Annotated in this window: 45 protein-coding genes, 1 pseudogene and 1 riboswitch; of the genes and pseudogenes, 19 read left to right on the top strand and 27 right to left on the bottom strand. The window is 37.5% G+C overall.

The features are described 5' to 3' along the window. Positions 1-296: 296 nt before the first annotated feature. On the top strand, positions 297-1,925 hold the full coding sequence (gene hcp / locus NE558_RS09910; protein WP_256149882.1) for a hydroxylamine reductase: 1,629 nt from the start codon (positions 297-299) through the stop codon (positions 1,923-1,925). A gap of 340 nt (positions 1,926-2,265) precedes the next feature. Here hcp and NE558_RS09905 read toward each other — a convergent pair whose 3' ends face one another. Next, positions 2,266-3,150 (bottom strand): LysR family transcriptional regulator, encoded by an 885-nt coding sequence (locus tag NE558_RS09905; RefSeq protein WP_066049587.1) that lies wholly within the window; start codon positions 3,148-3,150, stop codon positions 2,266-2,268. A gap of 414 nt (positions 3,151-3,564) precedes the next feature. After that, a riboswitch (ZMP/ZTP riboswitch) is annotated at positions 3,565-3,646 on the top strand. Between the two features lie 56 nt (positions 3,647-3,702). Between NE558_RS09905 and pflA the strand changes: the two genes are divergently transcribed. Together pflA and pflB are read left to right on the top strand one after the other, a co-directional pair. Then, on the top strand, positions 3,703-4,416 hold the full coding sequence (gene pflA, locus NE558_RS09900) for a pyruvate formate-lyase-activating protein (protein ID WP_256149881.1): 714 nt from the start codon (positions 3,703-3,705) through the stop codon (positions 4,414-4,416). A 22-nt stretch (positions 4,417-4,438) separates the two neighbouring features. Then, positions 4,439-6,670 (top strand): formate C-acetyltransferase, encoded by a 2,232-nt coding sequence (gene pflB, locus NE558_RS09895; RefSeq protein ID WP_256149880.1) that lies wholly within the window; start codon positions 4,439-4,441, stop codon positions 6,668-6,670. Between the two features lie 315 nt (positions 6,671-6,985). On the opposite strand, the pseudogene NE558_RS09890 reads toward pflB, so the two are convergent. Together NE558_RS09890 and NE558_RS09885 are read right to left on the bottom strand one after the other, a co-directional pair. Next, a pseudogene (locus tag NE558_RS09890) lies at positions 6,986-7,735 on the bottom strand (nucleoside recognition domain-containing protein); the annotation flags it as partial. Between the two features lie 47 nt (positions 7,736-7,782). Continuing rightward, a complete protein-coding gene (locus NE558_RS09885) occupies positions 7,783-9,408 on the bottom strand; it encodes a recombinase family protein (protein WP_256149879.1) in 1,626 nt (541 codons plus the stop codon). A gap of 646 nt (positions 9,409-10,054) precedes the next feature. Between NE558_RS09885 and NE558_RS09880 the strand changes: the two genes are divergently transcribed. After that, positions 10,055-11,851 carry a methyl-accepting chemotaxis protein gene (locus NE558_RS09880; RefSeq protein WP_256149877.1) on the top strand — a complete coding sequence of 599 codons (1,797 nt, stop codon included), beginning with the start codon at positions 10,055-10,057 and terminating at the stop codon, positions 11,849-11,851. A gap of 175 nt (positions 11,852-12,026) precedes the next feature. Here the strand turns inward: NE558_RS09880 and NE558_RS09875 are convergent, their stop codons facing one another. Continuing rightward, positions 12,027-12,218, bottom strand: a complete 192-nt coding sequence (locus tag NE558_RS09875) for a hypothetical protein (protein WP_256149876.1) — start codon at positions 12,216-12,218, stop codon at positions 12,027-12,029. Positions 12,219-12,451: 233 nt separating this feature from the next. Here NE558_RS09875 and NE558_RS09870 point away from each other — a divergent pair, with 233 nt between their 5' ends. The 4 genes from NE558_RS09870 (at position 12,452) to NE558_RS09855 (ending at position 22,005) form a co-directional block, all read left to right on the top strand. Beyond that, entirely contained in the window at positions 12,452-13,474 is a 1,023-nt protein-coding gene (locus NE558_RS09870; protein ID WP_256149875.1) for a PQQ-dependent sugar dehydrogenase, read from the top strand. 351 nt (positions 13,475-13,825) lie between these two features. Next, entirely contained in the window at positions 13,826-15,655 is a 1,830-nt protein-coding gene (locus NE558_RS09865; RefSeq protein ID WP_256149874.1) for a sensor histidine kinase, read from the top strand. A gap of 12 nt (positions 15,656-15,667) precedes the next feature. Then, positions 15,668-16,774, top strand: a complete 1,107-nt coding sequence (locus NE558_RS09860) for a response regulator (protein WP_256149873.1) — start codon at positions 15,668-15,670, stop codon at positions 16,772-16,774. A gap of 128 nt (positions 16,775-16,902) precedes the next feature. Continuing rightward, on the top strand, positions 16,903-22,005 hold the full coding sequence (locus tag NE558_RS09855) for an S-layer homology domain-containing protein (protein ID WP_256149872.1): 5,103 nt from the start codon (positions 16,903-16,905) through the stop codon (positions 22,003-22,005). A 269-nt stretch (positions 22,006-22,274) separates the two neighbouring features. On the opposite strand, the gene hydF is transcribed toward NE558_RS09855, so the two are convergent. Genes hydF through NE558_RS09835 form a run of 4 tightly spaced genes read right to left on the bottom strand, consistent with a single transcriptional unit; the run spans position 22,275 to position 26,258 of the window. Next, positions 22,275-23,468, bottom strand: coding sequence for a [FeFe] hydrogenase H-cluster maturation GTPase HydF (hydF, locus tag NE558_RS09850; RefSeq protein WP_256149871.1), 1,194 nt, complete (start codon positions 23,466-23,468; stop codon positions 22,275-22,277). 9 nt (positions 23,469-23,477) lie between these two features. Next, entirely contained in the window at positions 23,478-24,896 is a 1,419-nt protein-coding gene (gene hydG, locus NE558_RS09845) for a [FeFe] hydrogenase H-cluster radical SAM maturase HydG (RefSeq protein ID WP_256149870.1), read from the bottom strand. Between the two features lie 50 nt (positions 24,897-24,946). Then, positions 24,947-25,990, bottom strand: a complete 1,044-nt coding sequence (gene hydE, locus NE558_RS09840) for a [FeFe] hydrogenase H-cluster radical SAM maturase HydE (RefSeq protein ID WP_256149869.1) — start codon at positions 25,988-25,990, stop codon at positions 24,947-24,949. A gap of 1 nt (position 25,991) precedes the next feature. Continuing rightward, a complete protein-coding gene (locus tag NE558_RS09835; protein ID WP_256149868.1) occupies positions 25,992-26,258 on the bottom strand; it encodes a TM1266 family iron-only hydrogenase system putative regulator in 267 nt (88 codons plus the stop codon). Positions 26,259-26,694: 436 nt separating this feature from the next. On the opposite strand from NE558_RS09835, the gene NE558_RS09830 reads away from it, so the two are divergent. Continuing rightward, positions 26,695-28,020, top strand: a complete 1,326-nt coding sequence (locus tag NE558_RS09830) for a S41 family peptidase (RefSeq protein WP_256149867.1) — start codon at positions 26,695-26,697, stop codon at positions 28,018-28,020. Positions 28,021-28,062: 42 nt separating this feature from the next. Continuing rightward, positions 28,063-28,290, top strand: coding sequence for a hypothetical protein (locus NE558_RS14785; RefSeq protein WP_330643445.1), 228 nt, complete (start codon positions 28,063-28,065; stop codon positions 28,288-28,290). Here NE558_RS14785 and NE558_RS09820 read toward each other — a convergent pair. Next, on the bottom strand, positions 28,285-29,688 hold the full coding sequence (locus NE558_RS09820) for a recombinase family protein (protein ID WP_256149866.1): 1,404 nt from the start codon (positions 29,686-29,688) through the stop codon (positions 28,285-28,287). The two genes, NE558_RS14785 and NE558_RS09820, sit on opposite strands and share 6 nt — an antisense overlap. A 308-nt stretch (positions 29,689-29,996) precedes the next feature. On the opposite strand from NE558_RS09820, the gene NE558_RS09815 reads away from it, so the two are divergent. Next, positions 29,997-30,170 carry a BOW99_gp33 family protein gene (locus NE558_RS09815; protein WP_256149865.1) on the top strand — a complete coding sequence of 58 codons (174 nt, stop codon included), beginning with the start codon at positions 29,997-29,999 and terminating at the stop codon, positions 30,168-30,170. Positions 30,171-30,303: 133 nt separating this feature from the next. Here the strand turns inward: NE558_RS09815 and NE558_RS09810 are convergent, their stop codons facing one another. The 6 genes from NE558_RS09810 to NE558_RS09785 all read right to left on the bottom strand — a co-directional run bounded on the left by NE558_RS09810 (position 30,304) and on the right by NE558_RS09785 (position 35,869). Then, complete coding sequence (locus NE558_RS09810; protein WP_256149864.1) at positions 30,304-31,668, bottom strand: HAMP domain-containing sensor histidine kinase; 1,365 nt, start codon at positions 31,666-31,668, stop codon at positions 30,304-30,306. Next, a complete protein-coding gene (locus NE558_RS09805) occupies positions 31,659-32,318 on the bottom strand; it encodes a response regulator transcription factor (protein ID WP_256149863.1) in 660 nt (219 codons plus the stop codon). Before NE558_RS09805 ends, NE558_RS09810 begins: the two co-directional genes overlap by 10 nt. A gap of 15 nt (positions 32,319-32,333) precedes the next feature. Then, positions 32,334-33,086, bottom strand: a complete 753-nt coding sequence (locus NE558_RS09800) for a lantibiotic immunity ABC transporter MutG family permease subunit (RefSeq protein WP_256149862.1) — start codon at positions 33,084-33,086, stop codon at positions 32,334-32,336. Then, entirely contained in the window at positions 33,087-33,812 is a 726-nt protein-coding gene (locus tag NE558_RS09795) for a lantibiotic immunity ABC transporter MutE/EpiE family permease subunit (protein WP_256149861.1), read from the bottom strand. After that, positions 33,805-34,509: a lantibiotic protection ABC transporter ATP-binding protein gene (locus NE558_RS09790; protein ID WP_256149860.1), complete on the bottom strand. Its 705-nt coding sequence runs from the start codon at positions 34,507-34,509 to the stop codon at positions 33,805-33,807. The genes NE558_RS09795 and NE558_RS09790 overlap by 8 nt, the downstream gene beginning before the upstream one ends. A gap of 475 nt (positions 34,510-34,984) precedes the next feature. Beyond that, entirely contained in the window at positions 34,985-35,869 is an 885-nt protein-coding gene (locus NE558_RS09785; RefSeq protein ID WP_256149859.1) for a DUF2935 domain-containing protein, read from the bottom strand. Positions 35,870-36,162: 293 nt separating this feature from the next. Here NE558_RS09785 and NE558_RS09780 point away from each other — a divergent pair, with 293 nt between their 5' ends. From NE558_RS09780 to NE558_RS09770, 3 genes are all read left to right on the top strand, one after another. Beyond that, the gene (locus tag NE558_RS09780; protein ID WP_256149858.1) at positions 36,163-36,750 is read left to right on the top strand and encodes an RNA polymerase sigma factor; all 588 of its coding nucleotides are present in this window, start codon (positions 36,163-36,165) and stop codon (positions 36,748-36,750) included. Beyond that, entirely contained in the window at positions 36,728-37,507 is a 780-nt protein-coding gene (locus NE558_RS09775) for a hypothetical protein (RefSeq protein ID WP_256149856.1), read from the top strand. Before NE558_RS09780 ends, NE558_RS09775 begins: the two co-directional genes overlap by 23 nt. Positions 37,508-37,777: 270 nt before the next feature. After that, complete coding sequence (locus NE558_RS09770) at positions 37,778-39,235, top strand: S-layer homology domain-containing protein (protein ID WP_256149855.1); 1,458 nt, start codon at positions 37,778-37,780, stop codon at positions 39,233-39,235. A 606-nt stretch (positions 39,236-39,841) separates the two neighbouring features. On the opposite strand, the gene NE558_RS09765 is transcribed toward NE558_RS09770, so the two are convergent. After that, positions 39,842-40,339, bottom strand: a complete 498-nt coding sequence (locus NE558_RS09765) for an amidase domain-containing protein (protein ID WP_256149854.1) — start codon at positions 40,337-40,339, stop codon at positions 39,842-39,844. A 135-nt stretch (positions 40,340-40,474) separates the two neighbouring features. Between NE558_RS09765 and NE558_RS09760 the strand changes: the two genes are divergently transcribed. Continuing rightward, positions 40,475-40,906 carry a VOC family protein gene (locus tag NE558_RS09760; RefSeq protein WP_256149853.1) on the top strand — a complete coding sequence of 144 codons (432 nt, stop codon included), beginning with the start codon at positions 40,475-40,477 and terminating at the stop codon, positions 40,904-40,906. A gap of 58 nt (positions 40,907-40,964) precedes the next feature. Continuing rightward, positions 40,965-41,300: a hypothetical protein gene (locus tag NE558_RS09755; RefSeq protein WP_256149852.1), complete on the top strand. Its 336-nt coding sequence runs from the start codon at positions 40,965-40,967 to the stop codon at positions 41,298-41,300. Positions 41,301-41,390: 90 nt separating this feature from the next. Here NE558_RS09755 and NE558_RS09750 read toward each other — a convergent pair whose 3' ends face one another. Both NE558_RS09750 and NE558_RS09745 read right to left on the bottom strand, forming a co-directional pair. Beyond that, on the bottom strand, positions 41,391-42,734 hold the full coding sequence (locus NE558_RS09750; protein WP_256149851.1) for a ferrous iron transporter B: 1,344 nt from the start codon (positions 42,732-42,734) through the stop codon (positions 41,391-41,393). A 24-nt stretch (positions 42,735-42,758) separates the two neighbouring features. Then, entirely contained in the window at positions 42,759-42,992 is a 234-nt protein-coding gene (locus NE558_RS09745; protein WP_256149850.1) for a FeoA family protein, read from the bottom strand. A gap of 111 nt (positions 42,993-43,103) precedes the next feature. On the opposite strand from NE558_RS09745, the gene NE558_RS09740 reads away from it, so the two are divergent. Then, a complete protein-coding gene (locus NE558_RS09740) occupies positions 43,104-43,553 on the top strand; it encodes a metal-dependent transcriptional regulator (RefSeq protein ID WP_334303606.1) in 450 nt (149 codons plus the stop codon). Between the two features lie 284 nt (positions 43,554-43,837). On the opposite strand, the gene NE558_RS09735 is transcribed toward NE558_RS09740, so the two are convergent. The 3 genes from NE558_RS09735 to NE558_RS09725 all read right to left on the bottom strand — a co-directional run bounded on the left by NE558_RS09735 (position 43,838) and on the right by NE558_RS09725 (position 46,917). Next, the gene (locus NE558_RS09735; RefSeq protein WP_256149891.1) at positions 43,838-44,479 is read right to left on the bottom strand and encodes a class I SAM-dependent methyltransferase; all 642 of its coding nucleotides are present in this window, start codon (positions 44,477-44,479) and stop codon (positions 43,838-43,840) included. Position 44,480: 1 nt separating this feature from the next. Beyond that, complete coding sequence (locus NE558_RS09730) at positions 44,481-45,026, bottom strand: PadR family transcriptional regulator (RefSeq protein WP_256149848.1); 546 nt, start codon at positions 45,024-45,026, stop codon at positions 44,481-44,483. A 286-nt stretch (positions 45,027-45,312) separates the two neighbouring features. Then, a complete protein-coding gene (locus NE558_RS09725) occupies positions 45,313-46,917 on the bottom strand; it encodes a family 10 glycosylhydrolase (protein WP_256149847.1) in 1,605 nt (534 codons plus the stop codon). A 311-nt stretch (positions 46,918-47,228) separates the two neighbouring features. On the opposite strand from NE558_RS09725, the gene NE558_RS09720 reads away from it, so the two are divergent. Further along, a complete protein-coding gene (locus NE558_RS09720) occupies positions 47,229-48,476 on the top strand; it encodes a shikimate kinase (protein WP_256149846.1) in 1,248 nt (415 codons plus the stop codon). 111 nt (positions 48,477-48,587) lie between these two features. Here the strand turns inward: NE558_RS09720 and NE558_RS09715 are convergent, their stop codons facing one another. From NE558_RS09715 to NE558_RS09705, 3 genes are read right to left on the bottom strand one after another with little or no spacing between them, the layout of a single operon-like run. Next, positions 48,588-49,139, bottom strand: coding sequence for a permease (locus tag NE558_RS09715; RefSeq protein ID WP_330643444.1), 552 nt, complete (start codon positions 49,137-49,139; stop codon positions 48,588-48,590). Beyond that, positions 49,136-49,624, bottom strand: coding sequence for a permease (locus NE558_RS09710; protein WP_256149845.1), 489 nt, complete (start codon positions 49,622-49,624; stop codon positions 49,136-49,138). Before NE558_RS09710 ends, NE558_RS09715 begins: the two co-directional genes overlap by 4 nt. 58 nt (positions 49,625-49,682) lie before the next feature. After that, entirely contained in the window at positions 49,683-50,126 is a 444-nt protein-coding gene (locus tag NE558_RS09705; protein WP_256149844.1) for a MarR family winged helix-turn-helix transcriptional regulator, read from the bottom strand. A gap of 613 nt (positions 50,127-50,739) precedes the next feature. On the opposite strand from NE558_RS09705, the gene NE558_RS09700 reads away from it, so the two are divergent. Beyond that, entirely contained in the window at positions 50,740-52,416 is a 1,677-nt protein-coding gene (locus NE558_RS09700) for a methyl-accepting chemotaxis protein (RefSeq protein WP_256149843.1), read from the top strand. A gap of 193 nt (positions 52,417-52,609) precedes the next feature. On the opposite strand, the gene NE558_RS09695 is transcribed toward NE558_RS09700, so the two are convergent. The 3 genes from NE558_RS09695 to NE558_RS09685 are packed head-to-tail and all read right to left on the bottom strand — an operon-like array spanning position 52,610 to position 54,547. After that, positions 52,610-53,086: a VOC family protein gene (locus tag NE558_RS09695; protein ID WP_334303605.1), complete on the bottom strand. Its 477-nt coding sequence runs from the start codon at positions 53,084-53,086 to the stop codon at positions 52,610-52,612. An 11-nt stretch (positions 53,087-53,097) separates the two neighbouring features. Continuing rightward, positions 53,098-54,261, bottom strand: a complete 1,164-nt coding sequence (locus tag NE558_RS09690) for a UxaA family hydrolase (RefSeq protein ID WP_256149841.1) — start codon at positions 54,259-54,261, stop codon at positions 53,098-53,100. Position 54,262: 1 nt separating this feature from the next. Beyond that, positions 54,263-54,547 carry a UxaA family hydrolase gene (locus NE558_RS09685; protein WP_256149840.1) on the bottom strand — a complete coding sequence of 95 codons (285 nt, stop codon included), beginning with the start codon at positions 54,545-54,547 and terminating at the stop codon, positions 54,263-54,265. Between the last annotated feature and the right edge of the window lie 177 nt (positions 54,548-54,724).

Raw genomic sequence — 54,724 nt, 5'->3', positions numbered from 1 at the left:
TAAAAGCCCCTTCTAGGGGCAGAGCAAACCACCAGCTGAGCTGGTGGTGATGATTATTGCCTTTATTTTTTGGAAGACGGAGCTATTGGGCTCAATCTATTTGATAAAAAAATTTTTTTAAAAGCTAAATGAACAATTTCTTACAAAAACAAACGGCAGTGTAATCCCAAAAATTACAAAAAAGTATTTTTTCTGTTGTATATACAACAGACTAATGCAATTGATACTTGTATACTGGGAATAGAAGTTTTTTGGAAAAATGTAGAAAAAATAGGGACGAAAAAGGAGGAAAAGCCATGAGTATGTTTTGCTATCAGTGTCAAGAAACAACAGGTGGAAAAGGATGCATGGTTAGAGGGGTATGCGGTAAAACAGAAGGGACTGCGAAGCTGCAGGATTTATTGATTTATACTGTAAAGGGAATTTCTGAAATTATTGTGAAAGGAAAGCTGGATGTAAATGAGCTTGGCGGCATTAACGATGAGGTCATTAACAGCCTGTTTATTACAATAACCAATGCAAATTTTGATGATGCCGCAATTATTGCCCAGATTCAAAAGGTGCTTGGTATGCGTGATGCATTAAAAGAAAAGGTATCCATAGGTGGATTACACGATGCTGCAACTTTTACAGTAGATTCTACAGAGTCTATGCTGACAAAAGCATCGGGCATTGGTGTTTTGGCTACAGAAAATGAAGATGTACGTTCTTTAAGAGAAATGATTATTTATGGCGTTAAGGGTATGGCTGCATATACAGAGCATGCGAGAAACCTTGGCAAGGTAAATTTGGATATTAACGCATTTATTTATGAAGCGTTAGCGGCAACATTGGATGATACACTTACGGCTAACGATTTGGTTGCACTTACCCTAAAAACAGGTGAGTACGGTGTAAAGGCCATGGCACTTCTTGACGAGGCAAATACATCTAAATATGGTAATCCTGAAATCACAGAGGTAAATATTGGTGTTAGAAAAAATCCTGCTATACTGATTTCCGGTCACGATTTGACGGATTTGGAACAGCTTTTGGAGCAAACAAAGGATACAGGAGTGGATGTATATACCCATAGTGAGATGCTGCCTGCACATTACTATCCTGCCTTTAAGAAATACAGCAACTTTGCTGGCAACTACGGCAATGCATGGTGGAAGCAAATCGATGAATTTGTATCCTTCCATGGACCGATTCTGTTTACAACCAACTGTATTGTTCCTCCAAGAAGTGAAGAAGTCAGAGGAAGAATTTTTACAACAGGCTCCAGCGGTTATCCTGACTGCAAGCATATTATAGCTGATGAAAATGGAAAGAAGGATTTCTCAGAGATCATTGCCCTTGCAAAAACTTTACCAACACCAGAAGAAATCGAAACAGGCAGTATTGTTGGTGGCTTTGCACATAATCAGGTATTTGCTTTGGCAGACAAAGTGGTTGATGCAGTAAAATCCGGAGCAATTAAAAAGTTTTTTGTAATGGCTGGTTGCGATGGCAGGATGAAATCCAGAGTGTATTATACGGAATTTGCTGAAAAGCTTCCAAAGGATACAGTAATCCTTACTGCCGGCTGTGCAAAGTACCGTTATAATAAGTTGCAATTAGGGGATATTGGGGGCATCCCAAGGGTATTGGATGCAGGTCAGTGTAACGATTCCTATTCCCTCGCAGTTATCGCAATGAAATTAAAAGAAGTATTTGGCCTTGATGATATCAATGAGCTTCCAATTGTATACAATATTGCTTGGTATGAGCAAAAAGCAGTTATTGTTTTGTTGGCTCTGTTGTATCTTGGTGTGAAAAATATCCATTTGGGACCAACACTTCCAGGATTTTTATCACCCAATGTTGCTAAGGTTCTAGTTGAAAGCTTTGGAATCAGCGGTATTGGTACAGTAGATGAGGATATTAAATTATTCATGGCATAATTAGAAAAAGTCCTGCTGATAGTGTCAGCAGGATTTTTTAATTCCATAAAATTAAGGGTGCGGAATTGTTTTTTGTACTGTTATAATATAGTAAGCAGATGATTCAGAAATAGATTGTTATACTCCCTTTGCCATTGGAAAGGACATCCTCTTTAAAATGGCAGATCACTGAAAAAAGCCATAGGCAACCGCATATTAAATGGGCGAAAGAGAGCAAGTCCTTAAAGGGCAATTGTATACAAAAGGATGTGCTTTTTTTGTTAACTAAAAAATACCCCTACAATAGATGTATACATCATTGTAGGGGATTGTAGTCTTAGTATATACGCCCAAGGCAAATTTATTTTTTAGTTGTTCCCAATATATGTTCCTTAAATTTTTCAACTGCAGGTGGTAAATATCTATTTACCACATAGGCTAGATAAACCATGCGCTTAGAATAAGCAGTGTCCAAATCTAATTTTACTACATTGTAGTTTTGTATCGTTGGGTTGTCAGTAATAATGGCAATTCCTTGGTTTGCTTGTACCAGACCTGCCATTGAGTTGACATCTTCGAACTGGCAAAGAATATTAGGCATAATTTGGGCTTTTGAAAACAAGTCATCGATAATCCGTCTCATACCACTTTCCTTTGTATAGCAGATCAAAGGATAAGGGCAAATATCTTGAATGCTCACTTTCTTTTTTCCTGCTAAAGCATGATTTTCGGGGACGATTACAACCAATCCTTGTTCAAAAACAGGGATAAATTCAACGTCACTTTCATTTTCAACCATTGAGCAGAAGACCAGATCATATTTTTCTCTTTTCAGATTGTAAAGCAATGTTTTTGTATTTCCTTCATAACAAGAAAAAGAGATATTCTTATTCTGGGGATCATCCAAAAAACCTGCGATAATTTCCGGTACAAAATTTGCCCCCACAGAGGTCATGTATGCAAGGCCTACATGTCCACCCCCCACTGTAATAAGTCTTTCAATTTGATTTTTCCCCAATTCCAACTGAGTCAATGCGTTTTCCACATAAAACATATAAATTCTTCCATACTTTGTTAAAACCACATTCCGTCCCTGCTTTTCAAAAAGATTTGCCCCCAATTCTTTTTCCATAGCAGCGATAGAATGGCTTAATGTTGGCTGGGAGATATTTAATCTTTCCGAAGCTTTTGTGTAATGCTCCAACTCAGCCAAAGTTTTAAAATAGTATAATTGATTTAAATTCATTACTTTCCTCCTTTTTTCTTTATCAACCTCTTCGCAATCATTATAGCAAAAATATAGAAAGAATCTATATATTTTTCTTTTTTCGTCATAATTAATAAAAAAAAATAATGTGTTTTACGTTTTAGGGATTTTACAATGTTGGCTTTTACTGATTTTACCATAAAATGGTTAATAATTCCAATGATTTAAGGATTAAAAATGAATCAATTGTTGTTAATATCAGAGGGCGAAAATGTTTACTTATCGCTTTTTCAATAGTTTCAATTATATAGATTTTTTATAATTGTGCTTGCTTAATCGATGAGTAGGAAATGAATTTTAAACATCTAAAAAAATTTTTGATAACAATTTATTTTCTTTTTTAAATTGAATAAATTTCATTGACAATAAAAAATAAGCATGCTAGAATCATTTCATAGATTATATGACTGACGGAAAAGTGGGTTCAACCACGTGAAGTATAATCACTAACAAGCCGACCGTCTGGGCAGAAAAAGCCCGGATTGTCGGCTTTTTCTAATTCAAAATTTTGAACTAGAAAGAGGTGATTATGTGCAAAAAGGTAAAATTCACTCCATTGAATCCATGGGATTGGTGGATGGCCCCGGCATAAGAAGCGTTCTGTTTCTCCAAGGCTGTGGGTTGCGTTGCAAGTATTGCCATAACCCTGATACTTGGCAGTTGCAAGGGGGAAAAGAAGTAGATGTGAACGAAATAATGAAAAAGCTGAGGCGTTTTCAACCCTATTTTGGTGATACAGGGGGTGTGACTTGCTCCGGTGGTGAACCGCTTTTGCAAATTGAGTTTGTAACAGAATTATTTCGAGCATGTAAAAAGGAAAATATATCCACTTGTCTGGATACGGCAGGTTATGGATTTGGAAATTATCAGGAGCTTTTAGAAGTTACAGATTTCGTGTTGTTTGATGTAAAGCACTATTTACCAGAAGAATATAAAGCTTTAACGGGGGGCGATTTTTCTGTTCCCACAGATTTTTTGAATGCAGTGAAAAAAAGTGAAACGCCTCTTTGGATACGCCATGTGGTCGTACCTGACGTTACAGACAGTGAGGCACATATCATAGGGCTTGGAGGCTACATCAAAACAATTCCAAATGTGAAAAAGATAGAGCTTCTGCCATATCACACGTTAGGTGTGGAAAAATACACTGTTATGGGGGTTGATTATCCGCTGAAAGATACGCCACCCATGTGCAAAGAAAAGACGAAACAACTTCAGAAATTGATTTTAGATAGCATTTCCTAAAGACAAAGAGAGGATTGAAAACATGAATATATTGGCATGGCAGGGATTTGAAACAGGCAGATGGACAAAAGAAATTGACGTTCGTAATTTTATTCAGAAAAACTATTCCCTTTATGATGGCGACGACTCTTTTTTAGAAGAGGTTACTGATAGAACAAAAAAGCTTTGGGATAAGTGCCATCAATTGATTGTAGAAGAAATGAAAACTGGCATCTTGGATGTTGAAACTGACATAATCTCCGGCATTGATAATTTTGCTCCCGGCTATATTGATAAAAAAAACGAATTGATTTTGGGTTTGCAGACAGATGCTCCATTAAAACGAATTGTAAATTTATATGGCGGTTTAAAGATGGCCACAAGCGCACTGGATCAATATGGGTATCAATTAAATGGGGAAGTGGAGAAAAATTTTCACGCCTACAGAAAGTCTCATAACGAAGGTGTTTTTGATGCCTATCCCGAAAGGACGAAGGTGGCAAGACATGTTGGACTGCTGACAGGGTTGCCTGATGCTTATGGCCGTGGCCGTGTGATTGGGGATTATAGAAGGGTCTCTTTGTATGGAGTAGATTTCCTAATGCAGGAAAAGGAAAGGGAATTAGCTGAGTTTGACGGTGCAATGACCGATGAACGTATTCGTACAAGAGAAGAATTGAGCATGCAAATAAAGGCTTTAAAAGAGATGAAGTCCATGGCTTTGAAATATGGTGTTGACCTTAGTAAACCTGCGAAAGATGCTAAGGAAGCAGTGCAGTTTTTGTATATGGCGTATCTCGCCGGAGTAAAAGAAAATAATGGTGCTGCAATTTCTTTGGGACGTACATCCACATTTTTAGATATTTACATCGAAAGAGATTTGAAAAATGGAGTTCTTTCGGAAAAAGAGGCACAGGAATTAATTGACCAATTTATTATCAAGTTAAGATTGGTGCGTCATTTAAGAACACCGGAGTACAATGAATTGTTTGGTGGCGATCCGACTTGGATTACAGAGGCAATTGGTGGAATCAGTTTAAATGGCGAGCCTCTGGTTACAAAAAACTCTTTCCGCTACCTTCATACTTTAACCAATTTGGGAACTGCTCCCGAGCCAAATATGACGGTGCTTTGGAGCAGAGATTTGCCTCATCCCTTCAAGGAATACTGCTCAAAAATGAGTATAGAAACAGACTCGATTCAATACGAAAATGATGATGTGATGCGACCTTTGTATGGGGATGATTACGCCATATCCTGCTGTGTTTCCGCCATGCGTGTAGGTAAGCAGATGCAGTTTTTTGGCGCAAGGGCAAACATTGCTAAATCCCTTCTTTTGGCAGTAAACGGTGGCGTGGATGAATTGCAAAAAATACCTGTTGTGCCTAACATTGAACCTATCCAAGCAGATGTATTGGACTATGAAGAGGTTCTTGAGCGCTATAAAAAAGTTATGGACTATGTGGCTGAGTTGTATGTTGACAGCATAAACATCATTCACTATATGCACGATAAATATGCTTATGAAGCAAGCCAGATGGCGTTGCACGATAGGGATGTAGAACGTCTTACAGCCTTTGGTATAGCAGGAATTTCCGTAGCGGCAGATTCCCTTTCAGCCATAAAATATGCAAAGGTTACCCCTATTCGTGATGAACATGGTGTAACGGTGGACTTTCAGGTAGAGGGAGATTTCCCTAAATACGGTAATGATGACGATAGAGTGGATGATATTGCAGTGGAGATAGCAACCCATTTTTCCAATGCGCTGAAAAAGCACCCCATTTATCGCAATGCAAAGCATACCTTGTCTGCTTTGACCATCACCAGTAACGTAATGTATGGCAAAAAAACAGGTAGTACTCCTGATGGTAGAAAATATGGAGAACCCCTTGCACCGGGAGCAAACCCCATGCATGGACGGGACGAAAATGGTGCTTTGGCATCCTTAAACTCTGTGGCGAAAATTCCTTATAGAAACGTTTGTCAGGATGGCGTTTCCAATACATTTTCTGTTGTACCTGATGCACTGGGCAAGGAAGAAGGACAGCGGATTGAGAACTTAATTCATATACTGGATGGCTATTTTATACAAGGGGCTCATCATCTGAATGTGAATGTAATGAACCGTGATATTTTAATTGATGCTATGGAAAATCCCGAGAGATATCCTACGCTTACCATCCGTGTTTCCGGATATGCGGTAAACTTTAATCGTTTAAGCCGTGATCAGCAGTTAGAGGTTATCAAAAGAACTTTCCATGAAACCATGTAATGTTGCTGGGTAATAAAAAGGATGTATCATTATTTCAAAAATTTGAGAGTATAGAGGAACAGGGAGTCCCTCCAATGGGTTTCTCTTTCCTTCTTCGAGTTATTTAAGATGATAGAAAAAAACAGGTAAGTTCTGAGGCGAAAATGCCTTGAAACTTCCTGTTTTTTGTATAAGGAGTTAATGCATAGAATTCAGAAAGCTTTGCTTTTCATACAGCAAAAATGATTTCAACAGGTTCCTTCAAAAGCTGGGTTTTTTGATGCATCTCAAAGGGGGATTATGGGATGATCAAGTAAACATGGGGATCGCTTTTGATCAAATGAAAAGCTTTGCAATGTTAGCAAATAAAATGCAAACAGAAATACCAATTGCCGTTGGTATAATTACGGCTAGTGCCGTCCATTTCCAACTGTTTGTTTCTTTTTTTATGGTAAGCAATGTAGTTGAGCAGGGCCAGTGCATCAGGGAAAACAACATGGTGCTGACTGCTGTAATCCAAGTCCAACCATGGTTGACGAATAATTCTTTTAATTGAGTAAGGCTATCTAGTTCAAGCAGACTTCCCTGGGACATATAGGCCATGATGATAATTGGAATGACAATCTCATTGGCAGGAAAGCCTAGGATAAATGCCAACAGAATCACGCCATCCAATCCCATTAGTTGGGCAAAGGGATTTAAGAACGAGGCACAATGATTCAGCACGCTTATATTATTTATGCTTATGTTTGCCATGAGCCATATTACCAAACCTGCTGGGGCTGCAACAACAATTGCTCTGCCTAAAACAAATAGGGTTCTATCAAAAATGGAACGAATAATTACTTTTCCAATTTGAGGTCTTCGATAAGGTGGCATCTCCAAAGTGAAAGAGGAGGGAACACCTTTTAAAATTGTTTTGGAAAGTAATTTTGTTACAACAAAGGTCATTATAATGCCTAATAAAATAAATGCAGTTAGTAAGACTGAGGAAGCAATAGAGGGTAAAAGCCCTCCCGCTGTACCAATAAAAAACATTGTAATCATTGCAATTAATGTTGGAAATGCGCCACCAAACAAAAGGAAAGTTTAGTGATTTGTTCTTTGATTGCATGGGGTGAGGGTTATTTTGGTTATTTGCTGAATATAAAAATATGCAGGTTTTCTCCGTCCCATATCATTTTGGGTACCAGCAGTTTTATGAAGGCTCGCTTCTCCTGAATTGTTAATTCTGAAAAGTTGTTCTTCAAATTTGAAAGGCTGGAAATTAAAAAATCTTTTTTTTGCTTATAATTTTCGGTTTCTAAGTCATATTGCTGTGCTTGATATTGCTTTTCTTTCAGCTCAATTAATTCCTGCTCTAAATGTTGCATTTTAATATTTATTTTTTCTAGAAGAATTGGGCTAGGCTTAGTTTCGGAAATTGAATTTACCAAATTATCCATTTCATCGCTACATTTTTTGATATTGACCTGAATTCGTTCTGAGGGGCTTTCTGTTTCTTCCTTTTGTATATCACGTTTTAGGGTCTCTAACAGCTTAAGGATACTTGAATCTTCAATGATGTAATCTATTAGATGCTGACAAACGGCCGCATCCGTTTCCTGCCCATTTAAATTTTGACAAGCACATAGATTTTTTCCACCACGAAGCTTGCTATGGCAAATATAATCAAACAACACGGAGTTTGCAGACTTATCTGTGCGTTGTTTTGCAAACATACGGCCGCCACAGTTATCACAATAAATGAGCCCTGAAAGCAGGGAATAATCATTATGTATTTTTGAGGGCTTTTTTCCGGTGGGAATGTTTTCTGTTATAATAGCTTGAACTTCCACCCATTTTTTTCCCTCAATACGCCCTTTATGCTTTCCCATGGAAATAATCCACTTATCAATGGCTTGTCTTGGTGCATGCTTTTTCTTATAATCCCTTTTGTTATAGGAAATTAGCCCATATCTATTAGAGCAGTCTTTTTCTTCAAAACATACATCGGCATTTTCTTTAACAAAATAGTTACGGGCATCCTGATCGGCAATGCAGTATACTGGATTTTGTAAGATATCCTTAATTCCAAGAAGGGAATAGTATTTTCCATTCCGTGATTTTATGTTTTGGCTGATTAAATATTTACTTACAGCAGAGATGCTTTTGTACTCCAAGTATTTTTGAAAAATTAAATCCACTGCAAGGAGCTCCTCTGGATTATCTTTTAATTTGCAGGATGTCTTTATCTTGCCATCAATAACCAATTCTTGAAGTTTTTCAGAGGTATAACCGGTGGGTGTAGTGCCACCCAACCAACGCCCGGTGCGGGCAAGCATCATCATATTATCTCTTACTCGCTCTGCGATGGTCTCTCGCTCCAATTGGGCAAAAACAGAGGCAATAAACATCATTGCCTTTCCCATAGGCTTTGATGTGTCAAATTCTTCTTTGATACAGATGAAAGAGATATTGCGCAGGTTTAGTTCTTCGATGAGTGAGGAAAAGTCACTTACATTACGACTAATTCGGTCTAATCGATAACAAACAATATAGTCAGGTTTTTGTAATTTAATATCCCTGAGCATTTTTTGAAATTGAGGCCTCTCTGTATTTTTAGCAGAAAAGCCTTCATCTTCATAAATTGAAATATGGGTGTTTGTAGCATCTGGAAATTTTGAATATATATATTGCTTACACATTTCAATTTGATTGTCAATGCTTTCACCTTTACCTGTGTAAACAGATTTACGACTATATATAAAAAACTTCATTTTAGTCACCACCTTTCATATTTTATAATTTTGTTGTTAAAAGATAATTTCTTTTGATTTCAACATGAAGCCCTTATGTAAATAAGCGGGGCTAAAAGCTTTTTACTTTTTGATCTGGATATACCTTTTCATCTTTAAAAGAGGGCTTCTCTATGAAAGTTTTCTTTCACTAAGATATTTATATACATTCAAAGGGGATGACAGTAATAAAAAGTTGCCTAAAGGCACAACTTTAAAAATCAATATAAGAATAGTGTTTGTTATTTTATTACTTACAATTTTGTAATTAAGTAATTTTTTTAAAATTGTGACACTTGACACTATTTTAAGATGGTCATTATGAGGTAAAATATAAGGAAGATGTAATTATTGGCAGAAAATTGTCGAAACATCATTTAACAAATGATTTGTTAAAAAGGAATGTAGATTTTTAAAAAGGAGAGATATTAAAATTAATAGACGATGAGAGTATCACAGATTTAAAATTGTTAGAGTAAGAATCGATTGTGTAGGGATATAGCATGGAAAAATTCAAAATCTCAAGAGAAAATAGTAAATATTATTTGAAAAATTACTTTTAGAGAAGGTATTAAAAGTATGGGTGAAATGATTCCATGAGACATTTAAGAAGAGGGGAGATACTTATATGAAGCAGTGGTATGAAAATTTAATAATTTCTAATAAATTGAGAACAGGATTTTTATTTACATCCTTTCTTGGCGTTATCATTGGCATTGTTGGTATTATGAGCATTGCAGGCATGATTCAAGGACAGCAGAAAACATATGATCAAACCACAATGGGAATGGTGCATTCCTTAGAGGCGGAAAGTTCATTTAAAGATTTGAGAAGATCCATTGTTTATCTCTATGTTTATTATGACACAGAGAAAGAAAAGCGTTGCCAACAAATTTCAAGTGACTTGGAAAGTACCCAAGGCCATTTAGATTCATATGCAAAAACCATTTCCAACAGTCAGGATCAACAAAATTTCGATAAGACTCAGGAAGCCTTTGAAAGCTACAAAAAAGTTGCAGATGAAATTTTAGCAGTAGCAAGGTCAGGAGAAACAAAGGAAAACTTGTTGATATTAATTGAAAAAGCGGCATCTAGCTCACAAAATGCATCCAATGCATTTCAATCTTTATCTGAGTACAACGATACTATGGCAAAAGAAAAGCTTGCTATGAATAAATCAATGGCATGGGTGGAACTGTTTGTTATGCTTGCTGTTATGATTGTATCGTTTATTATTTCCGCTTTCTTGAGCAAATACATAGCTGATAGCATAGGGAAGCCCATGCAAAAGTATGCGACCATTGCCGGTATGGTTGCCGTGGGTGACTTAGGTGTAAAAAAGGTTGCTGGAGAGGATGGAATAAAATGGGCATCACGGAAGGATGAGGTTGGCGAGTTTGCCAGAGCATTTGACCAGTTGGTACTTAGCACGGACGAGCAGGCACAGAAAACAAGAATGATTGCAAATGGTGACTTAACTACTAAAATTACCATTCGCTCAGAAGCAGATATTATGGGGAAAGCGTTGACAGACTTGGTTGAAAAGCTGCACGGGCTCATTTCCTCAGTATCAATTACAGCAGAACAGGTGGGTATTGGTGCGGGTCAGGTTTCTGATGGTGCCCAGGCATTAGCCTCCGGTTCAACGGAGCAGGCGGCGACAATTGAGGAGCTGACAGCTTCTGCAATTAGTGTTTCTGAACAGGCCATTTTGAATTCTTCCAGTGTGCAAAAAGCAGGAGAATATGTGCAACAAGCAGCCCAAGGGGTTTCATCCAGTAATGAGCATATGAACAGATTGAATAATGCCATGCAGGAAATTGGTCAGTCTTCCCAGGAGATTTCTAAAATTTCCAAACTTGTAGAAGACATCGCTTTCCAAACCAATATTCTGGCATTAAATGCAGCAGTTGAGGCGGCTCGTGCTGGAAATGCAGGCAAAGGTTTTGCTGTGGTGGCGGATGAGGTACGTAATCTTGCTGCGAAATCTGCGGAAGCTGCGAAACAGACCTCTCATCTGATTGAGAAATCTGTATCCATAGTTTCTGAGGGAGAGCAGCTTGCGGAAGAAACGCGGAAGCTTTTGAATGGGGTAGGCGAAAAAACCAACATGGTTGTAACGGCGATTCATGAAATTGAAACTGCATCAACAGAGCAAACATTGGCCATCGAGCAAATCAATGAGGGGCTTTCTCAAGTTTCAGCAGTGGTGCAAACCAATGCTGCAACTGCAGAGGAGAGCTCTGCCTCCAGCGAAGAGCTTGCTGCACAGGCGCAAGTATTGCAACAAGAGATTGGAAAATTTAAGTTATGCAATGAAACAGAAAATTTTAAGCTGTTTGGACGTGACAGTAGCTTCTTAAGTGAGGAAAAGCAGGGCAGAGATTCCTATTTCTATGAATCAGACCATTTTGCAAAATACTGATTTATAAAGGAACAAGGCAAAAAGGGAACCGATTTTACCTTATAAAGCTATAAAAAATAAAGGACGACTCCTTAATTTATAAGAGTCGTCCTTTATTTTGCCCAACAATCTAGAGAATTTTGGGATATTTGTATTTTAACAGTTTTAAAAATTGCTTTTGATAGGGAGATTTTGTTTATTTATCAGATTTCAGGTTGTTTATGATTTTATCCAAAACTTCCAATTTGCTTTTCTTCGATAGACCGGATTGTTTTAGTTTTCTTTCTATAATTTCAGCATGGAATGCACTCATTTTATCGGAAAGAAGTTGCATGTCGCTGGGTGCCACTTTGTGTACCACGACATTCTTAATTTTACTTTTTCTCATGGGACCTCTCCCTATCATTGTTTTCATAGTAAAGAATATGAATGTTCTAACTTGGCTTATACCCTGTTGTAAATAACCCATTCTTATAAAATGTTTGAGTTTGCATAAAGAGGGTCTCTAGATTTAAGCATCCATGGTATGAAAACAAATTTAACACATGATTCAGTTTTTCATTAAATATAATGATAGGAATATAGCAGGGAGAAGCGATAAAAAAGATTGGGGAGAAAATGATGATTAACAAAGAGCCTAATCAAGTTCAAAGTATTGTAGAATACTTAAATATACCGTGGTCAATAGATATAAGTGAAGACGGCAGGATTTTTTTTACAGAGCGTGATGGGAACCTGCGTGTTATAACAAATGGTACATTAAATCCTGTGCCGGTACGTACATTCGTGCTACCCTTTATCAGCAGCGGAGAAGGGGGGCTAATGGGGCTTGCATTGGACAGGGATTTTCTTTCAAATGGGTATATTTATGTTATGTATACATATGGAGAAAAAGGATCGTTTTACAACAGAGTGGTACGAATGCATGTAGTAGGCGATACTGCTATCAAGGAAGATATACTTTTAGATAGGATTCCCGGGGGACGTTTTCATAATGGTGGAAGAATAAAAATTGGACCGGATGGTTATCTGTATATCACTACCGGTGATGGAGGAATTCGTGATCAAGCCCAAGATGTGAATAATCTTGCTGGAAAAATTCTGCGGATTGGAACAGACGGAAGCATTCCCCCCGACAATCCTTTTCCGGGTTCACCTGTTTATGCTTTAGGATTGAGAAACCCCCAAGGTCTGGCTTGGAACGATAAAAATATGTTATACGCCACAGATCATGGGGAAACAGATCATGATGAAATTAATCTGATTGTACCGGGTGGAAATTATGGATGGCCTATAGTTTTTGGCGATATGAAATTGGAAGGTTCTGATTTTATCGAGCCTATTTTACAGAGTGAGAATGAAACATGGGCCCCAGGTGGAGCTGCATTTATTAACAGTGGTCCGAGAAAGGGACAATTATTGGTATCCATGTTACGGGGAAATGGACTTTTGGCAATTACCTTCGATGAGACTGGGACACAGGTGATTGATGTAGAGCCATTATTACTGGACACCTTCGGACGACTAAGGGAAGTATATCAGGCAAATGACGGTACTATTTACATTACAACAAGCAATAAGGACGGTAGAGGGATTATTCATTTTGGGGATGATAAGATAATCCAAATATCACCGGACATCTGAGATATAATTGGGTATAGGGTTATTAATTCATGTTAGTATGGCATTGTTTGATAACCAAGATATTTCTGGTAATGGACCATTTTCTGGTATAAACAAAGTAAAGAATTGATAAACCGACTATATTCCATTGGATGATATAGTCGGTATTTATTTGTAAATGTATATGAGTTAAATTACGGTTTTTCTTGTTTCCTTATTCTTATTTTGATTACGTGTTATTTTGTTAAGCTGCTCGTTGCGTTATGTGGGGTAAACGTTGTATGATGAATAAAATAGTATTTCAAATTAACAAGAAATATGAAGAAAGCAGATACTGAAGTATTGTTCAGTTTGAAAATGGGGAGCAAGAGTATGCATGGAATTGCAAAGAGAATATCTTTTATTATTTTAGGACTTATTCTGATTTTAACATCCACAGGGTGCAGTACCACAGCTTCTGCACCAAGGGCTGAGCAAGGTGTTCTGGATTTGAGGAACTGGGATTTTGCCAATTCAGGTATTATTTTGCTGGACGGGGAATGGGATTTTTACTGGAATCGGCTATTAAATTATAGTGATTTCAAAGAAAATGAGGAGAATAATTTTGTCCTTGTGCCAGAAACCTGGGATAACTATGTAATGAATCAAACGGAATTATCCGGCAAAGGCTTTGCCACATATCGGCTTAGGGTTCAAACAAATCTTGCCAAAGGAACCCTTTTAGCGCTGAGATTAAAAACTGTTTCTAGTGCCTATCAGATATTTATTGATGATACCTATTTGATTGGTGCAGGAACAGTAAGCACCGACGGGAAAGGGGAAAAAGGCGTTTATCATCCCCAAAGCGGGATATTTCCCGTTCCAAATAAGGAATTTGATATTATCATTCAGGTTTCTAATTTTCACTATGCAAGAGGTGGTCTATGGGATAGCCTTTCCCTTGGACAGGCAGAACAGATACAAAATTATGAAAATATGCTTGTGGGTAGAGAGACCTTCTTGATTGGAGTATTAATCATTATTGCGTTATTCTATATGGCAATCTTTTTTCTGATCAGAGAGCTGAAATATACCCTCTACTTCTCTCTCCTAGCATTCTCGGCTGCGATCAGTGTAGATACAGTTGGAGAGTTTCTTCTGTTTCATTCCAGTATTCCCTTTCGTTGTGTAATCAGTATTTGGTATGGAGCTACAGGTTGGCTGACGTTCTTTTTGCTTATGTTTATGCATGAATTGTTTCCATCAGGATTCTCTAGAATAGCCTCCAGAATATATTTATGTATCATGATTGTGTTCCAAACAATATATATTTTCGTGAATCCGGTGTACTATACAAAATTTGCTTTTGTATCGAATTTGAGTGAATGCATCGCCATACTTGTGGTTTGCATTATTATTTTAATTGGTGCAAGGAAAGGCTATAAAAACTGGCAATTGAACATAATCAGTATTTCTTTCCTACTGTTTGGTTATCTTCACGATATTTTATACTTGACAAACAGCATAGATAGCCCTATGAAGGAAATATTTTATTGGAGTTCTTTGGTTGCCCTTATGATTCAAATGATAACACAAGCCCAGAGGATAAAAACTTATTTTGATAGTAAAGCTTCTGCCGAGATGATGCTTTTACAGGCACAAATAAAACCCCATTTTTTATATAATACCATTAATACTATCATTTCTGTTTCCCGCTTTGATGGTGAGCGGGCAAGAGATTTGCTGATAGATTTCGGTCAATATCTGCGAAAAAGCTTTGATTTCAAAAGCTCTGAACAATTGGTAACCTTAGAGCATGAAATTGAACTGGCCAAGGCATATATTGCCATAGAAAAGGCTCGATTTGGCAATCGTTTGGATGTAGATTTTCATATTAAAGGGGATATTTACAATTTAAAAGTACCAATTTTAGTGTTACAGCCAATTATCGAAAATGCAATCATCCATGGTGTATTGCCAAAGGCAGAAGGGGGAACTGTAGATATTCAGATTTCTAGAGAAGGAAAGACATTGTTTTTTTCTGTAAAGGATAATGGGGTGGGAATGGATAAAGCAAAGCTTGAGAATATCCTTGCTGGAAACACAAATCATATTGGGTTATCAAACATAGATTCTAGGCTGCGCAGACTTTATAAGCAGGGGATAGAGATGACAAGCAAAGAAGATGAAGGCACAGAAATTAAGTGGTGTACCTACATTTAACAGGAGGGCGCAATGATAAATGTAATACTGATAGATGATGAAGAGCCAGCCTTGCTGGAAATGGAATTTTTATTGGGGGCTTATCCTCTGGTTCAAATAGTGGGGAAATATTTGAATCCCGTGGAAGGTATGGAGATGGTGGAAAGGTTGAGACCCCATGCAGTGTTTATCGATATTAACATGCCCGGAATTGATGGAATGACTATAAGTAATAAGCTTTGGGAAAAAACCATTGAAACGAAGATCATTTTTGTCACTGCTTATGAGCAATATGCTTTTGAAGCTTTTCGGGTGGAAGCCATGGATTATCTCCTTAAGCCAGTTTCAAGAGAACGGCTGGATCGAACAATTGGCAGGCTGGTTAAGGATAACGAAAAGAAGCCACAAATTCTGAATGAAGTCTTAGAAATAAGGTGTATGGGTGGTCTTCGCTTGGGGTGGCGGGATAAGAAGCCTATCAAATGGCGCACAGAGAAAGAAAAAGAGCTTTTTGCATTTTTACTGAATCATGCAGGTGTTACGATGTCAAAAAGTCGGATTATTGATGAACTGTGGAATGACTATGCCTTTGATCGGGCCATTTCACAGCTACATAATTGTATTTATCATATTAAAAAAACACTGCGAGAGTATGGTGTTGGATCTGAGCAGATTCATATATCAGGTCACTACTGCCTGAGTTTAGGAGACGTTTGGTATGACCGTTTATTGATAGAAGAGAAAATGAAAAAAAGAGGTGGCTCAGATACTATTGAAACATTGGAAGAGGCGCTCCAGCTGTTTGATGGTGAGTATCTTTCACCTGAGGGATGGTCTTGGGTAGAACAAGAACGGGAGTTATTACAACTTTGGGAGATTGATACACTATTGCGTCTGACTGAAAAATATATCCAGGTGGGAATGCTGTACGAGGCAGAGAGTATGCTGAAGAAGGCTTACCGCAAAAATCCTTTTGAAGAGAATGTAACATTTATGCTGATGACGTTATACAAGAAAACAGGAGATTCTGTAAAAGCGGCAAAGCATTATATTGAGTATGAGAAAATATTACAAGAAGAATTGAAAATCAAGCCTCAAAGAAGTATTACAAAACTTTTTGAATCCATAGAAATGGAGTAGAAAAATACACGGACAAACAATATTAATTATCTTCTTGCATGTCGTTTTTGCGAGATTTTTGCGAGAATCAGTCGATATAATATTCCTTAAGAAGAAGGTTTCACGACAAATGGGTAGGGGGATAAAATATGACTGAAAACATAACAAGAAGATTTACAGCAATTTTTGTCGCACTGGTAATGGCAATAGGGCTTATGCCTACAATGACACTACAGGCATATGGGGATACGTTGGCAAACATAGAATTGATTGCCAATGATGTTACATTTAATGCTGCCAATGAAGGATATGGTACGCAACCATTTTCTCAAGCTTGGGTTAATAATAACGGCTTGGTAGAAACGGGAGATTTGACTGTGACCTTAGCAGGGAATAATCCTGAGGCATTTGAGCTTTCTAAAAAGAGTATTCCCAGTCTTCTTCCTGTTGAAGGAAAGACCAGTTTCAATGTAACCCCTGTAACTGGGTTGACGCAAGGAACATATACGGCTACGGTGACTGTTTCAGGCAGTCAAATTGAGTCTAAGGGTTTTAATGTGAGTTTCACAGTGAATCCCCCAGGAGCGACCTATACTGCTACAATTCGTACATATCTAAATGATACCCTAACAGACGTAGAAGGAAACGTGGAGTTGGGAATAGGTACTGGGAGAATTGCACTGCCCAAAGGCGATGACGGTATTTATGAAGCTTCAGTAGAAAATGGAGACTATACCATTTATATTAACGGAAACAATACGGGAAGAAGCCTTGTGATTAGTGGTGACAATAATAGTGTAGCTTTGAACTATTATACAGTGGAATTCTCGGCTTCCACAGAGGGAAATGCCTCTAACGGTAAAATAGGTGCCACTGTAAATAGCGCTACGATTAGCAGTGGAGCAAAGGTGCTTAAAGGTGATGCAGTTACCCTAACAGCGTCTGCAACAGGAGCATCGACATATGCTTATGCATGGAGTGGTTCTGGGACAAACGGCCAAACTGAAGCAACACTGAGTATTAATGTGAAGGAAGCTATTCAAGCGGAGTGTGTGATTACAGGCAGTGGAGATCCCATTGAATCTCCTGATTATGAAATCAATAACGAAGGTTATAACTGGACAGGTTCTGATCAGGCTGTTTTATTATCGGGGGCTAATGATGTCCTTACCATACATAAGGCGCCTACTGCCGCTATCAAAATTGAGGTGCAATCGGCAGATGATTCTGAGGTTACCCTTGAGAGTGATTTAGTTGATGGTAAGCCAATTGTTTGTTCAAAAACCACAGTGGTGGTATCCAATAAAATTAAATTGAACTTAAAGAACATTGATATAACTGCACCTACAGGCAGTATGGAAGACTGGCATTTATTTACGGCTCTTCTTTTGAAGGACTCTGCAACCATTGATGTATCAGGTACATGCAATATCTCCGGTAATTGCAATGGAAGCAAACCTTGGTATGGACATGGAATTGCTTCGGAGCAAGATAACACAACAAAGATTACTGGCAGTGGGACATTGAATGTAACAGGGGGAAGTGCCAGCAAAGGAAACGGCGGCGAAGGTATCCTTATCATCGCTAGTACAACTGGTAATAGCTCAGGGGCAAAGCTTTTTATTGAAGATGGCGTTACAGTCATTGCAAAAGGTGGGAACTCTGCCGTTAGTGAAGCTGGTAATGGAATTACGATAGGCTGGGGGGATATAACCATTGATAATGCCACAGTCGAAGCCTATGGTGGTGAAGCCACAGGTAGTGGTGGTGGTGGCGGAACGGGCATTTTGGCATCTTTTTTTAGTGGTGTTTCGACCAGCAGCGGAAATATAACAGTTATTGACAGCAAGGTAACTGCTGAAGGTGGAGCATCAAACGCATCTAGTGGAGGTAACGGTATTTCTGCTTCTTTTGCCAAGACTTCCCCCGATGGTGGAAATATCGTCTTTACCAATAGTATGATTAAAGCTAGGGGTGGTAAATCCACTGCATCCCGAGGAGGCGGAGCAATATCTGCCACAAATAATATTACAATTGCAGCTGGAGAGATTACTGCTACAGGAGGGAATGCTTATATAAATGGTGCCCATGGAATTTATTCAGACTGTGGAGCAATCGTTATAAAAGATGAAGCAAAGTTATCCGCGAAAGGTGGTAACGGTACAACAGATGTTGGCGGTGTTGGTGTGCGAGCATATGGCAATGCGGATAGCAAAAATGCAAACCCGGGTGTTGTAACAATTGCAAATAATGCTGGGGCAGTTTATATCCGTGGCGGTCAAGGTGTGACAGCACAAAGGGCCTCTATTATGGGGAAGGGTGTATACATCGAAACAGGTAATATAGGCAATGTCATGATGGAGGGTGTTGTATCACGCAGCATTAAAAATACTATCGACGGTGACGACCTTTATTTGGTAAAGGTTACAACCGATCCTGCTGATACTGTAGAGATTCGTTGCGAAGTGAATGGAGGGAGTTATACCTATCGTGCTGTGGCAGATAAAGATGGGACTGCTTGCCTTTGGTTACCTGTTGGAGCACAGAAAGTTACTGCCCTTGAATATGGTGATGGCACCTTATCTGTTGTTGCCGATGATATATCAAATACAGTTTCACTATCTAAGCCAGGGGTTGTTACAGCTCATGATTCAAATGAATTAAAGACTTATATGGCGGCAGCCTATGTAAAAACAATCAATCTGGTTTCAGGTACCACTTATTCCTATGATGGAGCAATTCTAAAACGGGATTTGACCATTCACGGAAATGGAGCAACAGTGATTGTTGGTACAGGGATTGCCGATACTATCGTTAAAAAAGAAGGTAACTCGGTCAATGGGCCTGTATTCCTAGCGATTGAGAATGCAAGCTTGAACATAGACAATGTTACATTATTAGATGAATCAAACAGGATTCTCGCCGCAATCAACGTGAAAACAGGGGGCTCCCTCTTGTTGGATGGTGTGCGCTTTGAAGGGTTTTTTGCTAACCTTGAATCAGACCCGTATCCCACATCTCCCAACATGAACGGAAACCATAATAACTTTGGCGTTCATGCGGAACCGGGCGCAGTGACTACTACTGTGCAAAATTGTACCTTTGGCGCAACAAATTCCTTTAGAAATGCTATTGCGATTCGAAATGGCGTGGCAGTTATCAAAGATAATACATTCGTGGGAACGGATAAACCAAAAAGACAGAATCAATCAGATGGGTTTGAGTATGCAGTTTATCTTTACGGAGGTAATTGTACTGTCACCGGAAACGATATGAGTGGGTATGACAGTATTTTGAAACTGCTGGGGTTCCATAGTGCCGGAATCACCATGTGTCCTTTTTACAATTTGGATGCAACCATTACCGGAAACCGATTGCATCACAATGCACGAGGGTTTGACGGCGTTGGTTCGTATCATGACTACTCCTATCCAGCTGAGGTTAAATTGAATGGAATTAAATTGACTACCAGTGAGGAAGGCTTTAAAATTGGACAGATATTGAAAGATACAAATACATTTGCAGATAATGGGGATGGGGATATTGCCATAATGTTGGATCAGGATGATAACTATATTGATTCAAAAACAGGCATAGAATATGGACCTCCTGTATATTTTTCACCACTGCTTAAGGTGGATAGTACCACAAGTAAGGGGGCAACTCTTAGCTTTGACAGTGGAGTATGGGCTACGGCTACGGTCAGAAACGCCAAGAGTATAGGCATGCAAGTTTCGGATGATAACGGAGTTACTTGGAAGGCGGCTTCTGTGGAAGGGACGATAAATGCATCTTCTAAATCCATTTCTGTGGGATTAGAGGAAGGTAAAATATATCTTCTTCGTTCTGTTATGATTATTACAGCGAATACCATCCCTGTGGGCTCATCGGTTTCTGTGCGTGGTGACTTTACTTGTTATTCTAATCAGGTGAGTGTAACCACACCGAAAAAAGGTGGAAGTGGATCTTCAGGCGGTGGCTCCCCAACGGAACAATCGGGGGGTGTACCCGTTATTGTCAATGGAGAAACCAAAACGGCGGGGACAGCCCAAACTGCAAAAGATAAAGATGGAAGAACTATAACCACTGTGACTGTGGATTCTGAAAAATTAGAGAGCATTCTTGCATCCAAAGAAAGTGGTGCAACAGTGGTTATTCCAGTGACAGGGAAAGCTGATGCTGCGGCAGGAGTTTTAACTGGTGAAATGGTCAAGAATATGGAGAAAAGGGAAGCAACCCTTGTAATCAAAACAGAGACTGCAACCTATTCTCTGCCCGCAGAACAAATCAACATTCAAGCGGTTTCACAACAGCTTGGTAAAGATGTAGCTTTAAAGGATATTGCGGTTTCTGTAATTATTTCAGAACCTTCAAAGCAAATGAGCAGCCTTGTGGAACAAGCAAGCAATCATGGTGGGTTCACACCTGTTATGGCGGCGGTTGATTTTACCGTTACCTGTAGTTATGGTGGACGTGCAGTAGATGTCAGCAGTTTTAACGCATATGTGGAGCGAACCATTGCTATTCCCAACGGCGTTGACCCCACTAAAATTACCACTGGCATTGTTGTTAATCCTGATGGAACAACGCGTCATGTGCCTACTAGGGTGACTGTGATAGACAACAAATACTATGCTGTAATAAACAGCTTAACAAACAGCACTTACTCTGTAGTTTGGAATCCGGTTACCTTTTTAGATGTAAACAACCATTGGGCGAAAGCATCCATCAATAACATGGGCTCAAGAATGGTTGTTGGTGGTGTTGGAGAGGGCAATTATGAACCCGACAGAGACATGACACGAGCTGAATTTGCCGCTATAATGGTTAGAGCATTGGGACTTGAACCGGATGTAGGTGTCGACAGCTTTTCAGATGTCACCTCTGCAAAGTGGTATAGCGGATATGTAAAAACAGCTACAACTTATGGCATCATCAAGGGATATTCTGACTCAGCGTTTGGGCCTGATGACAAAATTACCCGAGAACAAGCCATGGCTATGCTTGCACGAGCTATGAAAATTACTGGATTAAAGACCGAAATGACAGAGAAGGAAGGGGAAGCTCTGATTTCAATGTTTACTGACAGCGCATCTGTATCATCTTTTGCAGTTGACAGTGCTGGAAAATGTTTGAAAGCAGGCATTGTTTCTGGCAGAGGAAAAAACACGCTTATGCCTAAGGCGTATATCACCAGAGCTGAGGTTGCGGCAATGATTGAACGACTGTTGCAAAAATCGGATCTGATTTAGTGTTTAAAAAAGAGTAAAACTCCCCCGTTTTACTATCTAGAAAGCACCCGATGATATTATAGGTATTTATCGGGTGTGATTTTTCTACATAGTTATAACACGAGGAGTGAAGGAAATATTTTATCAAGTGAGTTCAAAATGCAAAAGCCAGCGTTTTATAAACGCTGGCTATCATTTTAGGTCAGAATACGTTAATATGCAGTATCAAGATAGGAAGCTATTATTATTAAAAGATTTTGAAATCTCTAGAGATTTTAAAAATATTGGTTTTATTTTGCAAGGAATTCAGGAAACATAGAAATACTTCGTTGCAAAATGCCTTGCATATAGGCAATGAGAATGCCGTAATTTGTAAAAGGAATGTTACTTTCTACTGTGAATTTCTGCCGATATTTCATCTCTCTATCATTTAGCATGCATCCTCCGCAGTGAATAACCAATTGATAACTGCTAAGGTTTTCTGGAAATTCAGTGCCGGATGTAAATTGGAATTCAAAATCTTTTTTGGTGTAGTTTTTTATCCATTGGGGAAGTTTAACCGTTCCAATATCGTCACACTGACGATGGTGAGTACATCCTTCCGAAATAAGAATTTTATCACCATCTTTCAGCATGTCTAATGTTTTCGCGCCATTTACAGCAGTTTTTAAAACGCCTTTATAGCGAGCCATTAGGATAGAAAATGAGGTGAGAAAGATATCCTCAGGTGTTTCAGCATGAATCTTATGAAATACTTGACTATCAGTGATTACAATTTTAGGTTTTAGCCCTATATTTTTTATAGTTTCTGCAAATTCTGTTTCTTTTACAACAATTGAAACAGCACTTGCCTCTAAAATATCCCGAATGGTCTGTTGTTGAGGCAGAATTAACCTACCTTTTGGGGCTGCTTTATCAATGGGCACAACAAGCATGGCATAGTCACAAGGCTTTAAAATATCGCCAACAAGTCGAAGCTTTGGATCCTCCGTTGTGATTCGTTTTGCTATTATTTCTTTTAAAGCATTTATCTGTTCTCCTGTTTTTGCACTTACAGAAATGCTATATTCCTCAGGATTTTTGTAATCAAACAAGTCGCATTTGTTATACACAAGAAGATAAGGAATTTCTTTGCGTTGAAACAGTTGGATCAAAGTTTCATCTTCAGCTGATTTTCCTTCTCTTCCATCCATTACAAGCACAGCGATATCCGTTTTGTTAAGTACTTGTTGTGTTTTTTTTATACGGAGCTCACCTAAGGCGCCTTCATCATCAATACCGGGTGTATCAATCAGCATTACGGGCCCAAGGGGTAGCAGTTCCATTGCTTTATATACAGGGTCGGTGGTCGTTCCTTTTGTGTCAGAAACAATTGCTAAGTTTTGGTTTGAAATAGCATTCAAAATACTGGATTTTCCTGCGTTTCTTTTCCCCAAAAAAGCAATATGAATTCTATTTGCTGCCGGTGTTTCATTTAATCCCATTTGAACCTCCTAAAACCTAAAATCACGGCTTCCATTGCCGATTTTTTCTAGATTTTCAATTACAATCTTTCTTATTTTTTCATTTGGAACGTTGTGAATTTCATCCAAAATCAATTGGTTTCCAAGGTTGCTTGTTTCGCAAGAGGCATAGTCCTCAAGATACTCCTTCAAAGTCATCAAAGCATTGGGATGACAGCAATTCTGAATTTGTCCGCTTTTCAGAAGCTGCATAAAACGATCCCCGGTTCTACCTTCTCTGTAGCAAGCTGTGCAAAAGCTAGGGATGTATCCCAATTCCATTAACCATTTTACAACCTCATCCAGGGTTCTATTATCATTGGGCTGAAACTGAGAAGAATCTTCTTCTTCAGGCTCCGCTGCTGCATAACCGCCGACACTTGTTTTAGAGCCGCCGCTTATTTGTGATACACCAAGATGGAGAACTCTTTCCCTGCATTCCTTGCTCTCACGAGTGGATACAATCATGCCAGTGTAAGGCACACTGATTCTAATGCAAGCTACCAGCTTTGCAAAGGTATCATCATCAATTCCGTTGTCAAAAGTTGAGGGGTCAATGTCATCTGCAGGGCGAATTCTGGGAACACTAATTGTATGAGGGCCAACACCATAAGTGGCTTCTAAATGCTCCGCATGCATGAGTAGGGCAGAAAACTCATAGCGATACAATTCAAGACCAAATAATACCCCAATGCCTACATCATCAATGCCACCTTCCATGGCTCTGTCCATGGCTTCCGTATGGTAAGCATAATCATGCTTTGGACCTGTTGGATGAAGTTTCTCGTAGCTGTCTTTGTGATAGGTTTCCTGAAATAAAATATAGGTGCCTATGCCTGCGTCATTTAATTTTTTATAATTTTCAACGGAAGTTGCCGCAATGTTTACATTTACCCGTCGAATAGCACCATTTTTGTGCTTTACGCTATAAATTGTTTTTATGGACTCCAATATATATTCAATTGGATTATTTATAGGGTCTTCACCTGCTTCAAGGGCAAGCCTTTTGTGTCCCATATCCTGCAAAGCAATGGTTTCACGTCTAATTTCTTCTTGAGTCATTTTTTTTCTGGTGATGTGTTTATTTTTAAGATGGTACGGACAGTATACACATCCGTTTATACAATAATTAGATAAATATAGCGGTGCAAACATGACAATACGATTTCCGTAAAAATCTTTTTTAATTTGTTCAGCCAGCGCATATATTTCTTGATTTTTTTCTTCTATTTGGCAATCCAACAGCACAGCGGCTTCTCTGTGGGTAAGACCTTTTCTCAGTTTGGCTTTCTCAATGATTTTATCAATGAGGTCTATATTGTTTTTATTTTCTTCGGCATAGTTCAGTGATGCCAGCACTTCTTCGTGGCAGATAAATTCTTCTGCTTTGTGTGATTTAGAATTATACATTTTTTTATCCTTTCTTAATTGGGTCAGATATTCTTCCCCGTCAGTTTTATTTATTGCAAAGAAATACAGTCGCCACGGGATACCACAACTTGGTATCCGATGCCTTCCATTCTTTTTTGCATACAAAATCTGCATTCTGCGGCTTCATCGCCGGTGCAGATTTTATTGTCATATAACATATATTTGTTTCTCACTGAAACAGGTGATAGATTGGGCATTACAACATTGCCGCCGGCTAAAATGCCAAGTTCTCTCCCCAAGGGATCAATGGTTCCCAAGGCTGTTGTAGAAGGGAGAAGAACTTCGGGTAATAGCAACCGAATGAGCCCCAGCATAAATAGCGTTAACTCCAAGGAACCTCTTGCTTCGTTTGCAAAAGGTGTTTGGTGATGGGGAATAAAAGGTCCAATACCAACCATATGAGGCTCTAATTCTTTTATAAAAAGTAAATCTTCTACAAGATTGTCCACTGTTTGAAAGGGAGAGCCCACCATAAAGCCAGCCCCAACCTGAAAACCAATTTCCTTTAAATCAAATAGGCATGCCTTTCGACTAGCTAAGGTAAGATTTGCGGGATGCAGCTTATTATAATGTTGTGCGTTGGCTGTTTCATGGCGTAATAGATATCGTTCCGCACCAGCATTAAAAAATGCCAAATAGCTTTCATGGCTTCGTTCTCCAATGGATAAAGTTATGGCACAATCGGGATGCTGTTTTTTAATTGACGTAATGATGTGCACTATTTTTTCATCGGAAAAATGCATATCTTCGCCACCTTGGAGGACGAAAGTTCTAAAACCCAGTTCATATCCGGTTTGGCAACAGTTTAAAATATCTTCTTCTGTTAATCTATATCGTTGTACTTTGGAGTTGCTTTTTCTAATCCCGCAATAATAGCAATCATTTTTGCAGTAATTTGTAAATTCAATGAGCCCTCTCATATAAATATCATTACCGTAATGGGTCATCCGCACCTGACGTGATTTTTCAAAAAGATATTCAGAAAGCTCTGATGTTCTTCCTTCGATAAGAGCCTTAAACTCTGCAGATGTAAGCTCCTGATTTAAATACAATTTATCTATAAGTTCTTTCATGTTATTCCTCTTCTATTTTGGCAGAATACTTTGAATACACCGCTTTGGTGCTCACACCGGGCAGCTTTCCAAGTTTACCTGATAACGTACTGATAATATCATTGGGGGCATCCACAACAACACAAATGATGTTTATATCCTTTTCTTTATAAGGAATGCCCATTCTTCCAATAATATACATCCCGTAGTCATGGAGAATATTGTTTAATTTCTCAACGGAATCAACTTCTTCAACGATAACTCCAATAATTGCAACTCTGGTTTCCATAAGAACAGCTCCTTTTCATTTTTTAGCAAAAAAAATACGCCTAAAGGCGCAGTTTTCCATAAGGAATTATGTGACCGCAAGCCTTTCACCTCATATCCTGTATTTGGTGTCAGTGGTTACTTGTTTAGTATATACGATTTCTGTGTTTTTTACAATGGTTGTGTATCTTTTTATATTTTATTTTAGAACGAAAGAAGGATTGTTTCAAAGAAGGTGAGAGGATTATGAATTTTTGTTAATTAGACTGGAAGAATCTAATAAAACATGTATAATGTTAATATATGGATGAAAAAATCTTTCTCTTCGTTTAAACAAAGGGAGAGAATTTCTATGTGTAAATTAATTACATATTATGAAAAGGGCAAGTAATTCAACTAATGATGGGTTTGTAAAACTAAAACCAGTAATAGCTGGGCACTTGGAAAGGATTGATAGCGTGAAAAGAAAAATAGTCGGAGGGATATTAACCATTGCTGTTAGTTTTTGCCTAATTGGGTGTGAACCACAGCAAGGAGACATCCGAGAGGGAAATAACAGTTTGAATTCTAGCGAAGTTCTGTATGCAGATAAGCTGTTAACAAATGAACAAATGATTTCTGATTATGATAACATGTGGAAGGCCATGAAAGAAAGTTATCCTTTTTGGGGTGTTCTTGCACGAAGCAAGCCGGAAAATCCAAATTATTACGATGCAATTATCTCAGAGTATCGCTCTCAGCTTCTAAATGTTGAGGTGGGGAGTGACGAGTCAATGTTAAAGTTTTTAGACATTGTGGCAAATAGTTTGTATGATGCCTGTGGTACGGTTGGACACGTGAGTATTATCAATCCTAACTACTATAAAGGTTTAGGCGTTTATAAAGATTATGTTGAAGAAATGCCCGAGGTACAGCCGTGGGTTGATGTCATTGAAAAGCCGGAGGTTGCTTCCTTTTATCAATATTGTGATTACTTATTGACACTTTCCCAAGAGGATACGAATGAAGATGAGTCTCAAGGGGAGAAATCAAAGGATCAGCAGGAGGTAGAAAACCAGTCTGCAAGTGGAAATCTGACAACAAAGATTCTTGAAGCAGGAAAAACTGCTTACATCAGGGTGAATTCCTTTGATGATGCCTATATGGAAGATGATTTGCCAAAAATAGAGACTTTTTTAAAGGAAGTTAAAAATTACGAGAATTTAATTATAGACATTCAAGCAAATGGTGGCGGAAATACTGCCTATTGGGAGGAGGCCTTTGTCCGTCCTAATATTGCTGAACCGATCAGCTCTCGCTTGGTACGTTTAATGAAGGATACCGAATTAACACGGCAATTTTACATGGAAGGTTACAAGGATTCCCTATTAAGCTTAGAGGCAGTTAAGAACGACAAGATATTTAAGGAACTGCCTAGGGAGGATTTGGTTGATTTGGCATTTGCAAGGGAATTAAAAGAGACTACGAAACCGAAAGGAAACGAAAAGCTATTTGGTGGGAAAATATGGGTTTTGGTAGGTCCTTCCGTATACTCCTCGGCGGAGGCCTTTGCGGTATTTTGTAAAGACACAGGTTTTGCCACTTTGGTTGGGCAAACGACGGGGGGCTCTGACAGCGGTGGTCCAATCCTATTTGAATTGCCGAATAGCCATCTTTTGATTCAGTTTGATGTGGAATACTGCCTAAACGCCGATGGAAGCTGCAATCAGGAAATGGGGACAGCACCAGATATTGAGGCTGCGGATGCGCTGCAAAAGGTATTAGAATTAATAAAAAGAACATAATGCAAAAACCATTGAGACAATGAATTAAAATGAGAAATGTTTATGTATAAACTGATTCTAGTTATTTTTATAATCTGGCAAATTAGAGATTATTGGAATACTTTCTTTCCCTTTGTGTGGTTGTGGCAATCTACCGTTGCAGGGAACAAAATTGTTAGTAATTATCGCCAGCAAACGCTCTCTTGGCGAGTCAATGATGCGACAGCCAACAATGCCTGCGGCATTACATCCAAATCCCATACACATGGTATAAATAGTTTTGTATTATAATCTCCATTTGATTTGCACATTGTTGCCATCAATTTCAATTCGCTCAATGAGGGTAGCAACCAGCATTCTTTTGGCATCCAAATCAAAGGTTTCAAACTGGGCTTCAAAAGTAATTAAAGAGTCAATGAAAGTAGAAATCACTTCTGATTTGTCCTCTTTGTTGTTCAATGTTTTTAATAGGGCATTTTTTTCTTGAACTAAGGTCTCGACTTTGCTTGTTAATATATCAATGGGTAGGCTTCCTATTTGATACAAATCGATTAACTTGCTTAGCTGTTTGTTTATGCTTTCCAAGCGGGAATGAATTTTTTTCGTATCAATGAAATATTCATTATTTTGTCTTAATGAAGACGTTAGTTGCTGAATCATCTCCTTGTTCTCCACCAGCTCTCTAATGGTTTCCAGAACAAGGAGATCCAATTCTTCAATTTTCCAGTTATCATTTTTGCAGTTAGGGTCAGTAATAAATTTTTCGGAAGATTTGGAGCGAGAATAGCATTTGTAATAGCCATGGTTTGCACTATATCTTGCACCGCAAAAAGAACAGTATATTAAGCTGGATAAAAGGTATCCCCCACGAAATGGAGACTTCTGTGCCGTGGTTTTTCTGTTTTCTCTTTCTTGGCAGTAAAGTAGACGCTGCACCTCTTTATATTGCTCTAAAGAAACAATAGGAGGATGTATTCCGTCATATTCTATACCTTTAAATTGTACCTTGCCAATATAGATGCTGTTTTTTAAAGCATTACGAACCGCTGTCGCCGTCCAGTTTCGATTCTCATATTTACCCTTCATGATTTTTGTGATGGCATTCATGCTTTTGCCTGAGATAAATAAATCATATATTTCCTTAATTTGTATTGCCTGATATTCGTTCACCATCAATTCGCCGTTTACATAATCATATCCATAGGGAGAATTTCCTCCGCCGTGAAAGTAACCGGCTTTTCCGCGGCCGATTCTACCCATTGTAAATCTCTCTGTAATCTGATCTTTTTCCAATTGTGCAAATACCGATAAAATCCCAATCATTGCCCGCCCAAAAGGGGTGGAGGTATCAAAGTTTTCGTTAATGGATACGAAATCTACATTGTTGGCGAGAAACTCGTCCTCTATTAGCATGAGGGTATCTTTTTGACTGCGGCTTAAACGGTCAAGCTTATAAACAATTACCGCATCTATTTCTATTTTTTTAATATCATCCAACATTTGTTTTAAAGCGGGGCGGTTGGTGTTACCCCCTGAGAAGCCACCATCAGTATAAATCTTTATCAAGACCCAGTCTTTTGCTTTGCAGTATGCGGTAAGTCGCTCAATCTGCTGGTCAATGCTATAATTCTCAAGCTGATTATCAGTGGAAACACGGACATAACCAAAAACCATATATTTTTCATGCATGTGGATATCTCCTTTTAACAAACGTTTCAATTTATTTTGCATCACTCCGGAATGATTTTTTTGTTTCATAAGCAGGAGCAGGGGAAAATCGCTGATAGAAACATCTTATAAATAGTAATTTATCAGCGTTAATGAATTGGCTATATAAAACTTTATTACACGTTTAATGAATATAGAAATAACTTTTGTCTTTTATCAACATTGCCTTTTGTGGAAAGTTTTTGGCTTATTGCGAAATACATCTATTTTCTTATGTGAACGAATAGGACAATTTTTTTGTTTCATATGCATAAGCAGGAGGTGTTGTCATGAAGAAACAAAGCACAAAGGGGAAAGGGAAAATTACACATATTATGGCCAATGGCGAAGTGAGAGATAGTGTAGCTGGTTATTTAACCAGCATAGATCAACTGCCGGAACCAGCAAGACGATTACTGACTGATATGATTCAGGGGAAGCACCAAAAAAATGATTCAAATTAAATCAATGGGGGTGTCCCCTAGAGCATTAACCTCTCTTTTGCTGGATTCTCTAGCTTGTTTATTTGACACACAAAAAAAGCCCATGCGCTGATTATAGTACATTGGCTTTTATTCTTACATAGCTTAGTTTATATTAAAAGTGAACTTTTGATATTTTTATACCTACAGTTGCACCTTCTGTATCTATATGATTTTTTAATTCAAGGGTTCCTTGGTGAATTTCAGCTACAGCTTTTGCGAAACTCAGGCCTAAACCATAGTGCTGATTGGTTCGTGAGGTGTCTTCTGTAAAAAATTCTTGTGTTGCCTTTTTTAAGCTTTCTTCTGAAAAGCCCCTTCCTTTATCAGCAATATAGAACATGATATACGCTCCATTTTCCGAAACGGTTAGATCAATTTCAGAGTTGGTTTGGGAATAGCGAACAGCATTATCAATAATATTTATAATAGCTCTTTTCAGCAATGCACCGTCTGCATATATGGTATCGCATTTTACAGTATTGTTTAACATAAATGCTAAACGCTTCGTTTTGCAAAGTGCGACTGACTCAGTAGAAACATCATGAAGGAAATCTGTCAGAGAAATTATATTTTTATCAATGTGTATGGAACGGTTATTTACAACATTCATCAGCAACTCCAAATATTTTTCAATGGTATCTGAGCTTGACTGGATGAAAGAAATCATTTCTTTATCCTCTTTGGAAGAATCACTTTCTGCTAATAATTCAGCATTGCCTTTAATTACAGTTAAGGGTGTTTTAATATCATGAGCCAATGCAGAAAGTTGTGATTTCTTTTGCTGCTCCTTATCCCACTGTTCTTTCAGTGACGCAGCCAATGCAACTTTTAAATCTTCAATGGTATTTAAAACAGTATTAAACTCAAGAATTTGAGTGGGGATAATATCAAAATCCAAATCTTGATTTCCTATTTTTTCGGTGGCAATGATAATAGAATTCAAATTTTGTTTCAACCTTTTGCTGAATTTTGCAGCTGCGATAACTGCAAACAATATGATACATACCAAAAGAAAAAATAACATCAACAGCTCGGGATAAGGAATCATTTTATGAAGCAGGGGATTCCTAAAATGGGCAAGAATATCATATTTAATAATAATGATATTGCCATTATATTGTGATATTTCCTTGTAAAAATCATAGTAAGATTTGTTGCCACTTAACAAATATGATTTTGTTTTTTTCAATTCCCTTTCTGTCATATTGCTTTCAGAAACATCACCATTTACATTTATAACAACATAGCTGCAATAAGGGGGTAAAGCGCTTTTATCAAAAGATTCAACAAAAGTTTCTTCTAATTGATTTATTTTTATATCCGTATAATTCGCTGGTAATATAAAACCGGATTGAAAAGAAACAGAAATAATGACAATCAATGCCAGGATAAACACTATAGTGGCGATGGAAAGTCCAATCAAATGTTCTAAAAATAATCTATATATGGAAATTGTTTTTTTCTTTCTTATTTCCATTTATAGCCCACCCCCCAGACCGTCTCAATGGGACATTCTGCAACATCATTAAATTTACTGCGAATATTTTTAATGTGTACACGAATGGACGAAATATCGCTTTCAGAATCGAAGCCAAATACATTCTCTAATATATTTTCAAGGGAAAAAATCTGGCCTTTATTTCTTGCCAATAGTTCACAAATTTCATATTCACTTTTGGTTAAGTTTATTACGTTGCTCTGAATGGTTACAGTTTTCGCTGATAAATCAAAAACACAATCGTTTAAAATTAAACTCTGATGTCTATCTCTATGTTCTCTGCGTATATGTGCATTGACTCTCGCCCTGAGCTCTGATATGCGAAAAGGCTTTTTGATATAATCATCACCACCCACAGAGAAACCTTGGATAATATCTTGCTCCATTGTTTTGGCCGTTAAAAATAATATTGGACAATCAATTATACTTCTGTATTCTCTGCAAAAGGTGATGCCATCAAGATGAGGCATCATAATATCCAAGAGAATTAAATCAATCTGTTTAAAATCATTTACTGAAACTTCAAAAGCAGAATTTTTCGTTAAAACAACATGTCCATCTCTTGTGAGTGCAGTCTCGATTAGCTTACATATTGCAATATCATCATCAATAACAAGAATATTAGCCATAAAATCTCCTATCTTTTAATCTTCTAATTTTCTACCTTCCCATTTATGAGTGAATAAAAGGAGAGCCATGAGAAAAAGAAAAGTGAAAATGAAAATAAATATTATACCTTGTATCATACCATCAAACTGTAAAAAATCAATATTCCTCAAATTTGATATTAATAATAATTCAGAAACTCTTGCACAGATTCCCCAAGGTAGAAAAGTCCAAATGTCATCTCCCAACCCTGTTAAAAGCAGTGCGGACAAAAGGCTGCCTACAATCCCTAACCCCAAACTGTAGCCTTTGCCTGCGATAAAGCTGATTGTATAGTGCAGTAAATATAAAGGTATCGTGCTGACGGACAAGAGAAGCGCAGTTTTGAAATAAAATAAAAGTTGAAATGTTGTATATCCTAATAGGCTAAAGCCTATTCCAAACCCAACCAATGCAAACAACGACGCACATAAGCCAAAAAAAATAAGCCAAAGCAGTTTCGTGATATGGGGAACGTATTTGGGGGTTGCAGTGGAAAGAAGCATTTGAAAACCGCCTGCTTTTTGTTCGGATTCCGCCAAGATAGAAGTAATGATTCCAATTAATACAGGAAAAACAACAGATAGTATTTGTATATATGCTGATACCTTGGTAATTTCATTCCATGGGGAGAAGGAGTAATACCAAACAAACAATATAATCCCTATCACAGGCACAATGAAATGAATGAGCAACAGGGGAGAATGACATAATTTATATAAATCTGATTTCACATTGTTATAAAAACACATTTATTTTACCTCCCTATGTTGAAACCATACTGTAGTAATAACCGAGAAAAGTAAATACAATGCCACTGTTATGATAATACCCATTAAAATAACTGAGGTATCACCTAAATGATTGCCTGCTTCCAGCGGTAAGCCATTTGGTAAAACTTTGATAATAGGACACATTAATCTGCCAGGAATTGCAAAGGGAACAAACCACAATCTTGTTGGTGCAAAAAAAATTCCAAATCCCATATTGCAAAGCAAACTTAACATAATTGAGAAAAAAGAACCGATTTTTTCACTGATAAACATAAACAGAGGTATTTGCCATGCAAAGGTTAGAAATAGAACAAAACTGGCTATGAAGCAATTCAGAACTGGCATTGATATACCGATGGCTATTCCGACTATAGTTAGCACCATAAAAAAGATTAGATTTGCACTGAAAAGCAAGATTGTATTCATAATTAGCTGTGAAATCCACAGCATTTTTTTGTTGATGGAAACAGAAAATAATCCATGATGATTATGCTTTTTTTCTGCCGAAATAGTAAAGGCTATAATCATGGAAAGGGTACCCGGTAAAATCATTGTATACCACCAGTTAAATGCGCCTTCTACGAAAAAGCGTCCACCCATTAGAACAATGACAAGAGCCACGGCAACCAATGGACTTAACCATAGTAATTTTAGACTAAATCTGTGCTTTTGTTTTAGAAATTCTGCTTTCAAATAATTAACCATTATAATCACCTGACTTTCTTACTACTTCCATAAACAGACTTTCCAAATCCTCATTACTATGGATTGAATCCTGATACCACAGCTTTCCGTTTGCAATAATGCCAATATCATCTGCAATTTGCTCCACTTCGGATAATAAATGGCTTGATAAAATAACAGTCATGCCTTTCTCGGGAAATGATAAAATAAGTTCCCTTAAATCCTGAATTCCAATGGGGTCTAGTCCATTTGTTGGTTCATCAAGGATTAATAGTGTTGGATTATTTAAAAGTGCCATAGCGATACCCAGTCTTTGTTTCATACCCATTGAGAATTGTCCTGCTTTTTTCTTACCTGTTTTTGTAAGCTCAACAATTTCAAGAACCTCTTTTATTCTGCTATCCGGTAAATTATATAGTAAGGCTCTTACTTTGAGATTTTCAAATGCTGTTAGGTTCTCATAAATAGGTGGGGATTCAATGAGAGCACCAATATGCGCCAAGTCTTTTCTAGTCCATGGCTTATTGTTAAAATAGATTTCGCCAGACGACGGGTTCACCATACCTGTTATCATTTTTAGAAATGTGGATTTACCTGCACCATTGGGGCCAAGTAAGCCATAAATACTATTTTTTCTAACGGTAATGGATATACTGTCATTTGCTTTTTGTTTTTTGAAATTTTTACATAAGTTTTCTGTAGTTAATATATTTTCCATTTAAATCCCTCTTTTCCTTGTGATAAATTAAGAATAAGGGATATTTATAAAGAAAGTATAAAGATTGAAAAGTTATCAGAAGTATCTTATAAAAATGCTTAGAACCATTTAATTATATAACAGCATTTCATAATGAAAAGAATCTATTGAAAAAAGAGGGGGAGGGAGAAATACAACTGGTTAGTTTACTGTTCCAAAAGCTCTAGGGATGATTGAAAAGTTTAAAAGAAGGGGTTTATTTGTATCAAGATATTTTATAATAATCAAAAATGGAATTTCCCATTGAGAAAAAACACAAATGTGTTATTTGGGAATCAAGTTATTTAATCTAATAGATAGCAAAACAGGTCAACACACACTGAACTAAGACAGCGTATGTTGACTTTACTATTTCATCAGCTTTATAGAAACTATGCTTGAATTCACAATGTTATAGGAACAGGTATGCAGTTTATGTATCAGATAAGCAGTGTATTTATTTAAGAAGCCAAATAAAATGATTTGCTTCTCTCAAAAGGTGATCTGTATAGAGTGCCAGCATAATAGCTTGCACCTTGCAATCGATAATGCCTTGTGTAATCATTGCTTTAAATTCGGCTATATCCTCAGTTTCCCCAAGCAAGGTGCCCTCTGTGGGAGTATTACATACACTTGTTTCTTCATTGGCCAGCGTATCAAAGGTGTTAGCAAACGCATTTGCTTGATTGATAAAAACCCCTTGGGTGGGATCCAGCTCTCCCCGCATTACCTTGGCATGACCTACCATGTTCTGCGTCCAAAAGTTTATATCATCTTCCGGGTTCATATCCACCCGATTTTGCAGACCCACTAATATTTTTTGGTATCGCTGTGCTTCAAGGAGGACATGTTCGATATCTGCTGTATACATCATTGTGAACAGACCGCAGGTGGTTCGTAATTCCAACAGCTCTGCTTTAAACCGTACAAAGGAGTTGGTTAAACTCAAGAGGTTTTCGTTCAATGCACTGATAGATTGCTCCATATATGTGTTTACGGCACAGTTCGGGTTGTACGGTTCAATATTTTGTTCCATTCGTGTTAGATTGGTATCAATGTTTATACCGGTGGATATTTGGGCCTGTTGTTCCGCCTCTATGGTATACTGGGTATAAAATTGTCCTGAATGAAGATCATCTGCCTGAATAACTCCATTTGACAAGCGGATCGTTAGGCGCATTAAGCGGTCGTAATTTTGCTTGAATCTACCAGCTTGATTTGCATACTGTCGACCCGGAGGTGGCATTGTGGCTTCAATAAATACGGCGTGCTCCTTCATGATGCGTATCCAAAACAGATTATTCTGGATGGATAGCCGGATATAATCCTCAGTTGAAAGCATAAATATCACTCCATTTACTTTACATTCGTAGTATAATTATGCCTTCATTAGCGGAAATATTCGGGTTAATCGTTTGACTGGAGGGGATTGCCTTTCCTATTGTTGAATTTCACAGTTTTATAATAATCATTTTTCATTATTCAAAAAAGCAACTACAATAGTAAAGTTGTGGCATTTTGTTATACACCGAAGAGAAATAAATGTAGAGAGTAAAAATTTATTTTTGAATTTAAAATGAACCGTTTCCATGTTCAATGCCTCTTATATATGTGTACACAGAAAGGAGATTGCAAATGATAGACAATAGTGCAGAACTTGTTCTGAAACTGCAAAAGGGGGATAAGTCATCGTTTGAGGGTTTATTTGATTTGTATAAAGATAAAGCAATAAGAACGGCTTATCTGATAACAAACAACAGGGCTTTGGCAGATGATATTGTACAAGAGGCTTTTATACTATGTTATTTCAAAATTGCAGATTTAAAAGACCCGACGAGTTTTAAAACATGGTTTTTTAGAATGTTAACAAGGCTTGCATGGAAGATGTCTGCGAAAGAAAAAGTATCTATACCGGTTGATAACATATTCGAATTTGCAGAAGCAGAAGATACTCATTTAGTAGAAGGAGAAATAATTGATAGGGAAGAATCTAAAATTCTTATGAACGCGGTAGAGCATTTGGAAATTAAGAAAAAGATTACAGTACTTCTTTATTATTATAATAATTTCTCTGTATCAGAAATTGCTGAGATCATGGGATGCTTTGAAGGAACAGTAAAATCAAGACTCCATGCTGCGAGAAAAATTCTTAGAAAAAGTATCGAGTGTGACAATACCTATAGAATGGAGGCCAAATGCAATGAAATCACAGGGAAAATTTGAAGATAAGCTAAGGGTTGCAATAAATGCAAAGGCAGATAAAATTTGTCCTTCAGAGGACATGTTTCTGCAAATTAATAGAAAAATAAAAAATAAAAATATGGAGGGTATGAATATGAAATTATTTTCAGTAAAAAAAACCAGAGGTATTTTAGTAGCGTGTATGCTGTTAGCATTTACATCAATCACATGTTTTGCAGCAGCAAAAATTGCCAGCTATACAAGTCATTCTACAAATGACACCTTTGCTGAGTATCCCAGTGAAAATGAAGTGAAAAAAGAGGCTGGATTTGTTCCAAAGTATGTCGATGAGCTCTCAGGTGGATACGCCTTTCAAAATGGTGGTGTAGGAGAAACAAAGGCAGAGGCTGAAGATGGAAGTGCAGTAGTGACACTAAAAACCGCTACTTTCTCCTATAAGAATGGAGAGTCCACAGTAAACCTTTTGGTGGAAAATGGTGTTCTGCCGGGAGCAGATGAAACCGGTGATATTGTAAAAATTTCTGATAATATTGAGGGAAGATATCATAGTGATACGTATAAAATGTTACCACCTGATTATGTAATGACTGAACAGGATAAGGCTGATGCTGAAAGTGGAAAATATGTATTCTCTTATGGTTCAGAGGAAATTGAAGTTCTTCATATGCAGCAAATTAGTTGGGAAGACAACGGCATGTCTTATGCTTTGATTAATTCAGATGATGGGGTAAATAAAGATGTACTTGTTAAAATGGCTGGGGAAATTGTGAATAAATAAAACTTTAATAATACGGGATGAAAAGGCTTAGTCTTTTTCAAAGAAATTTAGTCTCAAATAAAAAGGAAAACAAAAAGATCACTCACATTTGTGGGTGATTTTTTTGTTCAGCAAGGTGTAACCGTATAACAGGAAATTGGGATGAAGATGAAATCCATAGCCTTACAATAAAAAACGACAATTATCTTAACAATATTGAAATATATGGAAATGCTATGGAGATTTATGTATAATTAAGGTAAATGATAAGCTATAGGGGAGGTTTTTATTATGACTAGAAAAATAGTTGCTTTTTTCATGTGTATTAGTTTGCTTTTTACCACATCGGGAACGGTTTTTGCCGATGATACCCATACGTTTAAGAAATTTGAAAGTTCAGTATTATCGGGTAAGGTTACGAAAATGTCACAAGGTAAAATTAAGCTTTCAAAAAGCAGTGATGAGCTTTGGAGTGAAAACATTGGTGATAGAAATCAAGACTTTATTATTCTTGATACAACAAAATTTAAAGATACAGAATTTAATGACGGGGATAATATAACGGCATATTTCTTCACTATTCTTATGGAGGATAAATCAACAATAGACGTAGGTGACTACGTATTCAAACTTCTGGCTTATAGGAGCAATGACCAGCAAATGACTGTTGAAGAAATGGGAAGATTTTTAGTAGAAATGGGGATATTAAAAGGATACGAAGATGGAGAATTACATTTGGAGCGAAACATAACAAGGGCAGAATTTATTGCTCTCATGGTGAATGCTTTCCGCTTAGATGATTATAGATATATGTACGAAATTGAAATTGAATATAATAGAAAACCATCCCCATTTAAGGATGTTCCAAAAGACCATTGGGCCCAAAATTACATCGCATATGCTTACAACAATGGAATGATAAATGGAAAGACGAAAGATACATTTGTTCCGGATGAAAGCATAACTATAAAAGATTGTATTGTGATTTTGCTCAAATCGAGTGAAAGGTTCGAGCATTCACGCCAGCATCTATTAGATACAGCAAAGGCATTAGGCGGATATCCAGATGGATATTTAAAAATTGCAAGGGAAAATGGGCTTATTGCTAATCAATCACCTGAGAAAATTGCTTCAAGAGGTGATGTTGTAAACATTTTATATAATGCATTTAACCATGAAACAAATTTTACATATCTGGGGGCTGCAAAACCAGTGATATATCTTTATCCCCAAAAAGAAACCAACGTAAATGTGAAACTTTCTTTTGTGGGAGATTTTACTTTCACTTATCCTGAATATAAGGATGGCTGGACTGTTAATGCAAAAACAAATGGCACACTTATCAGTGGAACAATGACGTATCCATACCTTTTTTGGGAAGGGAAGGTACTGAATTATTCCTCTGTGTTTGATGAAGGCTTTTTGGTTAGTCGAGAAGAAACGGTTACTTTCTTTGAGGAAAAACTGAAAACACTAGGTCTTAATGACAGAGAAAGGGCGGATTTTATTACATTCTGGGCTCCACGACTCATAGAAAATGAATTTAACCTGATTAAATTTGATACAGAGGAATATTCATCAAAAGTTTCACTAGATGTTGATCCCCAACCTGATAGTGTGATTAGGGTATTTATGGTGTATAAAGGGGCAAACGGAAACGAGAGCATAAAGGAACAGAAGTTAAAAACAGTTGAAAGAAAAGGTTTCGTTGCTGTTGAATGGGGCGGAGCCATTGAAGATTTGAAATAAGAGAGAAGGAAAACAAACACATAAAAGAAAGGAGAAACGAAATGAGCATGTTTTTCAATATGGGGAGCATTATTCTTGGCACCGTAGCATGGTTAATACCACTATTTGCGATTAGCCAGTTTCAGAAAGGGTATGAGCCGAAGAATTATATAATTTATAGCTTTATGGCTTGCTGTATTGCGTTGGTCTTTCAATTATTTGAAATCAGGCGCTACGTGATTATGCAAGATATAAGTGGGATTATGGACACAGTTGGAGCAGTCTCGGTTGTATCAATTATTCTTATTGTCATAACTTTGCTACTTAATAGCATAGTAAACTACTTAAGGAATGAAGGAAATGAATAATTAGGAAAATGAACAGAGATTTATCAAGCATTGAATTGTGGTAATGCGGAGAGATTGTTGTGTTTCAGAAACTTAATATAATTGTATCCGAAATAGAAATAAAAAAACTTATCATTTGTATTTCATCATACGTTTCCGTATCAGCTTCATTTTGAAGAGTATATTCTTGAAAGTCGCAATGATATAATTAACAGTACAGAATTTGCTGAATGTATGTTTATTCGTTTTTGGTTCAACCTAATCTGGAAAAGGGAAGGCCTTACCAAGTATTCACGTGGGTAATGTGTATAAAGCGAAGGCTTACGTAGGGATAAGTATCCAGTGGGCGATTGTCAGCGTCAAAGGTGTGAGCGGCAATAAGGATATTGGCGGGAGAAGGATTCTCTCCAATAGCAACAATTGAAGGAGAATGACTAAAACTGAATCCGTCGAAAGAAAGCTGCACAATATCCCCTGGCTCTACCTGAGAAATATCTGATGATACCCCAACAGGACCCAACCCAAGGTTTTTCACAAGAAACTTATAAAGATATTCTACTCCTGTCCAAGCTGGCGCCCGATTGTTTAGACTATAATAATACCAGCCGAAGGTTGGCTTTGGATTCATTACTCCTGAGCCAGTATACAGCACCTGAGAAGTGAAGTTTGTGCAATCCCCCCCTAGGAGATCAAAATTGTAGTAACGTGGATTGCGTCCATAAGCCCATTGGTGGGCATATGCTACAGCTTTTTCTCTATCGTAATATGTTTTTTTCATGTTCGTCACCTCTAAATTATTGTATGCTGATTGTAATGGGAGAATCATTGTTTTAGAATGAAAGCAGAAGCAAAAAAATGAATATAGAAATGACATTTAAAACAGAAAATAATTAATTTATAAGGAGGAAATAGAATGAATAAGATTACTTGTATTTGTTTAGGTGTAAGAAATATGAAAAAATCAATTCAGTTTTACAGAGATAAGTTGGGTTTTCAAACAGAGGAAAAGGATGATAATCCCAATGTTGTGTTCTTTAACACACCAGGTACTAAGTTTGAACTCTTTCCTTTGGAATTATTAGCGGAGGATATCAGTAAAGATGCTCCCCCTAAAATAAGCAGCGGTTTTGGCGGATTCACATTGGCGTATAATGTTGAACAAAAAGAGGACGTAGACAATGTCATAGAATTGGCAAGAAATGCAGGAGCCAAAATTATCAAAGAACCTCAGGAAGTTTTCTGGGGAGGATACCATGCATACTTCGCCGACATGGACGGTTATTATTGGGAAGTTGTTTGGGGACCTGGTTTTGTGTTCGATGAAAATGGTTTGTTGAAATTCTAAAAATAGTAAAAGCAATTGAAGACTAATTTAGGTCTGGAATAAATGACCAGGAGGATCTATGGAATCAAACGAAAACCTCTTTAGAAACATGATACAATCAGATGTTATAAAGCTAAATTTAATTCAAAAAGCGAAACAATGTATGTATCAATATTTTAAAGATTGGTCTAAAGATGCATTGGATGATTGTTTGGGTGCAGATTTTAATTTGAATACTATTAATAATGATGTAAAATTGGTTAAATGTGGTGTACAAATCAATGTAACTCAAGATTATTTGTTTTGCTACAATTTAAGTTTTATGATTACCTCTCAAAACAATGATTTTTTGTGTAACTACTACTCATACTTTGATATAAACGGAGGGTTGTTAGATCAATTTATAGATAGGTAATTTAAAAGCAATATTTTTGTAAAGAAGAATTTTAAATATGACTTTTAAAATTTATACTAAAAGTACTTAAATATCAATTAGAAAGCCCCCTCAATAGGGGGTTTTAGCATGCAAATTCATATATACCATGCACATGGTCAGTGCTTGCTTTCCGCAAGCGTTACAGCGTTTGAATGTTTTATCCAGATTATAAGCAACTCTAGGTAAATATCCGGCATCTTCAAGCAATGTGAATAACGGGAAAAAAATTGCCATTGGAGGAAGCATAACTGAAACTACCCAAGCTAAAACTCGATAGACTCCCAGAACAAGGATGCCATGAAGCCAAGCAGGTGCATTCATAAACTGAAAAAAGGCAGTTAAATAGTCTTGCACTTGAAATAAGAAGCTGGATATCAACTGAGAAGGATAATTACTACCAGTAATAGTTAACCAAAATACAAGGGCAAGAAGCGCCAGCATAATGGGATAGCCTGTCGTTTTACTGGTTAGTATTCTGTCTATATTCCGATCTGTAGAATTATAGTTTTGATTTTCATAGTAAACAGTATCCTTAGAAATTTTTTCGGCAGAAGTAACAAGAGAAGTTACAATTTTATCTTTCAATTTATCTGGATTAAGTTTACTGCGCTCCAAAATATTTTTTGCATTTTCTAGATCTGCAATCAGCTGGCTGTCTTCCAGAACAGAAACCCCTAAATAAGCATCGATTTCTTTCATCAAAGGTTCATCTTGTTCCAATAATTTTAAGCTCAGCCACCGACTATTAAGTAATTTGCCATATTTTTCGTTTAGAATAGGCTCGATTGCTGAGATTGCTTCTTCTATTTCTTCTGCGTACTGAATGGATAGGGGAGAACAATGAATTGTACCATCGGTTACTTTATCAACAATATCCATTAAAGCAGAAAGACTCTTCTTTTTTCTTGCAATGGCACCAATAACGGGTACACCAAGATGCTTAGAGAGTTTATCCACATCAATTTTAATATTTTTTCGACGGGCCTCATCCATCAGATTGATACAAACGACCACATTTTTTGAAATTTCCATGGTTTGCAGCACCAAGTTAAGATTACGCTCTAAACAAGTTGCATCACATACTACAACCACTGCATCCGGATTACCAAAACAAATAAAATTTCTTGCTACCTCTTCTTCGGCTGAATGAGCCATCAACGAGTAGGTTCCCGGAATATCCACTAGCACATATGACTGATTTTTTGTGGAACAATAGCCCTGTGCATTTGTAACCGTTTTTCCGGGCCAGTTGCCGGTGTGCTGTTTCATTCCTGTAAGACCATTAAACACTGTGCTTTTTCCCACATTTGGGTTTCCAGCAAGTGCAATAATTTTATCATTCGGTGATTGCTTATTTATTTCCAATCCAAAATCAACGGCATTTAATCCAATTGAACTATTTGTCAGCCCCATCGTGTAATCCCCCTTACTGAATCTTTACTTGCGCGTTACAATGATATTCTCGCAATCCTCAGATCGAATTGCAATTACTGCACCACGAATTAAAAAAGCAGTTGGGTCTCCGCCGGGGCTTCGACCGATACACTCTATATCGGTGTTTTCAACCAAGCCAATATCCAATAAACGACGACGCATACTTCCTGTGGAGAGAAGCGCATTTACAATAGCACTTTCACCGGGGTTTATATCATTCAAAGAATTCATATTCATAGTAATTCCGCCCTTCGAATAAATTTAGGTTAAGGAAACTTTCTATGAACATAGTATTCCAAGATATGGGAAAGGTGACTGCCAAAGCATATAAAAAATAAGGGGAATCAGATGATGACAAAAGCAAATGGCTTTTATACTCTAAAGGGATATCAAATGAATGAAGGCGCGGAACTTACCACCGCAATGGAAGATTATTTGGAAATGATCTGTCGGACTTCATTGGAAAGTGGAATTGTCCGCATAAGTGATTTATCGAAGATGCTAAATGTAAAACCGTCCTCTGCAACAAAAATGGTACAGCACCTAAAAGAGTTAGGGTACGTAAATTCTGAAAAATACGGACAAATTGAGCTGACAGAGGTAGGAACCGAAGCAGGTGCTTATCTTTTATACCGCCATGACGTTATTTCTCGTTTTTTATGTATTTTAAATCAGTCTGAAAATGAATTAGAGCAAGTAGAAAAGATTGAGCATTTTTTAAATCAAAAAACAGTGGAAAATATAAGCAAACTTACTCAGCGCCTTGAGGATGAAAGGAAACAACCCCAAAACGAATGACATGTAAAAGAATATAAAGATTCTGTTTTCATAGCATTCTTAAGTATAATGATTTTGGCTAAAACTCTGCTAATCATATTTTTTGACTCAGAATCAAATTCTGGACAAGCTAATTGAGAAAGATTGCGTAAGGTAGAATTGGATGCATAGACCTTTCTAAAATCCAAATTATATTACGCTAAAACAAAAATCAGGAAACGATAGATGGAAAACCCTTAAAAGGAACATCTTTTTATATCCACATAAGCAAGGCGCCCCAAAAAAGGGGCGTTTTAAGAGAGGTTTTATTTTTTACCTGCAATACAAAGACCAAAAAAGTCACTTGATACCACTGCATTGCTTAGTTCTGAATGGCGAAGGAGTTCTGTGATTTCCGATAATGTATAGGCTGCATTTAAAGAACTCACCAGGCCTTGACGCATTTCCTTTGGGCGAGTAGCGTGATAAACCAGTGCTTTTTTCAATGGATTTACATCACGACGTAAATCGGTGATACAATATCGACCACCATGGCGAAGAACACGATTAATCTCTTGAAAAGCCTGTAATGGATTTTCCCATTCATGGAGGGAGCCATTGGAGATAACTGTGTCAAAGCTTTCATTTTCAAAAGGCATTTTCATACAGCTTCCTAAGACATAGCTTGCCGGGAAATTATATTCAGCTGCATTTTTTTTGGCAACGTGAAGCATGGCAGGACTAATTTCGCAACCTGTAAGAGAGGTTACACAGATTTTTTTGGTTAGTTCTAACCCCACGTAACCGGGGCCTGGTCCAAGTTCTAATAAATCGCCACCCTTGATGCCGGAAGCAATCATTTCATTTACACCATTCCAGCCTTTGTCTCTCATTTCTCTGGCAAAAATATCAAAGGCTTCCACAGTCAGTTCATCTTGAATTCCTTCATCTGTTTCAATAATTCTCATTTTAACCACAGAATTCATCCTCCTTTAAGGATTGCAAAGATTTTTCCGCCCAAGCAAGCTCGGCTCTATAGTGGTAAAGATGGTGCTCGAAAATGATGTTGGCTGTAGTTTTGTATTTCTCAGGAATATACCTGAGGGTTTCATTACGGTGTACCTCAAGAGAAGAGAGTACCAATTGCAACTTTGCCACGTGATTGCATAGACTTTCAATCAGTTCGTTGTGTTCTAAATAATCAGAAAAGTAAAAGGTTCCATCAATATCAAAGGTAGGACGGTATTCTATGTTCAAATTCTGCTGAAGTAACTCTTTGAACTTATCCTCACCTGTTTTACTTACCTGATAAATTGTTTTTTCCGGGCGAGCTCCCTGTTTCTCTCGTTGTGCAGTGATGTAGCCCAAAGCTTCCATTTTTTCTAAGTGATAGTAAACAGTGGGAAGCTTAATTTGGGTGAAATCCTCTAATTGTTCCTCCATCAGTTTTTTAATCTGATACCCATGTTGGGGGCCAAATCGCAAGAGGAGGCCAAGAATATAAAGTGGAACCATAAAAACACTCCTGACAAATAAAAATTTTAATACTCAGTATTGACTATATTTTATACTCAGTACTGAGTATGTGTCAAGATGTAATGGAATAATTTTCTAATAAAATATACTTTTGCTTCATTACTAGCGGCACGTTGGGTTTTATATTAGGATACCGAAATGTATACAACAGGGGAAGTTTTCTTCAAACAAACCTAAGATATATGAATAAAAGAAAGGCAGAGCCCAATAAATGGGTTCTGCCTTTAGAAAAATCTTGAGTACTAATTTAAAACTAGATATCAGTTTATTTGTAGGATTTTGTAGTATCAATTCCGATGGTAGAGGTTTTCTCATCCCATGTTACACCTACATCTAAAAGTTTTGCAACATCTCTAAGTTTATAATATGTATAATCGTTAATGGTATATGCGCTTACGTTTTCTTGGTTGCCATCTAAAAACAGTTTCGCTGTTGATGTGATTGCCGTTGTATCTTTTGCAAGGGAACTGGTCCCTGTTGTTCCGGAATAACTTAAACCTGTTAACAGGTTTATGGATGCATCTTCATTATTCCAAACAGTATCAAATTGCTTTGCCGTACCACTAATGGAATGGGCAATATCTCTTAGCTTAAAGTAGGTATAATCATTAATGGTATATACCTCGAAAGCTGCAGGAGCACCATTTACTGTAATTGCTGCCTTTGTTGCATAGGCTTTTTTCTTTTCAATGATAGTTGGCGATTCGGGTTGTGTAGGCTGGGTTGGCGTAACCGCACTATAATATTTCTTTAAAGCCGTTGCGGCACCTTGACGATCATCAAATAAATCTCTGGCGCTAAAGAAAATGCTTCCGCTTACATTATAGCCCTCATTCACTTTCAATTGATCTGCAATTTCCTTTGCTACCACATCTTTATAGATTCCTTGTCCAATATAAAGGGTAACTCCTGTATTTTTTACAAATTCACTCCACCATTTTACCAAGGTTTGGTAGTCTGCATATGCATTTCCTTGCTCCCAGTAAAGCTGGGGTGTAATATAATCTATCCAGCCTTTTTCTATCCATGTTTTCGCATCACCATAAACAGAATAATAACCTTCCCCTCCATTTGTTGCTGAACCAGAAGGGTCTGAGCTATTATTTTTCCAAATGCCCAAAGGGCTGATTCCAAACTGAACCTTTGGATTTGTATCTTTGATTTTTTCACTAACCATACGAACCATGTCATTCACATGCTGACGTCGTGCATTTGCTTCTGCACCATCTCTGGTTTGACCCTCTGCCAATGGGTAGTTTGTGGGGTAAAAGTAGTCATCAAAATGGATTGCATCCACGTTATAGTTTTTTACAACCTCACCAACGGTATCTCGGATATATTCCTTCACTTCTGTTTTTGCAGGGTTATAATACATTGCACCATTGTAAGTGATAATCCAATCTGGATGCATTCTCGCCATATTATCGGAGGATAAAGCCGCCAAATCAGTGCCGGAGGTGGTAATCCGATAGGGGTTCATCCATGCATGAAATTCCATCCCTCTTTTATGGGTTTCATCAATCATAAATTTCATGGGATCATAACCGGGATCTTTACCTTGTACTCCTGTCAAAACTGCACTCCAAGGATTTAGGTCTGATTCATAAAAAGCATCCCCTTTTGGTCTAACTTGAACCACCACTGCATTTACGCCAATTGCCTTCAGTTTATCCAATTTTTGTGTAAACTCAGCTTTTTGTCCGTCGATATTGTTTTGTACTGAGGGGTAGTCTGCGCTGTATACCGTTGAAATCCATACACCGCGAAAATCCTTTGAGTCAGCGGCAAAAGCCGATACGCAATTTACGTTGCCCACTAACACAGTTACAGTTAGAAGAGCTGCACCAAATTTTTTCAACCACTTTTTCATCATATTCTCCTATTAATTTACCAATATTACCGTTTTTGCCTATTATCCTATGAATTTACCATTATTGCCGTTTTTACCTATTCTAACATATTTTTTCCTATTTTGCCATTAAGAATATATTACAAAGGGCTGGTATTTGATGGCATAAAATACTCATAGAAAACATTCATTTTTAATCCGAAAACATTGAAACTTCACTTTAAAATACAAAGTAAAAGTTCTATCTTAAGAGAAAACCTTATAAAACCGTTGCATATTTTTGACAGCTGTATTACCATAGGAGAAAACGTACGGATGAGGGGTGTATTTTTATGAGATATGGCTTAATTGGTGAAAAAGTTGGACATAGTTTTTCAAAAATTATACATGAGCAACTGGCAGATTATACTTATGACTTAATTCCTCTTACCAATGAGGCTTTTCATAATTTCATGAAGCAAAGGGAATTTCAAGCAATAAATGTCACAATTCCATATAAAGAACTTGTTTTACCTTATTTAGATTGTGTTGACCCCAAAGCGGCGGCAATTGGAGCAGTGAACACAGTTGTTCATAGGGGGAATAAACTTTACGGTTACAATACGGATTATGATGGGTTTCGTTACATGTTAATGAAGCACAAAATAGACCCAAAGGGAAAAAAAGTCTTGCTTTTAGGTAGGGGGGGAGCGGCAAAGGCCTGTATCGCGGTGGTAAAAGATATGGGCGCTGAACAGATTCTTACTGTATATTATAAAGAAAATGCTGAGACCATTACCTATCAAACGTGTTACGATAGCCATAGAGATGCGCAGATTATTATCAACACTACTCCCGTGGGAATGTATCCCAATACGGAAGAAAGCCCTATTGATTTAAATGGTTTTGACAATTTAGAGGCAGTGGTTGATGTTGTATACAATCCTCTGCGGACTAAATTTGTTTTGGAGGGACTTTCCAAAGGGGTGACTGCGGTAGGTGGTTTAGAAATGCTCATTGGACAAGCTAAATGTGCAGTGGAAATATTTCTAGGCAAAAAAATGGATAATACGTTTATTCAGAACTTGTATACAGCTTTATTAGAGGAGAGAAGTAACCTTGTTCTCATTGGGATGAGTGGCTGTGGAAAAACAACCTTAGGTAAGATGGCGGCCAAACGTTTGGGAAAAGGTTTTGTGGACATTGATGAAGAAATTGTTAAGGAAATTGGCATGCCAATCAAAGAGTACTTTTCAAAAATGGGAGAAACCTCATTCCGTCTTGTAGAAAGAACTATGGTTCAGAAGTTTTCTAAGGAAAATGGATTGGTTATTGCAACAGGAGGCGGCGTTATTAAGAATGAGCTTAATATTGGTGATTTAAAACAAAATGGTCGAATCATTTGGGTTAAAAGAGAAGTCTCTTTACTGGAAAGCGGCAATGGCAGGCCTTTGACACCAGATGCCGAAGCCACTGCTCGTTTGTATCAGGAACGGTTGCCTTTATATGAAGGGGCGGCAGAGGTTGTTTGCCAAAATAATGGCACTGCTGAAGAAGGATTAAAGAAGCTTATGGATAAATATAATGAATTATTGATTTAGACTCATAAAAACTCACTTAAGGTAAGAGGATAGGGGCCATTCTTTTGCCTTAGGTGAGTTTTTTATTTGCAATCTGTTCTCGCTCTACAAAAATGAATCTATTTTTTTTGCTTATACATCCAGTGTTTCGGCTGCTTTATAAATCGCTTCTACTTCTTTTTTGGAGAGGGAATGATTCAGAGCAAAAGCGATAAAAATGATTCCTGGGATATCCACAGCAAGGCGAGTTAGGGCAAATTTCATTCCCATGTATGTCATTTCGAACATCAGCATAGGAATTTTTGTGGTGGACCAGGCACCAATAAAAATCATTAAATTGGTAAATTTCACACCTTTTTTCATAAACACAGATGCAATGGGAAACGCCCCATACAGGGGTCCTGCTGCGAAGGAGCCAATAATAAAGGCCAGAAACATCCCTTTTAACCCGGAATTTTCCCCTATATATTTCACCATAGTTTCTCTGGGAATCCAAACATCCAGCAGGCCTAATAAAATAAACACAGGAGGCACAACCAAAAGCATTTGTGTCAACTGAAAAAGCGAGATACCCGCACTTTTTATTCCCAATTGAGGTCTGAATATAGTTAGGATGCCTAATATAACCAAGCTAAAAAGAAAGTATCGATATCTTTTAACAACGTTAAGAACTTTTTTCATCATGAACCCACCACCAAACGAATGATTATTGCAACGAAGAAGGAAAAGATAAAGGCTAATAAATTTCTTAATAACGTAAGCTTTTTGCCGAAGAATTTTGTTTCTACGGGTATTGTAACTAAGCCTACCATCATGAGGGTAGAAATAAATGCTCCAATCTGCATATAGCCGGCACCCGCTTCTACCAATAGCGCTGCCGTAGGGAAGGCGACGTAAGGGGGAATCAAGGTAATTGCACCAACAGAACCAGCCAATACTACACCGAACCATCCTGAATTTTTACCAATTAACTGGGATATAACATCTGTATTTACAATTGCGAGGAGAATTCCTACGATCACAAGCAAAGACAAAACCTGAGGAAGAATATTCTCAAATGATTTCCATGCCTTTTTTAATGCGAGCATGGATTTCTTTTTGTCCTTCACAAAGGAAATAACAAGTGCAACAATTGCTGCGAAATAAAATAAATAGGTTTGAATATCCATAATTTATCTCCATATGAAATTAGATTTAACACTGTAACAGTTGAAGTTTTGATTAATTTCAGACTTCTTCCTTTGTTTTAGTTTCAAGTTTACTTATGATACGAAACAAATATTGATGCAAGTGATCTTTTTCATCGTCATTTAGACAGTCAAAGATTTTTACGGCTTCATGAATGTTTTTTTCCATGAATCTAGCTGCTTTCACCCCTTCTTCTGTTAAATAGAGACACATTGCCCGCCGATCTTTTTCGCTGGGAGTACGGGTGATGTAGCCATTCGTCTCCAGCTTCATGATGATTTCCCCCACAGATTGAGTGCGTATATCCAGCCAATCCGATAGCTCTTTTTGCCGTATGCCAGGATGATTGAGCAAAAGGGAAAGAATGCGTCCTTGCCCCTGAAAGGATTCTTTTTGGGCAATTCGATTCTTTTGATGATGATAACGATGCATCAACCGATTGACTAGAAAAAATTGATCCATTAATTCCAAATTGTCCTGCACGTCGCGACCCTTCTTTAACTTATAATTTATAGTCCATATTATACAGGTACCTTTATAATATTTCAACAGATATTTTCTCATTTCCTTGTCTGCTTTTATCAGGTGAAATTAAGATACGTGAACAGTAATTTGTCTGATTTTAATTTCAATTCAGTATTTTTTTAGGAAAAGATTATGAATAACATTGTAATTTAATATGTTTATTAGTGTAAAATGTACTTATTATATAAATTTTAAAAGAAATGGTTATTTCTAATATAAGAATAAATGGTAAATCTTGTGTAAATATTACTATCTTTTTATCTAATAGAATTTATATTACATCGTCGGAAATATAGAATTTATTCTATATATTATGCAAAACAATTCTTGAATTACATAGTTATATCACGAAGTGTGAAATTTACAGCGAAATCTGGAGTTAACGTTGGATAATTTAACAATATTCGACAAAATTTACTAAAAAAATATTGACTATAATTTTATGAACAAGTATATTTAAAAAATAGAATTACATAAGAAAATGTAATTACAAAATAATTTTTTTTATGTAATTTGGGTTTTTGACTATGGGGCATTACGAAGGAAAAGACAAGAGAGGGCGACTGATAGTATGAAGAATTTTAGTATTGGTAAGAAACTGAGCATTTCGTTTGGAATAGTGATTATATTAAATATCATAACGGTGCTTTGTGCAGTTTTTTTGGGTATTTTTTCTATCAGAAAGGATTTTACGGATTTTTATAACAAACCGTTTCACTCAACAAACTATACCCAGACAGTCAGAAGTGAAATACAAGGAATTCAAGCGGATTTAGCATATATGGTTATCGAGATCGATCCAGAAAAACTAAAAGCATGGGATGTAGATTTAGATTCCAGAGTTGCAAATTTAGAAAGTTTATTATCACAACTGGATGATGTACTGATTCAGCAAGAAGGAAAGGATAAGTTGGCGCAAATCATTGCAGATACACCGAAAAGGGCGGAAATTCGTGATAGAATACAGGCTGCTGCTTACGCAAATGATACTGAGTTAGCCAGAAAAATTATTAATGAGGAATATGTTCCGGCTTCAAAGAAAGCCCAAGACTTAGCAGATGAAATTAACAATATTGCATCCGAAACAGCAAACAATTTTTATCTTAAGTCGGAGAAGTCTGCTAAAATTGTTACTTCGATTATTTTTATATTGTTCGGAGCAAGCTCTATTATAGCAATACTTATGGGGTTATACATCATCAAAAGTATTCGCAAGCCTTTGGCAGACATTGAGGCTGCTGCGAAGGATTTGGCAGAGGGCAATTTGAATGCAGTTGTTACATATGAATCAAAAGATGAGGTAGGTTCCTTAGCCAATAGTATTCGTACTTTGATTGAAAACTTAAATCGTTATATTGCCAATATTTCTTATGTTCTTGGACGCATGGCTGACGGAGATATGACAGTGAAAGTGGATATAGATTATCAGAACGATTTTTCTCCGATTAAGCTTTCCATGGAGCAGATTATCGCTGCACTGAATGAAACCCTTACGCAGATTCAAGTTTCCTCCAAGGAGGTTTCGGCAGGTGCTGATCAGGTATCCTCAGGCGCACAATCTTTATCTCAAGGAGCAACGGAGCAAGCAAGCTCTATTGAAGAATTAGCATCTAATATCGCTGAAATTTCAGAGCAGATTAAACAAAATGCCGATGGTGCAAAACAGGTTTATGAAAATGTAAAAGAAACCACAGATGAAATCCATTTAGGCAATGAGCAAATGCAAAACCTTGTTGCGGCTATGGATGAAATTACAAATACCTCTAACGAAGTGCAAAAGATTATTCGTGCCATTGACGATATAGCATTCCAAACAAATATTCTTGCGTTAAACGCAGCTGTTGAGGCTGCCCGTGCAGGTGCGGCAGGAAAAGGCTTTGCTGTTGTTGCAGATGAGGTGCGAAATTTGGCTGGTAAGAGTGCTGAGGCTGCTAAAAATACCACAACATTAATTGATAATACAATTATTGCTGTTAACAACGGCACCAAGCTGGTGGATAGAGTGCGGGAATCTCTAAATAAGATTGATGAAAAAGGCAATCAGGTTATTGTTTTAGTAGAGGAGATTGCAGAAACTTCTCAGCAACAGGCAGAGGCAGCCGAGCAAATTAATATCGGCGTCGAACAAATTGCCAGTGTGGTTCAGACAAACTCTGCCACAGCGGAAGAGAGTGCCGCTTCCAGTGAGGAACTTTCAGGTCAGGCTGAAATACTTCAAAGTCAAATTTCTAATTTTAAATTAAGTTAATTTCTTAGTAATTTGATAAGGTAAGTATTGATTGTTATAAGCTAATATTATTAAAAAGAATTGAACTTAATTGTAAAACCTGAAATTATATATGTGTGAAAAAATTAAAGAAAAACAAAAAATATGCTCCCATATTCCATCTTTTTGATGGTTTGCGGGAGCTTTTTTTGCAAGTTTTGGAGGGTTAATGGAGTTATCTTAATAGTCTTTCTACTAATTTTAAAGGAACATCCATCCGCACTGCAATTTCCTTTTTTGTAAGACCGCTTTTTAAAAAGCGGAAACAAACTGACTTTAGATTTTCGCCTACTTCAATAATATGCTTATCAGGGTCATAAAAGCGAATCACCCTTTGTCCCCAGTTATGCTCCTTTACAGGATGTACAAGAGCAACATCTCTGTTTGAGATTATTTTTTCGGCAAAAGAATCGAAATCATCTTCTTCAAAATATAATTCCGTAACTTTGTTGCCAAAGATAAGATCATCTTCATGATTGCCAATGAGGGATAGCCAAGAGTCTTTTGTTTGCAATGCAATTCCCCCTGTTAAAGTCACGTTTGCACCAAAATCCATAACAATACGAAGGCCTAAAATCTCCGTGTAAAATTGCTTTGACGCTTCCAAATTTGAAACAACAAGTAATGGACTTTTAAATTTCAAGATAGGCACCTCCTAATTTACTAAAAAGTATAGCCAATGCGATAAATTCCGAACTCTTTGTGTCCTAATTTCTCCGCCTTGGTCAGTTCTCCGTTTGCTACCGCAATCATCTTTTCAAAAATCTCTTTGCCAACAGAGTCAAGGGTGCATTCTCCGAGAATTACTTTTCCTCCGTTAACATCTATGTTTTCCTCCATATTACGATATGTCTCTGGGTTGCCTGTAATTTTAATAACAGGAGCAATGGGACAACCAGTGGGCGTTCCTCGTCCAGTGGTAAAAACGATTAACTGAGCGCCACCTGCCACCATACCAGTAATGGAATCGATATCTTCTCCCGGTGTATCCATGAAGTAAAGACCTGGTTTTGTGGTGGGAACAGGTTCACCATATTCCAAGGCACCCAAAAAAGGTGTTGTATTTCCCGCTTTATGCATACATCCCAATGATTTTTCCTCTATGGTACTGAGTCCTCCCTGAATATTTCCCGGTGTTGGCTGTGAGCCCCTTAAATCCTCGCCAACGGCCAAAGCTCTTTTTTCCACCTTGGAAACCATATCTAAAAACTTCGCTCTTTCTTTGGAATCATAAAATCTTTCTGCTAAAATATGTTCTGCTCCGATAACCTCGGTGGTTTCGCTTAAAATGCTGCTTCCACCCATAGAGACTAGAAGATCCGAAGCAATGCCAATTGCGGGATTTGCAACAATACCACTTGTGGGGTCACTGCCGCCACACTCCATGCCAAGAATGAGATGGTTGAGGGGGAAGGTGGCTCTTTTCATCAAGGATAAGTTTTCCGCCATTTTTGATGCAATGTGAATTCCTTGTTCCACGGTTTTTGTTGTTCCACCACAGTCCTGTATGGTTATGAATGAAGCTTCTTTACCTGTCTTTTCAATCTCGTGAGCAATCTGATCGGCCTGAATGCCTTCACAGCCCAGTCCCACAACCAAAACAGCACCTACATTTGGGTTACAGCCAAATCCGGTAAGGGTGCGTACCGTTTGACGAAAGTCGGCACCCATTTGACAACAACCATGCTGATGAGGTAGGGAAATGGCACTCACCTTTACTGCAATACGATTTGCCACCTCCACAGCACAGACGGAGGCAGGTATAATTAATAAGTGGTTTCGGATTCCAAAAGTACCATTTTCTCGTGCATAGCCCTTGAGCATCATATCAGCATTCCTCCTTTTTATCACCACGTCCCCGCATACTTTCGATATTATGAACATGCACATAATCACCTTGGAATATTTCCTCGGTGGCAAGGCCGATGATTTGTCCATATTTATAGACAGGATTGTGAATGGGGATATATTTAAGTGCGATTTTGTGATACTGAGGAATACATTCTTTGACAGTTATACTGAATTCATCAAAAAGAATGGTTTCTTGGGCTTCCAGTTTCCTTAAACAGGTTCCTACATTGTCTTTTTCGTGAAGCTTTAGTATAGGGTTCATTTTTCTCCTCCTCTTTTGTATGTGGTTAAGGAAAATCTCAATTTAACGTGCTTTACATTGAATTCACCCAACCAAGTAATGTCTTATTACCTAAAACTACTATGTAATTTAATCATATACTATGGAGAATAGCCTTGCAATAAGATTTGAACTGATCTAATGCGCATTTTCAACAAA

Source organism: Anaerotignum propionicum (assembly GCF_024461735.1).
Taxonomy (GTDB): domain Bacteria; phylum Bacillota; class Clostridia; order Lachnospirales; family Anaerotignaceae; genus Chakrabartyella.
This window is presented reverse-complemented; position numbering and strand designations above follow the sequence as displayed.

Coding starts and splice junctions, on each gene's coding strand:
- hcp (WP_256149882.1), top strand. CDS start 297: ATGAGTATGTTTTGCTATCAGTGTCAAGAAACAACAGGTGGAAAAGGA.
- NE558_RS09905 (WP_066049587.1), bottom strand. CDS start 3,150: ATGAATTTAAATCAATTATACTATTTTAAAACTTTGGCTGAGTTGGAG.
- pflB (WP_256149880.1), top strand. CDS start 4,439: ATGAATATATTGGCATGGCAGGGATTTGAAACAGGCAGATGGACAAAA.
- NE558_RS09885 (WP_256149879.1), bottom strand. CDS start 9,408: ATGAAGTTTTTTATATATAGTCGTAAATCTGTTTACACAGGTAAAGGT.
- NE558_RS09880 (WP_256149877.1), top strand. CDS start 10,055: ATGAAGCAGTGGTATGAAAATTTAATAATTTCTAATAAATTGAGAACA.
- NE558_RS09875 (WP_256149876.1), bottom strand. CDS start 12,218: ATGAGAAAAAGTAAAATTAAGAATGTCGTGGTACACAAAGTGGCACCC.
- NE558_RS09870 (WP_256149875.1), top strand. CDS start 12,452: ATGATTAACAAAGAGCCTAATCAAGTTCAAAGTATTGTAGAATACTTA.
- NE558_RS09865 (WP_256149874.1), top strand. CDS start 13,826: ATGCATGGAATTGCAAAGAGAATATCTTTTATTATTTTAGGACTTATT.
- NE558_RS09860 (WP_256149873.1), top strand. CDS start 15,668: ATGATAAATGTAATACTGATAGATGATGAAGAGCCAGCCTTGCTGGAA.
- NE558_RS09855 (WP_256149872.1), top strand. CDS start 16,903: ATGACTGAAAACATAACAAGAAGATTTACAGCAATTTTTGTCGCACTG.
- hydF (WP_256149871.1), bottom strand. CDS start 23,468: ATGGGATTAAATGAAACACCGGCAGCAAATAGAATTCATATTGCTTTT.
- hydG (WP_256149870.1), bottom strand. CDS start 24,896: ATGTATAATTCTAAATCACACAAAGCAGAAGAATTTATCTGCCACGAA.
- hydE (WP_256149869.1), bottom strand. CDS start 25,990: ATGAAAGAACTTATAGATAAATTGTATTTAAATCAGGAGCTTACATCT.
- NE558_RS09835 (WP_256149868.1), bottom strand. CDS start 26,258: ATGGAAACCAGAGTTGCAATTATTGGAGTTATCGTTGAAGAAGTTGAT.
- NE558_RS14785 (WP_330643445.1), top strand. CDS start 28,063: ATGTATAAACTGATTCTAGTTATTTTTATAATCTGGCAAATTAGAGAT.
- NE558_RS09820 (WP_256149866.1), bottom strand. CDS start 29,688: ATGCATGAAAAATATATGGTTTTTGGTTATGTCCGTGTTTCCACTGAT.
- NE558_RS09815 (WP_256149865.1), top strand. CDS start 29,997: ATGAAGAAACAAAGCACAAAGGGGAAAGGGAAAATTACACATATTATG.
- NE558_RS09810 (WP_256149864.1), bottom strand. CDS start 31,668: ATGGAAATAAGAAAGAAAAAAACAATTTCCATATATAGATTATTTTTA.
- NE558_RS09805 (WP_256149863.1), bottom strand. CDS start 32,318: ATGGCTAATATTCTTGTTATTGATGATGATATTGCAATATGTAAGCTA.
- NE558_RS09800 (WP_256149862.1), bottom strand. CDS start 33,086: ATGTGTTTTTATAACAATGTGAAATCAGATTTATATAAATTATGTCAT.
- NE558_RS09795 (WP_256149861.1), bottom strand. CDS start 33,812: ATGGTTAATTATTTGAAAGCAGAATTTCTAAAACAAAAGCACAGATTT.
- NE558_RS09790 (WP_256149860.1), bottom strand. CDS start 34,509: ATGGAAAATATATTAACTACAGAAAACTTATGTAAAAATTTCAAAAAA.
- NE558_RS09785 (WP_256149859.1), bottom strand. CDS start 35,869: ATGCTTTCAACTGAGGATTATATCCGGCTATCCATCCAGAATAATCTG.
- NE558_RS09780 (WP_256149858.1), top strand. CDS start 36,163: ATGATAGACAATAGTGCAGAACTTGTTCTGAAACTGCAAAAGGGGGAT.
- NE558_RS09775 (WP_256149856.1), top strand. CDS start 36,728: ATGAAATCACAGGGAAAATTTGAAGATAAGCTAAGGGTTGCAATAAAT.
- NE558_RS09770 (WP_256149855.1), top strand. CDS start 37,778: ATGACTAGAAAAATAGTTGCTTTTTTCATGTGTATTAGTTTGCTTTTT.
- NE558_RS09765 (WP_256149854.1), bottom strand. CDS start 40,339: ATGAAAAAAACATATTACGATAGAGAAAAAGCTGTAGCATATGCCCAC.
- NE558_RS09760 (WP_256149853.1), top strand. CDS start 40,475: ATGAATAAGATTACTTGTATTTGTTTAGGTGTAAGAAATATGAAAAAA.
- NE558_RS09755 (WP_256149852.1), top strand. CDS start 40,965: ATGGAATCAAACGAAAACCTCTTTAGAAACATGATACAATCAGATGTT.
- NE558_RS09750 (WP_256149851.1), bottom strand. CDS start 42,734: ATGGGGCTGACAAATAGTTCAATTGGATTAAATGCCGTTGATTTTGGA.
- NE558_RS09745 (WP_256149850.1), bottom strand. CDS start 42,992: ATGAATATGAATTCTTTGAATGATATAAACCCCGGTGAAAGTGCTATT.
- NE558_RS09740 (WP_334303606.1), top strand. CDS start 43,104: ATGATGACAAAAGCAAATGGCTTTTATACTCTAAAGGGATATCAAATG.
- NE558_RS09735 (WP_256149891.1), bottom strand. CDS start 44,479: ATGAGAATTATTGAAACAGATGAAGGAATTCAAGATGAACTGACTGTG.
- NE558_RS09730 (WP_256149848.1), bottom strand. CDS start 45,026: ATGGTTCCACTTTATATTCTTGGCCTCCTCTTGCGATTTGGCCCCCAA.
- NE558_RS09725 (WP_256149847.1), bottom strand. CDS start 46,917: ATGAAAAAGTGGTTGAAAAAATTTGGTGCAGCTCTTCTAACTGTAACT.
- NE558_RS09720 (WP_256149846.1), top strand. CDS start 47,229: ATGAGATATGGCTTAATTGGTGAAAAAGTTGGACATAGTTTTTCAAAA.
- NE558_RS09715 (WP_330643444.1), bottom strand. CDS start 49,139: ATGATGAAAAAAGTTCTTAACGTTGTTAAAAGATATCGATACTTTCTT.
- NE558_RS09710 (WP_256149845.1), bottom strand. CDS start 49,624: ATGGATATTCAAACCTATTTATTTTATTTCGCAGCAATTGTTGCACTT.
- NE558_RS09700 (WP_256149843.1), top strand. CDS start 50,740: ATGAAGAATTTTAGTATTGGTAAGAAACTGAGCATTTCGTTTGGAATA.
- NE558_RS09690 (WP_256149841.1), bottom strand. CDS start 54,261: ATGATGCTCAAGGGCTATGCACGAGAAAATGGTACTTTTGGAATCCGA.
- NE558_RS09685 (WP_256149840.1), bottom strand. CDS start 54,547: ATGAACCCTATACTAAAGCTTCACGAAAAAGACAATGTAGGAACCTGT.